Raw genomic sequence first — 51822 nt, forward strand, 5'->3', positions numbered from 1 at the left:
TATTTTATAAATAGAATTAATGGCTAATGAACGATTTGTTCCCCGCATGTTTTCACGAAAAACAATACCTCAATAGAGGCCACACTCTTATTTTATAGTTGGATTTATTATGAGCAAAAATAATGCAATTGATTTAGAAGATTTGAACGTAGATGAGTTACGTGCTATCACTGAAAACGCTCAACAACTTATCGCCAAAAAACAACATCAACGTTTGTATGATGCCTATATGCAGTTCGAGCAGATTGCAGAAGATAGCAATGCAACGATCGAAGAGATACTGAAAGCTGGTGAAAAGTTAGAGAAAAAACGCAGTATTAAATATCGCAATACTGATGATCATAGTGAAACTTGGACTGGCCGTGGCCGTAAGCCAACGTGGTTAGTCGAAGCGCTAGCAGCAGGTCGTGATATCGAAGATTTTGCTATTTAATTAGCTGTTTTCTTATAAAGTTACTTTCTGTGAATCAGTTTGAAGTTGCTATTGATAATGGTGTATTTATAACCATTTAGCGATAGATATAGCTGCTTTCGAGAAAATAAAAGCCAGTATCTTTACTGCCAGTATTTTGGCAAAAAGATACTGGCTTTTTTTCTGTCATCTATATGCCATTGTTTGTTATGATAATGACGTTTTTGTCTTATATAAGAGTTGTACGACTGTGGCCCAAGTATCTGAGTTTTCTCATAAACGTCCCCGTAAGCTCTGGTGGCTAGTGGGGTTTGTGTTGTTTGCGCTATTTGCTGTATTGCAAATGCCAGCAGCATGGTTACTTGAGAAATACGCGCCAGATACGCCTTATGTCCAGCATGTATCTGGCAACGTATGGCAAGGTGCTGCCATTTGGCAATTGCCTATGTCATCGACGTCGCTTACAGGTATGGCAGAATGGTCATGGCAGCCTTGGCAGTTACTCATAGGTAAGCTAGGTGCGGATGTTAATATCCACTCAGCACAGACACGTCTGAATGGGCAAGTTAAACTTGGTTTGAACTCATGGCAAGTTGACGATATGAGTGGGAAAATTGCATCTGAGACGCTAGCGAGTGTAGTCAACTGGCAGCTGCCAAATACCCCTATTCAGGTAAATAATGTATCACTAACGCGTCAGGCTAATAAAAATGACGCATCTAATAGTGAGCCTGCTAAAGACGTTGGCGGATTTAGTGCAGCGGATGGTCAATTGACTTGGGTTGGCGGCGAGGTAGGCTATCCTAGTGGTGGCAAAGTTTTTTATATTACGATGCCGGCTCTAAGAGCCGAGCTTAGTACAGAGCAAAAAAACAATAGAGATTTGCTCCATATTAATTTATTAAACAATCAAGATAAGCGTTTGGGAGATCTGTATCTCGATAGCGATAATATGCTTGATGTCAGTCTGACACAGCGCTTGCTAGAGAACATGCCTGAGTATAAAGGACAAGCCCCTCAAGATACGCCAGTTGTCAGTGTGCGCCAGCCATTGCTAGCTGGTTTGGGGGCGAACTAAATGCTTAATATCGCCGCAAGCCTAAAACCTGTTATCAATATTCTCAATCGCTTTTCAGGTTGGCTATTATTGTTAGCCATTGCTTGGCTATGCTGGACAGCCGCCCGTCTCTTATGGTTATTACTAGCAGCACCTCTAGCGCCTGCATTGCCTTTAGCGCCTCTACAGAATAGTGCCAACTCCACCAATGATTATAGCAGCTTATTTGCAATCTTCGCTGACCCCGATCCTATTACCGCAGCCGTGCAACCACCTCCCAACATTGAGCTAAAAGGCGTACTACTAGCCATACCTGAGAGCATGTCTTCCGCCTTATTAAATGTCAATGGCGAAGTCAAAAATTACCGCATCGGTGATGGGCTAAAAGACAGCGATTATACGCTCGTGGCTGTTGATTGGAATTCAGTCATTATCGCTGATGCTAACGATAAAGAAACCGTTATTAAAATGCCAGAGGCGATGCCATTAGACCAAAGTGATATGCTAGCAAGCGGAATAAGCAATCAGCGTTTGCCAAACAATAGCATGTTGCCGACAGGGCCCCAGCCAGTACAAAACGCTGTTCCTGAGGCAGAAGGGACAACTGGCGCAGACACTTCAAAAAGTCCACAGTCGGCTATCGAAGAAGCGGTTACGGCCTTGCAAGAAAACCCTGCCAGTTATCTAAGTAGAATGGGGGTGATGGCATCGGGCGAGAGCTACCAAGTCACAGCGGCGATGCCTGCTGGCCTACGTAATCGTTTAGGGCTTGAGCCAGGTGATAAGGTACTGACCGTCAATGGACAGAGCGTAGGTAATAACCCAGCGCAAGATGCTGGTGTACTTCAGCAAGTACAGCAAGCAGGTGAAGCGCAGATAGAGGTTCAACGTGGTGAGCAAGTTATTACGATTCGCCAGCAGTTCTAGCAAGGTAGGTTTTTAGCAAAATTGTTCCTTAAAAACTCAGCACATAGTAAGCAATATCACTGTAGGTAATCATCAATATGGTAAGTTTTCAGAATTTTTCAGCCACGCCTTTGTACCGTAGCCTGCAGCGTTTGATGCGCCTGTGTCGTCCACTTTGTCTGGCAGTGCCATTATGGGCTGCTGGTGTTGGTCTTGCCAATGCTGAGAGCTGGAAAGTCAATTTACAAGATGCTGATATCAAAGCTTTTATCAATGAAGTTGCGACCATCACAGATCAAAACTTTGTACTTGATCCGCGTATCAATGGCAACGTCACGGTCATCTCCAATAAAGCCCTGTCCCGTGATGAGATTTATCAGCTATTTCTGAGCGTGATGCAAGTGAATGGTATCGCTGCGATTGAATCGGGAACGACGACAAAACTGGTGCCAGATAATATTGCTAAGCAATCTGGTGTGGCGGTTGATTTACGCGGTGATAGTGTTGGCGAGTCGCTCGCCACTCGAGTTATTTATTTGACTAATACCCAAGCTGCAGAAGTATTAGGAGTTATTCGCCCATTGATGCCGCAGTCGGCTCACGCAGCAGCTGTACCTGGTGTCAATGCGTTGGTGTTGTCCGATCGAGCAGACAGCCTTAATCAACTGACGGCCCTTATCCGTGATTTAGACAGCAATGTGAATGACAGTTTGCAAGTGATACCACTGCGTCACGTCGATGCCGAACGTATGATGGAATTGATTAGCGCTTTAGTCTCAAGTGCGGGTAGTGGGCAAGCACAAGGTGGCAACAATCAGCTAAAGGTGATTGCTGATACGTCGAGCGATAGACTGCTAGTCAAAGGCAGTCCTGAAATGATTGCTAAAGTCCAAGAAATGGTCAATCAATTGGATACTACGCCGACCAGACGTTTAAGTGGTTTACGTGTCTTTCGTTTAAAGTATGCTAGTGCTGGTCATATCGCCGATATGTTACGCGGCTTACTTGCTAATCAATCTATCAATAGTGCTGGCGCGACCTCGACATTAGAATCAGCTTCGCTAAATGATGCAAGTAGCACAGGCGCCGCAATTAATAATGCAGCCAGTGATAGCCTTGGTAGTAGCAGTGCGGCCGCTGTCTCGACTAGCAGCACAAGCGGAACAAGCACAGGAGTGGGCGGTCGTCCGTTTAGTATTATCGCTGATGAAACTCAAAATGCCGTTATCGTCAACGCCGCACCTGAGCTCATGTTCGAGATTGAAGATGCAGTCAACCAATTAGACAGTCGCCGCGCACAAGTATTAATTCAAGCTGCCATTGTTGAAGTGTCAGGCGATGATGCCACCCAGCTAGGTGTTCAGTGGGCGCTAGGTAACGCCAATAGTGGCTATGGAGTGGTCAACTTTAACAATGTGGGGGCGAGCGCAACGACGCTTGCGGCGGCTGCTTTAGCAGAGACAAGTACGGCAGGCATTAGCGCTGCGGCCAGCTCTATCGCAGGTGCATTGATAGGAATTGGAGACAGTCGTAAAGACAGCCAGGGCAATACAGAGTTTTATGGTGCTATTTTACAGGCGCTTGACTCATCTACCAGTGCCAACTTGCTATCCATGCCATCGATTTTGACATTGGATAATGAAAAAGCCAGTATCTTAGTTGGTCAAAACGTACCTTTTGTTACGGGTTCTTTTACCACCAGTGGCAATAATTCAAACAACCCATTTCAGACAATTGATCGCCAAGACATTGGTATTAATCTGAATGTCATTCCCCATATTGGTGACAATGGCACAGTACGATTAGAGGTCTCGCAAGAAGTCTCGTCAGTCGTACCAGGTAGTACGGGTAATGCCAGTGGGCTAATTACCAATAAAAGCCTTATTAATACGACCATTCTAGCGGATGATCAGCAAACGATTGCCTTGGGCGGCCTGATGCGTGACAACACCACCACACGTCAACAGAAGGTTCCTGGACTGGGCAATGTTCCTGTTATCGGTAGACTCTTTCGTTCTGACAACGACAGCACCCAAAAGAGCAATTTGATTATCTTTTTACAGCCGACTATCTTACGTGATGGCGGCGCGGTAGCGAGTGTGACTGAACGTAAATTTAATCAAATGCGAGTGTTGCAGCTGGTCATTGATAAAAACGGTACGATTAAGCAATTACCATTGAGCGGCACTGAAGGTTGGAATGGTAATGTCAGTGCAGATTACGAGCTTATGCCGCTTAATCCCCTTATCCCTAAACGCAATCAAGCGCCAAAATCTACTTCGCAAGGCTTTACGAGAGTAGATAGCCCTAATAGCGGTATCACGACCTATCCTCTTAATCGTTAAAATATTGGCCGTATATATAACGGTTAATATGATTTAACTGACATAAATTAATGTACGATGTGATAGATACTAGTTACATCGTACATTAGCTTGCGTATTCATAACACAGATAAACATAGACGCTTTCATATTTGGGTATATTAGTTACTAATAAAATAATGAGTTACGTATTATGTTTTCCGCTACAGTAAATCAGAAGCTAAAATGACAGATTATAAGAATACAAAAAAGTGGTTTTTACTGAGTGTGGCTGCAACTGCGCTATTGCTCATCCCTAGGCGCAGTAGTCGAAAGGACAATACGAAGATAGTAAGTAACCATGATACCGTATCTGAGAGCCGTATTAATGATGCTCGTGAGAATGCAGCTAGTAAGTAGAAGCTAGTAATTAAAAAATAGAAGCTCAATAATGCGTCTATAGCAATATTCTTATATAAAAATACTTGTATAGTAAAAATTGCTTAGTGTTTATTACTCAATTCTATGTTCTGAAAAGTCAGTTTTGGAGTTTATTAATGTGTGGCAACAAATCAGTGACCATGGCTGAGAGAACAGATGCTAGAGAAGTTTTAAAAAATGTCTATTCTCTTATAGATACGCATACACATTTTGATGCTCCAGTGTTCGACAATGATCGCAGACAACAGGTAGAGCAGGCTTATAGTCAAGGTATTCGTCACTTAGTGCTAGTAGGTTATTTATATCAGTATTTTGATCGAATGTATGATACTCAAGATTTCATTAATAAAATGTCGCAGTCGTCTGTAACAAAGGTGAATAGTAAAGATAAGTGCGATGTTGCAGCCTATATCGCGCTCGGTTTACATCCTTTTTATATTGAGCAGCATACCAATGATCATTTAATACAACTTGAACAAATAGTGATAGAGCAACGTCCATTAGCCATTGGTGAGATTGGATTAGACACCTTTACCGATGCAATGAAGCAGCCTGATGTATTTGCTAAACAAAAAAGGTTCTTTGCGGCGCAGTTGGATATAGCAGTGGCCCATCGACTTCCAGTAATGCTGCATATTCGTAAAGCGCATGCTGAAGCACTCGCAATATTAAAAGCGCATAAATACGATGCGCATAAATTAGGTGGTATTGCCCATAGCTTTAGCGGTGGCGAACAAGAGGCGAAGGCTTTTGTAAAGTTGGGGTTTAAGCTTGGCGTTACTGGTCAGATAACCAATCCGAATGCCAAAAAACTGCGCCGCGCTATTCAAGTAGCAGTTGAGAGTCATGGCATCGAATGCTTGGTCATTGAGACGGATTGTCCAGATATGACACCTATTATGTGTCAGACAACGGATGATACCCATTCACATGATAGGAATGTACCAGCCAATCTGCCATGGGTATTAGCAAGCTTGAGTGAGCTATTAGAAATACCACATGATAAACTTGCTAAGCAGTTATGGCAAAATAGCTGTGATGCTCTGAAAGTAGACTGGGCTTATTCAATGTAACTGCGCTACTTATAAGAAAAGCATCGTTTTAATTAGAAGCTAAAAAGTATGAGCCGTATAAATGACAACCAAAATATTTGAAAAGAGAATTTGATCTGTTATGAGTGACACGCGACAATTTGAACAACCAGAATCCGTCGAAGACAGTCTTGCACAAGACGAATCGAGCCAACAAGATGAGCAGTACGATCGTCGTTTTCAAGGTACACGGACACTCTATGGTACCTCAGCGGTTGATACTTTTTCGGCAGCTCATGTCTACATTATTGGTGTAGGAGGAGTGGGCTCTTGGGCAGCAGAGGCGCTGGCTCGGACAGCAGTGGGAACGATTACGCTGATTGATTTGGATGTATTGGTTGCGTCTAATGTCAATCGCCAACTGCCTGCACTAGACAGCACGTTTGGACAAAGTAAAATTGAAGCAATGGCAGCTCGTATTAGAGAAATTAATCCCACAGTAACCTTGAATTTAGTCGATGACTTTTTGACAGTAGATAATGTCGCTACACTCTTACCAAGTCGTGAAGCAGTTAAATCTGCCAATGCTCAGGGGAAACCGATTGTTATTTTAGACTGTGTAGACGATATGAATGCGAAATTAGCAATTGCTTTACACTGTCGATTTAATAAACTAAAGTTGGTCTGTGCGGGCGGTGCAGGTGGTAAGATAGATCCAAGTCAGATTAGAGTAAGTGATTTGCGTGACTGTTATCAAGACCCACTACTTGCAAAGTTACGCAACAAGTTACGCCACGAAAAAGGCATTAATAGTGCTTTAAAAGAAAAATTTGGTATCAAATGTGTCTATTCGACAGAGCCACCGATTGTAGATAAAAGCTGTCAAACAGGCGGTTTACAGTGCGGTGGTTATGGCTCAGCAGTGGTCGTTACGTCAGTGGTGGCGATGATTATGGTGAGTGAAGCATTACAATTATTAATAAGACAGACGAGTCGTAACTAATGTGTCTGATATTATTTAATGGAGTTTACCTTGTCTATATCTAACTCGTCCAAGCAGAGCTACCCTGTCGCGGTAGATGAATTAGAACGTGTCAACAAGCTAAAGAAGTACCAGGTACTCAACGAAGATGATGAGCCTGCGTTCGATCGACTAGTTGCACTTGCAAAACTGTTCTTTGATGTGCCTGTAGTCACCATTACTTTTATGGACGAGGAAACCCAATATCTAAAACCAGCTTGTAAATTTGACAATGAATCTGACAGTATATGCACGACATCACGTGATATTGCTTTTTGTAACTATACGATACTGTCTGATGACGTTTTCGTAGTGTCAGATACTTGGAAAGACGATCGTTTTAGTCAGAATCCTATGGTCACAGGATCTCCATATTTACGATTTTATGTTGGTGCTCCTATTATCTTATATGAAGACAATAAAAGGTATCGTCTAGGTACTTTATGCCTTATGGATACAAAGCCTAATCATAGTTTTAATGAACAACAATCAGAGATCTTGGCAGAGTTTGCCAAAATGGCAGCTGATGCTTTGCAATTACAGGATAAACAACGTGATGCTAAGCGTGCTAATGAGATGAAATCGAGCTTTTTGGCTAATATGAGTCATGAAATTCGCACACCGATGAACGGTATTATCGGTATGGTAGAGATGTTAGGCGATACCGAACTCAGTAGCGAACAACGTGACTATGTTGATAACATCAAAGTCTCCAATGAGCATTTGATGGTCATTATTAATGGTATTTTAGACTTATCGAAAGTCGAGTCTGGAAAAATGACAATTGATTCTATTCCATTGAATTTATCTAGCTTATGCAATGAGGTCGTCAGTTTATTTGCGATTAAGGCACGTCAAAGAGGTGTAATTTTAGATTACCATTATACTGAAACGCTCTCACCTTATGTAAACGGCGACCCTGTACGTCTAAAGCAGATTATTGCAAACTTGGTCAATAATGCGATTAAGTTCACGCGTGAAAGTGGTCAGGTAAGCATCGATGTCAAACATATGGACAATTGCTATTGTCCAGATAACATCGATAAAAAATTCGTGAGTACGAGTCAAGAAAAAGAAGCAAGCAAAATAGAATGCGATGAAACTGGTCAGAATATAACTTTGTGTATAGAAGTGAAAGATACGGGTGTTGGTATCAAAGAAGAGTCGTTAGAGGCGATATTTGACGCTTATGACCAAGCGAATAAATTTACTCATCGTATTTATGGTGGTACTGGACTTGGACTATCTGTTTGTAAGTCTCTAGTCGATTTGATGGGTGGTTACATTCATGTAAATAGTGAAGTAGGAGTCGGTACGACATTTAGTGTTTTATTACCGTTAACTACTATTGATGAAGACAAGTATGAGACATGGCAAGACTCTAACGATACGACCATAATTGAACCTACGCATGAGCGGTCTGGGCATATCTTGTTGGTCGAGGATGATGCTGTCAACGCGATTATAGCCAAAAAATCCCTAACCAGCAGCGGACATACCGTCACCCATGTTACAGATGGTCAGCAAGCAATTGAGGCTTTTGCTTTATTCCCTGATCGTTATGATGTGATATTGATGGATCATCATATGCCGATTATGGATGGAGTACAGGCGACTATTAAATTGCATGAATTATATGACCCCCAAGTACTACCGCCCATTATCGCTTTGACTGCCAATGCAATGGACGGCGAGCGTGAGAAATATCTGAAAGTTGGTATGCAGGACTACTGCACCAAACCTTTTAAGCAAGAGCAGTTAAATGCCTTGGTACAGTATTGGCTGATACAAAAGCAATCATTGGAAGAAGAGTGATTTGCTAGATATTAGTGGTAGTGATTAGTATTTTAATGTAACTATGATCGATAAATATAAAAAAAGCTTAACCGCCTATATGGTGGTTAAGCTTTTTTATTGATGATAAAGATATCAGTAAATATCAACTACCAGTCATGTTTAGAGCGATATTAGTTCACGCGAGTTTGGTAGTCGCCAGTACGCGTATCAACACGTACCACTTCACCTTGTTGCACAAATAATGGTACACGTACAACGGCACCTGTCTCTAATTTAGCAGGTTTGCCACCACCGCCTGAAGTATCGCCGCGTACGCCAGGATCTGTTTCTGTGATTTCTAACTCAACGAAGTTAGGCGGCGTGACTGACAGAGGAGCACCATTAAATAACGTAATGGTACATAGAGCATTACTGTTTTCTTTTAACCACTTGATTGAATCACTCATTGCGTTTTTGTCCGCTTGAATCTGCTCAAAGCTCTCAGGATGCATAAAATGCCAAAACTCGCCATCGTTATATAGATAGTTCATTTCAGTATCCATCACATCAGCAGCTTCTAAGCTGTCACCTGACTTGAAAGTTTGTTCCAGTACTTTGCCACTACGAAGATTGCGCAACTTAACACGGTTAAAGGCTTGACCTTTACCAGGCTTGACAAACTCGTTTTCAAGAATGGCACAAGGGTTGCCATCAAGCATCACTTTTAGACCAGCTTTAAATTCATTAGTAGAAAAACTTGCCACAAGAAACTCCTAGGGGTTGTAAATATAATAGTAAGACATAGGGCTGACTGTACCAAAATTTTCTGTTATGCCAAGTATTTACGGATTAACGAGGATACTTTGATAGGCTAGACACTAAGGGCGTATAATATCGGATTTTGGGCACAGGTAATAGGCTGTCATGATAAACCATTTAATCACACAAAAAAACTGGCAAACGCAATTATCGGAAGCTATTACATCTGTTGATGAGCTATTGAGTATCCTACAGCTTGAATCAATGCGTGCAGAAGTTTACGTACCTAAGCATTTTGAACTGCGTGTGCCGCGTGGCTTTGTGGCAAAAATGGCTATTGGCGACCGTAATGATCCCCTGCTTAAACAAGTGTTGCCAGACCAGCAAGAGCAAATCAACGTCACAGGCTACGTAGCAGATCCGCTAAGCGAAAACACTCAAAATCCTGTAAAAGGCTTGCTGCATAAATATCAGTCAAGAGTATTGTTAACGATTACGGGTGCGTGCGCTATTCACTGCCGTTACTGCTTTCGCCAGCATTTTGACTATAGTGCCAATATGCCGACTGCTGATGCAAAAGAAAATATCATCAACTATATTAATGCAAATCCTGAGGTCAATGAGGTAATTTTGAGTGGTGGTGATCCACTAAATGTGACCAATCGACGTTTGTTTTCATGGTTAGATACTTTGGAGTCTCTTCCGCAGATTACTACCATTCGATTGCATACGCGTTTGCCATTGGTGATACCTGCACGCTTGGACGCTGCATTGTTAGAGAGGTTATCTCAAAGCCGCTGCCATATTGTCATGGTCATTCACTGTAATCATGCCAATGAGCTAGATGCACCAACTGCTGAGTATTTGCAACGTGCTAGAGCAGCTGGAGTTACGCTATTAAACCAAGCCGTGTTGTTAAAAGGTGTCAACGATACCCTTAACGCGCAAGTACAGCTTAGTCAGCGTTTGTTTGCTTCTGGCGTACTACCATATTATTTACATGTGTTGGACAAGGTGGCTGGTGCGGCGCATTTCGATAGTAGTGAGCAAGCAGCGATTGAGCTTTATTGGTCATTGCTAGCATCATTGCCAGGCTATCTTGTCCCTAAGTTGGTTAGAGAGTTACCTAATAAACCTTTTAAAGTGCCGATTGATATTTACAGCAATAGCTAATGTAGGGCACTATATCAATTTAGGAGAATTAGTAAACAAAGAGCGGCTCTTAAAAAAAGATGCGGATAGTATCTTTAGAAACTAAAATCTAGGATTTATGCTTTTTTATAAGTATAAATAGATATATGATTGGAACAGAATATAGACTGTCAGTATGTAATCTAACTAAAAAGCATATAACGTTAAATACAAAACTTTGCCAGTATGTAGGTATTGTCAGAGCGTACTGCTAGATTTAGGCTCACAATAAATAGATATCATCACTTTTCTATAGTCGAGCTTAACAAACATTTTTTATGCCATACATGTATTTGTACTGCTGCATATTACTGATTGCTTCGGAGTGACTAATAGAGAGTAAAGATACTGATGATAACGTTATCAATGTTTCGAGAGCATTTAGATTCTACAGAGCCACTACCTCCGCTATCTAATCGCTCAGTAAATGGTCAAGAGCGTTACTTGTTAAAGATGTTGGCAACGCTACCTACGCTTACCCAAGAGCAGCAAACAGAACATTTAGAAAGTTTACTGACAGTATTACGTGAATCCAATATGGATGAACAGCAGCGTCTCAAATTAATGGCAACAGTCATTGATGCCTCAGACCGACTGATTGCAGCTTTTAGGCAGCACTATATCTATGAGACAGGCGCGCTTAGCCAAGATCAGATGTCTTATATCGCTCAAATGCAATCGCTAAACTATTTAATTATCATGGTTTACGACAAAGTCATACGTCGTGAGACGCAGTTGTCTGGAGCCTCCTTAAACCAATCTTCTAGTAAAGGTTGGCAGCGTTTTTTCGGCGCTGAAACTAAACCTGATAGCACGCTTGCTATTGCGATTTATCAATCACTATTAAGATACCAAAAACTATTAGCAGAAGAGACACTGTGCTATCGAAAGCCATCAGATTACCTGTGGTCTAAAGTCAATCAGTTATACTATTTGGCTCATCAGAGAAAAGTAGCTGATATTGATTTAAGTCTACATACTGTCACGAACCAAACAAACAGTATCCATCAGCTATATTGTCAAATTTGTTTGCATCACTTGTTAAATTTGCGTGCTATGAGGCGCCCGAATATCTTACTAGTACAGCGTCTATTGCCTGAATGGGCTAAACACATAGTTGCGACAATGGAGCCTGCCACCGAGACAAAGGTTTTTGTTGATCTTAAGAGTAATAATCTACCAAGCTATCTAACAGTCAACTCTCATATCAACCCATATGAAGATCGTCATGACTGTCTATTTATAGAACTGACACCGATAGTTGAGTATTTTGAGTCACGCAAAAAAGCCTTTATCGAGGAAGGTAGTACAGCAGAATATAGTCTGCTTAATGCTATTTCGATGACCATCAGCTACCGCTATTTGCAGCCGCCACTTACCTTACCAACCAAATATACTATCAAACAGCAGGCAAAGTTAATCACCAATTTTAACGATATACACTACCATGTAGGTCATTCAAAAACTTTTGCCAACTTGATCGCTATCAAACATCTACGAGAAGAAGACCGACCTTTATACGATACATTTGATAGCGAGCGTAGCCGCAGTAGCGTTATAAACATTGAGATATTTGACGACCATGACAGTTCTTCAGCATATCGCAGACTGCATTTGTTGCCAAAAGCTGGTAAGCCTAATGAGAATGTTGCTGACGAAAGCATTCTCAATAAAGAAGGACTTAGTATAGAAAAAACTGACCCTAACCTTTCTATGACAGCACCGCAGCCCTTACACATCATGAGCCTGATTTTGGTCTATGGCTCTGAAAATAAAGAACAACCTAATTGGTCAATAGGGGTGGTACGCTGGTTAAATGTCGATACTAAAAATCCAGAAGTGGAATGGCAGATACTCGGGCATAAAATTGTAGCATGTGGATTACGTTTGGAAGGCAGTAAAACGCGAAGTCATCATTTTGTACCAGCATTTATTCTCGGTAAGGATGAACAGCTACAGACGACTGGCACACTAATCGTACCACCTTCGTACTTTCAAGCTGATGATAGAATCGTCATGCGTATTGGTAATAAACAAACCTCCCTACGATTAGGACGCAGGCTGATGATGACTGATAAGTTTAGTCAATATGAGGTGGCGCAGTTATAGCGCTTAGGGGTGCTTAGATGTGACAGGAGTTTCAGGCCATAACGAAGAGTTTATACAGATTTTCGTCAGTAATATAGTAGTCGACAAAGGTCATAAGTTAATCTGCAGTTGGTCTAATTATTGTCTATAATGATAAATATTGTTACTCTGACTTTTATGATATCTCTAACTATAAAATAATTATCATAGTGAAAACTCAGTTTGTATTGACAGGATTCATAGAATATTAACGCTAGCGCCTTTTATGTGCTAGGTTAGTTTTAGACAAGTTGTAAAGTAACAAAACAATAGATAACAATACGTACGACTAAAAGGCTCCTTATGCGCTCTCAATCTCTTTTAAATTTATTGGTGATCAATGACGATCAGCTCTATGCTGAACGTCTTGTGCAGTTATTGAGTCCTTATTATGATAGTGTAAATTTGGGGTTTTTGGACGATAAAGAAGAGCTATTAAAACTTCTGCGCCAACCGTGGGATGTACTGGTATTTGGCAAAGCTTATAATATGAGCTTTACAGATGTGGTAAGCCTCGTACAAGAGCAAAATATCGATTTGCCGATGATCTGTTTAGTGAATGAAGAGGTAGCGTCGACTGCCTACAATGAGTATGAGCTACCGACTGTGATTAGTGGCACGATGGTCAAAGCGCTTGAAATGAATCAAGAAATGCCAGTGGTAATGGCTATTTGTCTACAGCATAGTAGTTTGCGCAGTCGCCGCGAGCTAAAAACTTTACGTCAAGTACTTTCTGAAGCAGAACAACGTGCCAATGTATTGATTAAGAACTCTAAGAGCGCGGTCGCTTATATAGACGAGGGTATTCATATATTTGCTAATGATCCCTATCTTCAGCTATTCGGCTTTAAATCGATGAATGAAGTGGTAGGCGTGCCTATTATTGACCTGATTTCAGGTAGAGATAATGTTCAAGGGTTTAAACAGTTTTTACGTCAGTTTGACAAAGGTAGTCGCCAAGACGTTGAGTTTAATTTTGAAAGTGTACGGACAGATGGTAGTACTTTTGAAGCGAAACTACAATTGGCATCAGCCACGTTAGAGGGTGAGCCAGTCATTCAGATTATTATTCAGCAGAATAGTAACAATAGTGCAGAGGTTGCCAAGCGTTTAGCTGAAGCTGAACGTAAAGATAATTTAACTGGCCTAGATAATCGTCGCGGTTTTGAAGATCAGATGATAGCAATACATCAGCAGGCATCTCAAGGACTAATAACCGCAGCCCTGCTATATGTGCAGGTTGATAATGTAGGAAAAATAAGAAGTAGTTTGGGTCTACAAGGAATAGATGCAACGGTCAAACAAGTTGCCCACACGTTGACTGAGCTAGTACCTGATGGGCATGTGAGCCGTTTCAGCGATACTGCATTCACGATATTAGTAAAAAACAAGACGACGAGTGATCTTGAAGGACTTGCTGCGCATATCGGTTCGTCTATGAAGGATATGTTTATTGAAGTTGATAAACGTACAACGAGTACAACAGTCAGTATTGCTGTTGTCAAAATTGAAAAAAATCCTGTAGAGCCTGTCATTATATTAGAACGTGCCATGGATGCTATCAGCCAAATCATGGTAGAGACTTCTAATAATGGTGGGTCTTACCGTATATATGACCCAAGCGAACATGCCAATAGCGATGATCATGCACTTGCTGAATTGTTAGTGGATGCCATTACTAATAACCGTTTTGATCTATCATTTCAGCCAATATACGACATCAATAACGATCGTAGCGACTTCTTTGAAGTGTATCTACGGTTACCTTTGTCAGATGCTGACAATACGGTATTAACCCCTGATCAATTTATGGCGGTGGCTAAAAAACATCAACTGTTAGAAAAGATTGATCGATGGGTGCTTATCAATGCCTGTAAGAAAATCAACGATGTCCGCAAAGTTCATCCTGAAGCCAAATTGTTAGTACAATTAACCAATGCTTCACTGGTTGATAAAAAACTGCCGATCGTTGCCAGTCAATTAATAAAAGCAGTAGGCGGTGCAGCTGGTGTATTGACACTCCAGTTCAATGAAATAGATATCTCTGATCACTTAACCGTCGCAAAATCTCAATTTTCCGCGCTTAACGATGTTAGCTGTCAAATAGGCATCAATAATTTTGGCTCTTCCGTCAAATCTATTGAAATTGCCAATTTTGTCCAGCCTGATATGGTACGCTTGGCGCGCAGTTATATCCAAGATATTGGTGCAGCAGAAAATCTAGAGACGGTTAAGTCTCTTATTACGCGTACTAATGACATAAAGGTCGATGTGCTTATGCCTTATATCGAAGATGCAGCAACGATGTCAGTCGCTTGGAGTGTGGGGGCGCGCTATTTGCAAGGGTATTATTTAGAAGAGCCTAGTAGCACGATAAAGGTAGCGAGTTAAAAGGCCAATACATCATATCGTTTATGTTATGGCGATGATATTCCTCAACCAAAGATTGCTAAAAATGTCCCTTATCAGTAGATATCAAATGAGCAGCCTTTTGGCTGCTGTTCTGTTGCTCACAGCTTGTGAGAAAACACCACCTGACCACCGCGCTCCTGTGATTCTGCCCTTATATACCGACGGGGATGCGGACAACGGCTCAATAATTTATAAAGATGCTTGCGGTCAATGCCATCAACGTAATGCAGGTCTGAATAAAAAAGGCCCACAATTAATGAATATATATGGTGCGCCGGCTGCCGAGTTAAAAGACTATACCTACAGCAAAGGGCTAGAAGATTCAGGTTGGGTATGGGATGCAGAGACACTCGATCCATACATTGCAGATGCCCAAAAAGCCATGCCAGACTCCAAAATGCTGTCTGACCCGATGCCAGATGCGAAAGAGCGTGCCGATATCATTGCTTATTTATCTACGCTCCGTGCCGCTGCACCAACCGTTACAGATGATGTGAACTGACTTATCATCGTTATGACCTAAAAAATGAGCCAATAACCTACTATGACCCATGCAGCTAACGATAGATCATTATCTACCTCTCATATAACAGCGAATCCGCTTAGCCAGTCCATCCCTAGTACGGCTGATTTTCAACGCAATCAGCAGCAAATTGCACAGCTGTTAGCGCAATTAAATCAGATTGTATTGGACAAGCCGCAAGCAGTTAGGCTAGCACTCAGTTGTATCTTAGCAGGTGGTCATTTGTTATTGCAGGACTTGCCTGGTATGGGTAAGACGACTTTGGCACAGGGCTTGGCACAGTTATTAGGTTTAAGCTTTAGCCGAGTGCAATTTACCAATGATATGTTGCCTGCTGATATTTTAGGTATGAGCATCTACGACCAAAGTAAACAGCAATTTGAGTTTCGTCCGGGCCCTGTCTTCACTCAGTTATTACTTGCTGATGAAATCAACCGTTCCAGTCCCAAAACGCAGAGTGCGTTACTTGAAGCGATGGAAGAGCGACAAGTCACGCAAGATGGCCAGACTTATCCTTTGCCGCAGCCGTTCTTTGTGATTGCCACCCAAAATCCATTGCAACAAGCAGGTGTCTATCCGCTCCCAGAGTCGCAGTTAGACAGATTTTTATTATGCTTATCATTGGGTTATCCATCGCCTGCCGCAGAGCGTGAGCTGCTAAAAGGTAAAGATCGTCGCGAGCTACTCAAAGATTTGGATACGGTGCTTGATACTGAAGCTGTACTATTGGCTCAGCAGGGTGTCAGGCAAGTTTATGTAGCAGATACAGTATTGGATTATCTGCAAAGGTTGGTTGCAAAAACTCGTGCAAGCCAAGAGTATCATGGCTTATCGCCTCGCGGCATATTGTCACTACAACGTGCTGCCCAAGCGCATGCCTATGTATCGGGATATATGGAAGTGACCCCTGAAGATATCCAAGCGGTGTTTGCTGCGGTCACTGATCATCGCCTCGGTCAGCGTTTCGTACCCGCGCATGTGACTGGCGGGCAAGCGACAAAAACCATCGCCCAACGTATTCTAGCAGAAGTGTCGGTTATCGCTTAGCAGCGGATGTCCGCCATTTAGCAGTGGTTTGATACATAGTCAAAGGCATATAACTCAGACACGATATCAGGCTTACTCAGCCTACTATGCGTGGTGCGTTTACTCGCTTTGTCTGTATCTAAATTATCTAGAATCGACTATTTCGTTCTATTCCCGAATCTGTCAGTCACATACCGACAGCATCTTCAATCAGATGGTAATAATAGGGTAGTCATGAGCTTGTTACCAAAGGCCTTAACCGCACCAATAAAATCAGCTCTGAGCCGCTGGTTTGCCGCGCGCGCACCTAAGAGTGACAGTGCTACGCTTAATTTGCGCAATGTCTATATTTTCTTTAGTCGTGAAGGAATGCTATTCGCCGTATTATTAGTAATTACCTTTATCGCAGGTATCAACTATGGCAACAATTTGGTGCTTGGTTTGTGCTTTTATCTGGTCAGTATTTGGCTAATTAGTTTTCATGTTACTTTTGCTCATATATCTGGTCTGCAAGTGCGTTTACTAGAAGTCACTATGACAGAAGCTAGCTTGCCTGTTTGGGTTACACTACAGTTGAATAGTGATAGTCGCCAACCAAGGCGTCAGTTGCTATTTGAATTTGAGCAGTTAGCCAATAAGAAAACCAAAAATGGCACAAACACGCAAAGTTCAGTGCTTATCACACGGCTACAAGGCGAGCAAGTCATTCGACTGCCTGTCCAGACCTACAACCGTGGCCAACTTGAACTACCACGGTTAAAAATAAAAACAGTTTATCCATTAGGTATCATGCGTGCATGGTCTTATGTCTACTTTGCGCGTACAGCGTGGGTATATCCAAAACCTGAAGTATTTGATTGGCAAGAAAAATATGCAATCGCAAGCTTAGAGGATTTACCAACAGGTGGGCAGTATAGACAGGGTCAGGACGACTTTGAGCGATTAGACAACTATATCGAGGGTGAATCATTGGCCCGAGTCTCTTGGGGGCATGTAGCGCGGGGACAAGGTATGCTGACCAAGCACTTCGCTGATCCGGTCGGTCATGAGCAAACGCTTGATTATGCAGATATGCCAGCTGCACATCACGAGCAAAAACTTGCACAATTGGCTTATGGGGCATGGACGCTGGGTCAGCTAGGTGTACCGTTTCAAATGCGTTTACCTAGTGATACTCCTGCTACTACGGAGATGGGTAACGGAGAATCCTTTGCGCAAGTATGCTTGCTAAGGCTTGCGAAAGCACCATGACCAATTCTAAACGCTCATCTTCTGCTGATGTTGATACACGGTCCACAGAATATTCTACGGTCGATGCTACAAAAACGGCCAGCTTTGAGCAGTTGGCTTTAGGTCAAAAAGTCTCGTTTCGACCTGAGCGAAATGACGCTAAATGGTATCGTAAGTTATTAGCACTGCCAGCTTATTATTGGGTATTAATTGCTCAAGTCGTCGTTGTGTTACCGCATGCCGCACATTTACCATTATGGTTGATAGGATTTGCCGCCGTCAGTATCGCCGCTCAATTGCCTTATATCAAAGCTAAATTCAAAAAACTATCGCATCTAAAGCGTATTTATCAAAGTGTACAAATGCTAGGCTTTCTGCTGGGGCTATTAGGTCTGTGGCTAACCTACAATACAGCATTTGGGCTCGATATGGGTGTGGCGTTTTTGGTGTTATGCCTAGTTAGCAAACTGTGGGAGCTATATAAGCGCCGCGATGCCTATGTGGTGTTGAATTTATCATTGTTCGTGCTTGCGGCATTATTTTTGATGGACCAAGGTTTACTGACTACTTTAGAAGTGATCGTTGGCGCAATCATTGTATTGCTAGCATTTATTGCGCTTAATGATGATAGCAATGCTAGCGGTGATGGACGCTTGCGTACATTGGGCGTGTTAGGGGTTGGTGCATTGCCATTATTAGTGGTGCTATTTTTGTTTTTTCCAAGACTGCCCCCACTGTGGTCCGTACAGCTCTCAGGTCAGCAAGCTACTACAGGTGTCTCTGATAGCATGTCTCCTGGTGATTTTGCCAATTTGGGGCAGTCAACTGAGCTGGCTTTTCGCGTAGAGTTTGATGGTGAGCGCCCACCGCAACAGCAGTTGTATTGGCGCGGTTTGGTATTTAGTGATTTTGATGGTGTCACATGGCGCCCAGCCCCTCAAAAGGATCAATGGTCGTCGAGATTGCAAGCACCTGCATGGATTCAGAACGCCTTCGCTACTGTACCTGATGAATCAAGGGCGGCACCTGTCAATTACAAGGTTATCTTAGAACCCACTCAGCAAAACTGGCTATTTGGTCTTGATTATCCGTTTTCTGAACAGCCAGATATCAATACTACCTCTGAATTTACCTTATCAAAGGATCAACCTGTTACGCAGCAGCTTCGCTATGATGTGTTGCAGTTTGCACAGATGCGTATTGATCCAGTTCTAACAGAGGCATCAAGACGTGAGAACCTTGCCTTGCCTAATGAAGGTAATCCACAAGCACGCGCGCTGGCTAAGCAATTATTTGAGCAGTCAGGTTCAGACCCTGTGCGCTACATAGCGGCTATCGAGCAATGGATTAATCGAACAGATTTTCGCTATACGCTGTCGCCACCACGGCTCAATACCAATCGCATTGACGAATTTTTATTTGAAACCAAAGCAGGGTTTTGTGAGCATTATTCGTCAAGCTTTACCTTTATGCTACGCGCCGCTGGTATTCCTGCACGAGTAGTAGCCGGCTATCAAGGCGGTGAGCCGAGTCGCAATGGCAACGTATGGGAAGTGCGGCAAATGGATGCACATGCATGGACTGAGGTTTGGCTTGAGGGCCAAGGCTGGGTACGTGTGGATCCGACAGCATTTGTGGCACCTGAGCGAGTAGAGCAAGGCATGAATACGATGACTCAGCAGCAAGGGGCGGCTATGTTCGGCAGTGGTGCCAGTGCACAAATCAACTATCAGCAGTATCAAATGCTACAAACGCTACGCCGCCTATCAGACCAAGCGAGCTACTACTGGCAAAAAGACGTGGTCGGCTATGACCAAGATAAACAGGCCGACTCGCTACTCAAATGGTTCAATATCAGCTCAATTATGCAGCAAATCATTTGGCTAGCCACCAGTGCGGTTTCCGTTATGGCTATCTTAGTAATTGTCATTTGGTATCGCCGCCGCAAACGTTGGCATCCAGCAGACTTACCTCTTGCTCAGCTCTCAAAACGTGTTGCCAAGCATGATAAATTATTAGCCCGTAAGGATAATGAAGGGCAGCTGGCTTGGTTGGAACGTTTGGCCTCGGCCATTGATAGCCGTCAGAATAACGGTGTTCACTCTGCTATGAGTCAGCTCACAGATAGTAGTGATCCAATCGTTATTCAGACAAAGCTTATTGAAATTAGACAAAACTACCGTCAGTTACGCTATGGACGACTGAGTACATTTGATAGCAGTCATAGCGAATATCAAGAACGACTCAAACAACTTAAAAAAGATGTGCGCGCATTGTTATAGAGGTTTTTGATGACAGTTTTATTAAGTTACTTTGATGATAGTGCTGTTGAGGTATTTTGAACTGACGATAAGTTAGATAAGCGAATTAGTAAGAGAGGCGGTTATATGGCGATATATGTAGATTTTGTACAGATAAAATTCAAAGGCCATAAGTGGTGTCATATGCTGGCGGATAGCTTGCAAGAGCTGCATGATTTTGCGGCATTTATTGATGTGGATGCGCGTCTATTTCATCGCAACGCTAGCTATCCTCATTATGATATCACGGTTCAAATGCGTGAAATCGCTATTGCCCAAGGTGCTATTCCTGCCGATAGAAAAAAGATTATCGAGTGCGCAAAGAAATTGAAAGTAGAGTTGAATGACCAGATGGAGCAATCTAGTCATTCTTGATATGAGGGATTTTTAAGTAAATAAGTAATGTTTCAATTGCCTGTTCACTTATTTATTCAACTATACCGAGCGCATTATTTTGCGGTGGCTGCAGTACTGATAGCATTAAGTGCTTTTGAGGTATTAGCAATCTCAGTATCGCAACCTTTGATATTGTGGCGTGTCTTGAGGTAGTCAGGGTTGTTGTATGACAGCCATACTTTCTTATCAGCATCTTCGCTAATCAAGATTTTTTGTGGTAAATCAATGGCAACGGTTTGCTCACAGTTCATTAATGGCGTACCTGCTTTAGGGTTACCAAACATAACGACTTGCGTTGGTCTCAATGATAAGTCGGCACTCTGTGCATTTTTCTGATGATCGACTCGCGCAAATACTTTCATACCCTTGCTTTCGATAACTGAGACCAGCTTGTCTGCGGTATCTTTGACGGAGTGATTGCTCTGTAAAGTTACTAAGCCTTTTTCGGCATTGATAGAGGTAGTAGTGTCTGTCATAGCACCAGTGCTCTTGGTTTTATCTAGCAGCGTATCGATACTGGCACAAGAGGAAACGGCCACTGCTAGTGCAGCGATAGAGACGATTTTAATCATAATGATACCTATAAGTTATCTGTAGTATGGTTAGTCCTAACTATAATGAGCAACATCGAATATTCATTGTGCGTAATCAGGTTTGTGATTGCAATACGTCTTAACAGAACGTTAAACCAAATGTTCTGCCAAATAATCTACGAGCAGTCTAATCTTTGGTGATAAATGACGGTTATGTGGATAAATGGCCCAAATGCTTTCTTCGGGCTCTCTATAGTCATCAAGTAAACTGACCAACTCACCAGATGCTAAATACTTTTGTACATAATAATCAGGCAGCTGTACGATACCCAGACCTTTTAGCGCAGCATCGACCAGACTATAGCCGCTGTTATATTGCACCGTACCAGAGACACGCAGGTTTCTTTCTACGCTCGTTTGTTGGTTGTCTGTTTTACCATTAGTATCGCTATTCTCTTTTGCTTTAGCAGTATCTATAAAGTGCCAGTAGTCACGAGTACCTAGTAAGCAGTTATGTTGACTTAAATCACTTAAATGGTGTGGTATGCCGTGTTTTTTTAGATAAGAGGGCGCAGCGCAGACAAAATTAGTACGCAGGCTAAGTTTCTTTGCCATCATCGTCGAGTCATGCAATTTGCCAATACGAATCGCCAAATCATAACCCCCTTCAATCAAATCAATTTTCTGATTACTCAAAAAGGCAGTCACTTCGATATCGTGATACTGCATCATAAAATTATTGATGAGTGGTAATAACTGCTGCTCACCATAAGTAACGGGCGCTGTTAGTTTTATTCTGCCTTGAGGCTTTGATTGTAAGTTACTTACGGCTTGCTCAGCGGCATCCAAGCCATCGAGCACACTGCGGCAATGCTGATAGAATACACGGCCTTCTTCGGTTAATGAGACCTTGCGTGTGGTTCGATATAGTAGCTTTATATTTAAGCGTTTCTCTAACGCGCTGATCTGACGGCTGACTTGTGCAGTCGAGATCCCCAGCTCTTTTGCACCACGTGTAAAGCTCTCATATTCTGCGACATAGACAAACTCACTAATTCCTTCCCAGCGCATGATTATTACCAATATGTAAAAGATATTTGCAAATATAGCATATTGTTATCCGCTCAGAAATAAATATAATGGTTAGTATAAATGTAAATAGATGGTGTTTTACTGTCATCGATGCTTGCCTATAGAAGGCAGGCAAGATAAGCTCAGTCTATCTTTATTTGTTTTAACTGTAGATATAGTGACCGCTAAAATCCATAAGATGGGTTAGCAAACTTTTAGAACTGCTTGTACTTATAACAAAACTGTTATGTCGTCACCCATAAATAACAATCAATTAAAAAGAGAAATTCTTATGTCTGATAAGTTTATTAAATCAAAAGCCGCCATCGCGTGGGGTCCAAAACAGCCACTATCTATCGAAGAAGTGGACGTCATGCTACCGCGTAAAGGTGAAGTATTGGTCAAAATCGTTGCCAGTGGTGTCTGTCACACAGATGCGTTTACCTTATCCGGTGAAGATCCAGAAGGCGTGTTCCCTGCGATCTTGGGTCATGAAGGTGGCGGTATCGTTGAGCAAGTTGGTGAAGGCGTGACCAGCGTTCAGGTTGGTGACCATGTTATTCCGTTGTACACGGCAGAATGCGGCGTTTGTAAAATGTGCCGCTCAGGCAAAACCAATCTTTGCTCGGCAGTACGCGAGACTCAAGGCAAAGGCTTGATGCCAGATGGCACCACACGTTTCTATAAAGATGGCGAACCTATCTACCATTATATGGGTTGCTCAACTTTCTCTGAGTACACGGTTTTACCAGAGATTTCTTTGGCTAAAGTCAATAAAGAAGCGCCATTAGAAGAAGTTTGCTTGCTTGGTTGCGGTGTGACTACTGGCATGGGCGCGGTCATGAATACTGCAAAAGTTGAAGAGGGCGCTACCGTTGCTATCTTTGGTCTAGGCGGCATTGGACTATCCGCAGTCATCGGTGCTGCTATGGCAAAAGCCAGCCGTATCATTGTGATTGATATTAACGAGAGCAAGTTTGAGTTAGCTAAAAAACTAGGCGCAACCGATTGCATCAATCCGAAAGATTACGATAAACCGATTCAAGAAGTGATCGTTGAGCTAACCGATGGCGGTGTTGATTATTCGTTTGAATGTATCGGTAATGTCGATGTTATGCGTTCAGCGCTAGAGTGCTGCCATAAAGGTTGGGGCGAGTCGGTCATCATCGGTGTGGCCGGTGCTGGACAAGAAATCTCAACCCGTCCATTCCAGTTAGTGACTGGTCGAGTCTGGAAGGGCTCAGCATTTGGCGGTGTAAAAGGTCGTACAGAACTACCAGGTTATGTCGAGCGTTATCTAGCGGGCGAGATTCCTTTACAAGACTTCATCACTCATACGATGCCAATAGAAGACGTCAACGAAGCGTTTGACTTGATGCACAAAGGCGAAAGTATCCGTACGGTTGTACACTTCTCAGAGTAGTTAGCAACGACGTTATTGTCTTAGAAATGCTTTGTTAAAAATAAAAAGGCTGCTTCAATATTGAAGCAGCCTTTTTTTAATACTATTTTCACGCATAGCTTAAAGTTTAAATGTATCAAGCATTCTTTTTGCTAATGATTAGATCCGCTAGTGTCGATAAATCTGATGCAGTCAAATCAGGAACTGGTACATTGGGCGCGTTCAGCATTGCATTATAAGGACGGGTCAAAAATGCACCGCGACAACCTGCCGCTTGTGCACCTATAGTATCCCAGAGGTGACAGGCAACAAGACATAAGTCTGACGTATCAACGGCTAGCGTATCAGCCACCAATTGATAAGTATCAGGTGCTGGCTTGAACTTGCCAACAGTCTCAATACTAAAGTGCTGCTCAAAGAATTGACTGAGTCCTGCTTTTTCTAATGGCGTTGGAGACGCACTGCTTGCTGAATTAGTCAGCGTGACCAGTCGAAACCCTGCATCACGCAAACGAGTCAGTGCTGGCGCTGCATCAGGATGAGCCGGCAACGAGCTCATTCTTTCTTTGAACTCATTGATATCAGCATCTGTCAAAGTCACTTGTCTGATATCAGCAACCATTTGCAGAGCACCAACGCCAAGTTCACCAAAAGGCGTATAGAGACCGGACAACGTCATAGTTTGCGAGTACAGTACTAGCTGAGCGAACCATTCTCTTAGCACTCTTTGCTTGCCAAAGACGCGTATGAATAAAGGCGTTAGCGTATCGATATCGAGCAGTGTTTCGTTGACGTCGAATACAATAATCGAGGGAAAGCGTTCAGAAGACATAAAGTATCCTTTTATAGAATGACATTTTTATAACGTCAGGTGGTTTACTCAGTCATGTTCATGTTGGCCAATTGCTCTAAGATACTGACATAGTTCTCGACCCCTTGAGCGCCGCTGACCAGATGACGCTCATTAAAGATAATCGCTGGTACACTTTGGATGCCTTGCTGTTGCCAATGCTGCTCTTCTGCTCGTACTTCTTTCGCAAAGAATTGACCTTCTAACACTGCCAATGATTCACTACGATCAAGCCCAGTCTCTGCTGCAATATCGGCAAGCACGTTGATATCGGAGATATCTCTGTTATTGGTGAAATGCGCGGCAAACAAGGCTTGCTTTAATTCATGCATGCGGCCTTGTTGATCAGCGAAATGTATCAGCTGATGCAAGTTAAAGGTGTTGTGCATGCGTGTATCATCATTGAAATTAAATTCAAAGCCAACTTCTTGTCCAGCTTCAGTCATTCTGACTCGGCTAGCATCTGATTCTTGTTTAGTAGAGCCGTACTTCTCAATGATGTGTTCACGTAGGTTTTGACCTTCACTTGGCATATTTGGGTTTAACTCAAACGGATGCCAGTGGATAGTGTGAGCGGTATTGGTTTGCTCAAGTGCTGCTGCCAATTGACGATAGCCGATAACGCACCAAGGGCAGACGACGTCTGAGACGATATCTATTCGGAGTGGTTTTTCTGATGTGCTCATATTTCCTCACGGGTATTATTATGTATGTTTTGTTTGGGATATATAGATAGTGGCATATCAGTTGGAATCAAGCAGATATACCTAGTTATCAGACAACTATAACTAGTTACCATGTATCAAGTCAGTTCATACTAAGAGAATGACTAAGTGATTACAATGTAGTCTGCGCAGTCGGCGTCGCCAATTCGGTAGCGTAATTGTAACCATTACTAATAAGAAAGTAGGCGTTTTTGCAATACGCTGACTCAGTCATAACAAAACCTACGAATACTTAACCAAGCAAGCATAGTTATAAAATAGCTTTTTATTTAAAGTGACTTCGTTAAATAGCAATCGAAGAAGAAAAATTCTAAGAAGAACAAATATCAATAACGGAGTCATAGATGAAAAACATCACTGAAGCAATGAACTGGCGCTACAGCACAAAAGAATTTGATACCGATAAGAAAATCTCAGCAGAAGATTTCCAAAGTCTAAAGGATATTTTGCGCCTTAGTCCTTCGAGTACCAACATTCAGCCGTGGCATTTTGTCATTGCTGATGATGAAGCAGGTAAAGCCCGAATCGCAAAAGGCACTGAGGGCATGTATGAGTTCAACGATGCCAAAGTAAAAGGTGCCTCGCACGTCATTGTATTCTGTAGCCGTGTCTATGCTGATGATGAGTTTTTGGATGACATCTTAGAAAAAGAAGATGCAGATGGTCGTTTTGCAGAGCCAAAATTTAAAGAGCAAATGCATGAGACGCGTAAAATGTTTTTGGACATTCGTCGTTATGAGCAAAAGGACGAACCACATTGGTTGATAGAGCAATTGTATCTTAATATGGGCGCTTTGCTACTAGGGGCAGCAGCTTTGGGTATTGATGCGGTTCCGATGGAAGGGGCGGATTTGAAAGCACTTGATAAAGAGTTTGATTTACGTAGTAAAGGCTACACCGCTGTGGCAGTCGTATCACTTGGTTATCGTAGTAAAGATGACTTTAACGCTGAATTACCAAAATCACGTTTTGATGAAGAAACGATTATCACGAAGGCATAGCCAGTTATTATCTAAGCAAAGAACATTTTTGATAGACAGATCTACTAAATACTATACGTAAAAATTCTATTTAAGAGCCTCGTAAACTGACTGTTTATGGGGCTTTTTTTTAGGGACTTCCTTTGAAATAACGTTAAAAACTGATGATAAAAAATATACTACCTATTAGCAGCGCTAACATTTCGAGTAGCAGCGCTAATATTTCGAGAATTTTGCAGATTAGAAACTACACTGGAATCCCTACAAAGTAAAAACAAAACAACTGTTTTCATACGTCATAATAAATTTATTGACATTGTCATTTTGAAGCGTATTTCACCACTCTATTATATTCACCTGCCAGCGAGAAGCCAGCATGTCTACTTTGACCTTAACAATCAATAAGCAAGATTATCAGCTCGAAAATCTTGACGCTCGTACGACACTGCTCGACGTCTGTCGTCAGCACCTACAAATTACTGGACCCAAAAAAGGCTGCGACCATGGTCAATGCGGGGCTTGTACCATGCTCATCAATGGACGACGGGTCAATTCCTGTCTGACACTCGCCGTTATGCATGATGGTGATGACATCACAACGATCGAAGGCATCGGGATGCCAGAGTCATTATCGGCATTGCAGCAAGCGTTTAAAGACAATGACGCTTTTCAGTGTGGGTACTGTACGCCAGGTCAGATTTGTTCAGCGACCGCATTGATAGAAGAAGTGAAACAAAATTGGCCAAGCCATGTTAGCACCGACTTAAAAAATCCTGATGGTCTCCTTGTACAAGAAATTGCTGAGCGCATGAGCGGTAATATCTGCCGTTGCTCAGCTTATCCAAATATCATTAAAGCCATTTCACAAGTGCTTGAGAGTCAGGTTTCAGAGAGTCAAGTATCAGAGTCTAGTACTCAAACAACAGACAACGCAGTGCAAAACTCAAGCGTGACAGGTATCTGGTCACCGCCACCGAGCGAGGCGCAACTTGGTAGGACCTCAGCGAATAACAAGACAGCAACTGCTACAACAGGAGGCCGCTCATGAAACGCTTTGAATATAGTCGTGCTGATGCACCAGAGCAAGCGGCAATATCTGCTAGTACCAAAGATGCGTCTTTTATCGCAGGTGGTACCAACTTGTTAGACTTGATGAAATTGGAGATTGAAACGCCAATTAAATTGGTTGATATTACCCGTTTAGAATTAGAGCAAGTCGAAACCACTGCTGACGGTGGTTTGCGTATCGGTACGCTTGTGACCAACAGCGATTTGGCAGCGCATCCTGAGGTTATTGCAAATTATCCAGTATTATCCCGAGCGATTTTGGCAGGAGCGACTGGTCAGCTGCGTAATAAAGCAACGACTGGCGGTAACTTCTTACAGCGCACCCGTTGTTATTATTTTTATCAGACGGACAGCGCCTGTAATAAGCGTGAACCGGGAACCGGTTGTCCAGCTATTAATGGCGAGAACCGTACGCTAGCTATTTTGGGCACGAGCGATGACTGTATTGCTCAGCATCCATCTGATATGGCGGTAGCAATGCGCTTGCTTGATGCCACTATCGAGACAGTTAAAGCGGATGGATCGACTCGTTCTATCAATGTGAAGGATTTTTATTGCTTACCAAAAGACACGCCGCATATCGAAAACGTATTGGAAGCAGGTGAGCTGATTACTCACGTTGTATTACCTGCACCTGTCAAAGGTATGCATACTTATGACAAAGTGCGAGATCGCGCCTCATATGCGTTTGCGCTCGTGTCCTGTGCCGCAGTGATAGACGCTGATGATAACGGTAATCTAAAAACGGTACGATTGGCATTTGGTGGTATCGGTACGGAGCCATGGCGTAACGAGGAAGTTGAAACGTTGTTAATGGGTACTGATGGCAATAATGATGTTATCGCGCAAGCTGCCAATCTGTTATTGAATGATGCCAAAGGTAATGGTCAAAACGACTTTAAAATACCGTTGACGCGTCGCCTACTAAAACAAGTCATTCAGCGCGCACTAGCGGGCGAGGGAGCATAATCATGTCATTATTTGAATCAATCACTCAGTCAGAACCGACCAAAAAAATGACCATGGATGAGCCTGTTGAGTCTTTGTTTAGCACAACAGCGAGCAAACTGGTTGGTAAGCCAATTAACCGTGTTGATGGTTCCCTAAAGGTTAGCGGTCAAGCGAAATACAGTGCCGAAATATACTTGGACAATCAAGCCTATGGTGTATTGGTAGGCGCGACCATTGCTAAAGGTCAAGTTGAGAGTATCGATAGTGACTCTCTAAAAGGCATTCCTAATATTATTAAAGTCGTGACCGATCCTGAGCACTTTTTGCGTAACTCTCAACAAGGGACAAAAACTAAAGCACCCAAGCAAGGGGTTAGCGAGATTTTTTATCATGGTCAGCCTATTGCTGTCGTGGTTGCTGAGACTTTTGAGGCGGCAAGAGAAGGCGCTAAAGCGCTGAAAGTGACTTATAAGGATGAGACTGACCAAGCGGCACTGAACTTTACCCAAGAGCTCTCTAACGCACATGCGGTAGATGAAGAAAAAGGCTCTGATAAAAATAATGTCCAAGGCGATCCAGACCAAGGCTTAGCTGATGCGGCAGTGACCGTTGATCGCTTTTATCATACCCCAAGTCAAAGCAACTCTCCGATGGAGCCCCATACAACGTTGGCTCATTGGGAAGGCGATAAGCTCGTTCTGTATACTTCCAATCAGATGATCGCTTCTTGCAAACAGCAAGTCATGGATGCTCTGGACCTAAATAAAGATCAAGTACAACTGATCGCACACTATGTGGGTGGTGGATTCGGTAGTAAGCTCGGTATTGCTCCTGAATCTATTGCAGCGGCGATTGCTGCGAAAGATCTGGGTCGTCCTGTGCTAATCACGATGACGCGTTCACAAGTGATGGAAGCAACGGTCAGACGCTCAAACACGCGTCAGCGTATCGCTATTGGTTGTAATAAAGAAGGTATTATCAACACATTTATTCATGATACTACGACCAGTAATTTGCCAGGAGAAGCTTTTTTTGAGCCGACGGCATTATCTACCCATTATCTATACCGTGGTGAAAACCGCCGTGTACATTATCAGATGGTAGATATGAATCAAGTATTATCAGGCTCGATGCGTGCGCCGGGTGAGGCGGTGGGTTTGATTGCGGTTGAATGTGCCATGGACGAGCTAGCCTCACAGCTGGACATTGATCCAATCGAGCTGCGCCGCCGTAATGAGCCTGAAGAGGACCCTACCGAAGAGATTCCTTTCTCCACCCGTCAGCTAGTCGCTTGTATGGAGAAGGGCGCTGAACAGTTTGGTTGGGATAAGCATAATCCCAAGCCTGCCAGTCAATTAGAAGGTGACTGGTGGATAGGTACAGGCATGGCGGCGGCTGCCCGTGGTAACCAATTACAGCCATCTGAAGCACGTGCAACCTTACAGGTAGATGAGTCAAAAGCACTTGGTATCAAAGCAGTTATCGAGACAGACATGACAGACATCGGTACAGGGTCTTATACGGTGTTTTCTCAGGTAGCGGCAGACCTGTTAGGACTGCCTATCGACCATGTTGAGATGAAACTAGGTGACAGTGCATTGCCACCAGCATCAGGCTCAGGTGGCAGTTGGGGTGCTGCGAGTGCGGGTAGTGGTGTCTATCTTGCTTGTGAGCAGCTGCGTGAAATGCTAGCAGAAAAAGTTGGTCTGTATCCTGACAACATTCAGTTAGACAATGGTCAAATCAAGAAAACAGGCGAGCATGCTTTAACGGCAATGGAAGCTGCCAAAAAGAGCGGCCAATCATTTGCTGACAGCACTATTGATAAGCTATCGCAAACCACAGGGCTTTCGCTATCAGGACAGTCAGCATCACAAGAGTATGATTTTGATAATACAGAGTCTTATGCGCTTGCGGATGTGGTCGCTGACTATGATGAGCAAAAAATCACTGCCAAAGGCCAGATAAAACCGGGTAAGAACGGTAAGAGCCATCGCCAAGCCTCTTTTGGTGCGAACTTCGCTGAAGTGGCGGTTCATAAAGTCACTGGTGAGATTCGGGTGAAACGTATGACAGGTGCATTTGCCGCTGGTCGTATTCTTAACCATAAAACAGCGACTTCGCAATGCTATGGTGGCATGGTATTCGGTATTGGCTCAGCGTTGATGGAAGAGGTCATCCACGATAAACGTGACGGACGCCTGTGTAACCATGATCTCGCTGAATATCATGTGCCAGTCAATGCCGATGTACCACAGTTAGATGTGATATTGGTAGAAGAGGATGATCCTTATACCAACCCAATGCATATCAAGGGCATTGGGGAGACTGCTATTGCTGGTGCTGCCGCCGCGATTGCTAACGCTGTCTATAATGCCGTCGGCGTACGCGTTTATGATTTTCCGATTACGCTTGATAAATTGCTTTACGAGATGCCAGAGTAAATTTTTAAGCCATATGTACGACAGCAACCCGCTTAATGAGCGGGTTTTTATAACTCAATCAGCAGTATATTTCGTTATTATCAAGAAAATAACTACCAAATAAGAGGCGTTATGAATCAGGTCGCTGACATTCTTAAGCTGGCAATCAAAGCTAAGCAACAAGGTATTGATGCTGTATTGGCAACGGTTGTACGTACTGAAGGCTCAGCATATCGCCGTGCTGGCGCGATGATGCTCATCTGTGAGGATGGTCGCTCAGTTGGGATGATTAGTGGTGGCTGCTTGGAGCCGCACATTATCAAACGTGCCTTCTGGCTTACTCGTAACGGTGCCAATGTGCAAGTTTATCAGACGGGTGATGACATTCAATATGCTGACGATGGCCAAGCGCAAGCAGGTGCTAAAGAAACTAAGTCTGATATATATGATGGGCCAGATAGCGATTTAGATAACGACTTAAATAGCGGCTTAGATGAAGCGGATTTTGATGAGCTTAATTTTGGATTGGGCTGTAATGGGCGAGTGCATGTATTGTTTGAGCGACTAACGACAGCAACGCCATTGCTAGAGACAATCCGTAATGTTCGACGTACTCAGCAGCCGATTACTGTAGCGACTTTGATTCGTGCTAACGACTATCAGCATCAAGGTTCTGTATCGCAAAACAGGGATAACTTGCAAATCGGGATGCGGATTAATTTAGATGAATACCGCAGTTTGGGAAGCGTTTCTGCACTAGGGAAGACAGCGTTTTCAAGCATACTTGCCAATACCGTAGAAGAGTTAGCAGAATATAAGCTATCTGATAAAAATGCCGAATATGTGACGGTGGAAAACGGCAAGGTAACAACAGAGTGGCTTGTGCAACGCCTGCAACCACAATTGCGTCTATTGATTTGCGGTGCAGGTAACGACGTGATGCCACTAGTGACCATGGCCAAGCTACAAGATTGGCATGTGACGGTCGTAGACAGTCGCTCGCAATATGCGACGCGTATGCGGTTTCCTCAAGCAGATGTTGTGATGTCGATACCCTTAGATGACCGTGAGACTTTGCTTAAGCTCAGTAATAACGCAGCCGTCGCTCTGATGTCACACAGTTTGAGTCAAGATCGTGCTCGCCTAGCAATACTGCTCGAACATCCAGACAATTATAGATACTTAGGGCAATTGGGGCCGCGCTATCGTACTGAACGCTTGATTAATGAGATTAGCATGAATCTTAGCAATCCTACTATGTTAGAAGCTGGCATTCATAAATTGCATTATCCGATTGGTTATAAGCTGGGCGGAGATGGCCCTGAGGCACTCGCGCTTGGCATCATGGCAGAGATTAATGCAGTCATGCACAATCAAGATGCTCCAGTAAGTGGTTCGCATAACAATGTTTCAGATATCCCAGCGGTGAGTAGTAATACAGATGCCAATACTGTCCAGAGTGGCGTATGAGCAAGCGTGCATTTACAGAAGGTGCTGAACATACAAAAAGTACTGAACAGCAGAGCCAAAACCATGCGGTCATCATCTTGGCAAGTGGCCTCAGTCAGCGCCTTGGCCAACCCAAGCAGCTACTTGTTAAACATGGCGATCCGTTAATTACTTATATGACTCGACTGACAACAACTACCAATCCGAAAGCCATCGTCGTTGTCATTCCTGATAACCATCGTTTGATTGCTAGTACGATTACAGAGTTGGCTAATCAATATCCAACGGTTCAAATAGTGGTGAACTCACAAGCTGATACTGGTATGGCGCATAGTTTGAGTCTGGGTGTTGAGGCAATTGTTGCTCTTGAATCAACTTCAATCGATCGAGTGCTCATCATGGGAGTAGATCAAGTATTATTAGATGAGCCACATTTAACAGCTTTGCTAGCGGGCAAGCAGACGGTAGTGGCCAGTCGCTATCACAGTTGGCAAGATTTAGCGAAACATCAAAATCGAGATCAAACGGTGTCTGATATTATAGGTCTGCCTTTAGCAGTTAACTATAAATTGCTTAGACAGTGGCAGTCAGAATTGATAGGAGATAAAGGGCTTCGTCACCTCATTAGAGGGTTGCCCGCTGATCAAATAGGTGAGGTCGATAATGACCAACTTAGCTACGATATTGATACGCCCGAGCAGCTAGCATTTGCCAAACAACAAGGCTGGCTTGATAGCTAACTTGATTAATTTAATTGATTTTGAACAGTATTCATTTTGAACAACGAAATGCGAGAGAATAAAATTATAAATATGATAGAAACCGAACGACTGTATCTCAGACAGTGGCAAGCGAGCGACTTTGCGCCATTCGCTGAGATGAATGCTGATTCTAAAGTAATGGAATACTTTCCTAAGTTATTAACTACTTCGATGAGTAATGCTATCGCCAAAAAATGCCAGTCGCTGATTGATGATAATGGGTGGGGTTTTTGGGCGGTGAGTCTAAAAGAAACAGATACTTTTATCGGTATGGTTGGGTTAAATCATGCGCATGCCGATATGCCGTTTTCTCCTGCTGTCGAGATTGCTTGGCGCTTACATAATGACTATTGGGGACAAGGTTATGCAACTGAAGCTGCCCGAGCATCTCTGGATTTTGCCTTTGTTGAGCTAGAGATTGAGGAAGTGGTTGCCTTTACTGCCGTTATCAATAAGCGCTCACAATTGGTTATGGAGCGCCTTGGTATGACCAATACACAGGAGGATTTCTATCACCCTATGCTTGACCTTAATCATCGGCTCGCTGAGCATGTGCTATACAAAATTACTCGGCATCAGCGGCAAGATACTGTGCTCACTTAATTGCATTGACGGCTGTCTTTTACTCTGTTTGGCTACTATTATCACGCGAAAACGTCAAAATATGTCCCTTAAACGGTAAGTCTAGATAAGTCGTATTTTCAGGTTTAACGTGCTTACTACTAAAGCCAAATTCAGTCATCTTGTTGGTTAGTTTGTTTTTGCGTCCGCGACCAGGATCGACCACGATGACCTCGCAAGTCGGCATAGCATGGCGGTCAATAAACTCAGCTAATATGTCAATGTGTTGGTCTTCATAGAGCAAGTCACTGCCGATAATCATATCAAACTTGCCAAGATGGCTATTGTCCTCTGCCCAGTCTAAACGCTCAAAGTTTATCTCTTTGGTATTATTCAGCGTGGTATTTCTATCAAGGAAATACTCAACCGTTGGATGATAGTCAGTCGCTGTGATGTCCGCATGTCTATGATTCAATAGCAGACTAGAGAGCGCCATACCGCAGCCAACTTCCAAAATACGTTTGCCTGCAATATCGTAATCGAGCATATGATTGGCAAGCACCAAGCTTGACGGCCATATCACCCCAAACATCGGCCAAGAAGCAGAGCAGATACCCAAATTTAACGCTTCGTCATCAGGGTCGCTAAATTGTTGATTGTCACGCAAAGTACAAATATGAATGTCGGTATTGCCAATTTCAATCGTTTGATAACGCACGCGCACAGTGGTCAGCGAAGTCATAAACTGTCCTAAAAAATAAGCAAGAATGCAAGGTTTGGCAGGGGTTGCCGATTTCGGTAGGGTACAACGTTGAAAAAGATAATTAAAATGTTGGAAGCGGTATAGATGTTTGAAAGGTTAGAGATTTGTGGCAACTGAAGTCGTGGCAAGAAAATAACTAAATGTGTGATGAGAGTATGACCTAAATTCTCACAAGTTATTGTTAATTCTGAGAGTATTGTTATTGCTGCGTAGAGTTGGTTGATATCAGGGAGTGATATAGGTAAAGATGGTACGAAAAATTTCGTATAAGCATAAGCAGTGGGCTTAATTTGAGTTAAACGCACTGCTTATGTTTGCGTAAAAGATTGAGCTTGAGTATCGAAACAGTCGATACAGCGGAATCAATTAAGCAAGTTAAATCAGTTAAGAAATCTCAATCCAGAGGTTTTGAGTGCCCATACCAGCTCTACAAAAGCGCGACTATTGGTCAGAGGTTCGCCATCGATGATGAGAACGTAGCCTGCATTGTCTATCCATAAAAACACAAAGCTGGTCTCAGGAATGAGTAGGTCGACCTGCTGAAAAAACGAGATTGCCTGACTCTCTACTGCCCACCCACGTTGCTTTTGGCGGAGCATAAAGCCTGAAAAATCAGCGGCGGCGACACTGAGCATATCCGCTTCTTCTTGACTATAGCCAACTCGTGCCAAACAAAACCCTTCATCAGATCCAATCGCGGCTCGGCGTTTACCAGATAAGCTCGCCACGACATAAGGCAAAAACTGGTCCAATGGTAAGTTAGGCGCTGGTAAAAATAGCGACAGTTTTTCAATCCAACCTTGTTCGATGAAACCTTGTAGCCATTGTTCAGAATAACGCTGAAGCCAGTCAGCAGCGAGCAGTGTCTGATCATAAGACAGCAAATTCTGTAATGCTAGCTGCTCATCAGTCGGTTCGTTCTGTGAAAACGCCTCAAAAATACCAGCTGGCGTCAGGGTGAGATAGGTTTTATCAGCATTTAAGTAAGAAGACATAGTAACTACCATTATGATAAAAGTGATTAATAAGTGACAAATTAAGCTTCTATATCGTTGAGTTCAAATAACTTCGATACAAGGAAACCGAGCGTAAGTTATACATTAGTATGCTTAGCGAGGATGACGACGTAGCTGATTTATATGGATTTGACTATAGTTTGATCGAGATGTTGTTGGCAGTTGTCCCAGCGCGCATCGAACTGCCAATCACTTCTACCCAAGCGAAACCATACCAGCGAAAATGCGAGACGATCATTGCGCGCAGTACAATGGGCAAAAAACTCATTTTCGATTTGCTCAATCGTACCCCAGTCTTCGTCCTCACGCGCTTGCATCAGCTCAGTGGTGATATCTTTAGCGATTTCTCGGGCATCGTCGCTGCTGATACGCAGCCGTTGCTTTTGCTCATTGAGAGAAGGGGATATCAGCACACTCCAACGAGTGGCCAACATACTATTGCGCTGGATGTATCTTTTTTTATCAATGCAATCGCGAAAGCCTTGCTGGACATGAGGATACAAACGATCTTTGATACGAGTAAACAGATTGTTTACATCGTATGGGATATCAAACCAGCAACCATAAAAAAAGTCCGCTACAGCGCCTTGTAACGGCTCTTTCTCCGTCAATAGCAAAGCTGCGTTGATACGCTGCTCATGAAAGTGACGGTTGTTGGGTGCCAAAAATACTTTACGAGAGTAAAACCGAAATACTCGGTGCGCGACTCTTTCGTTTTCTTTGATCAGGTCTGAATCAGACATAATAATACCCTCCTGTCATCGCTATTATGACGACGGTGCTTGCTTCAGTGATAATGATGTCATACGACAAGCGATGATGTAGTTCAGAGAAATAGCGCTTGATATCAATACAATGGTTGAGCGACTAATCCAATAACGTCTGCATTAAATCAATCATAAACTCGGCATCTTCTTCGCTCATTGGCTCAAACCCTTGAGGCATGCCGAGCTCAGCCAAGGCTTCTTTACCATCTGCATCGTTGTGCAAATTCAGGATGGCTTCTAGGAAGATTTGTGCATCGGGAAAGTCTTCTTTGACTAGTAACACATGACTGATATCAGCCAAGTCACTTTCGATAAGTACTGACAGCTGAGTCTTGGTCAAGCGTGAAAAGCTATGAAATATCTCTGCCAAGAAAAACGCGACTTGGGCTTCACCTTTGATCACTTTTCGGGCAGCCGCTTGATAGGTCTCGGTCACATCCCAGTTGAGATCAGAGGCTTCTATATCGACGGCTTCTAGCAATCGCAAACCAATCAGTTTGACATCTCGGTTGTCAGCCATGGCGACAGTAGCCCCTGCTTGAATGTCTTCCAAACGGCTGATAGTGCTATTGGCAGCGGCTGCAATGATCATCTCGTCAGATTTACCGATAGGTCGGGCAATGGCTCGATAGCCTTGCTCGCGGATGAGAGTGGCTGCATCAAAAGGGTTGGCATAAATGATTTGAATGTCACCGGCACTAATGACCTGCTCTTGCTCAGCGTGAGAGGTAGGGATATTGAGATGCATGTTTAAGTTGGCACGTTTTTGAATCAAGGTGTTGAACATGTGCCAGCCTGCAAAGCGATCAGGCGAAAAATCAGGGGCGATTAACATATTGTGTGTCGTCATGAGTTAGCCTTCCTCATCTTGTTTCATTTGGGCATATTGAGTCATCGCCGCTTCAATTTTGCTGCGTGATGGTTTGCGTCGTACCGAGGTGTAGCCGACGGTTTCACCGCGACGCACGTTAGGCACCACAGTGGCATAGACCCAATAATGACTGCCGTCTTTGCATAAGTTTTTGACATAGCCATGCCATTTTTGTCCAGACTCGGCAGTACTCCATAAGTCTTTATAGGCAGCTTTTGGCATATCAGGATGACGCAAAATATAGTGCTGTTGGCCAATCAATTCATCTACATGATAGCCACTGATTTCGACGAAGGCATCGTTGACGTGAGTGATGATACCGGCGAGATTGGTACGCGAGACAATCAGCTTACCGTCTGGGTAGGGGCGCTCTATACCAGTATCATAGACAGTCCGTGAGGTGCCATCATGATAAGTCATTGTGATTTGCTCAGCAGGCATATCGGGTTTGTGTGCATCAGGGATTGGAGAACCCATGGTCATCTCCTTCGTTGATCGTTATATCGTCAATCCTCTATAAATTGAACACGGTGTCAGCCTTGCTTAGTCTACTACTTGTAGTACTCTCACTCGGCTTTCTTGTATTCAAATTATATTGAACCGACTATGTTTATAGTGATTAAAAAGCTAATAAGTTCGATAAGCAGTCGCTAATCAAATGAGCTTTGCCAATGCTTCTGAAGCACGCTTAATATCTAGGAATATCAAGCCAAGCTTGGCATTGGGCTTTGCCATGATGGTGAGTACGGCTTCATCGCCTGATGAGGTCATGATGACGTAGCCTTTCTCGCCTTGAATCATAATACGATCGATACTACCGCGTGCCAACTCGCGGCCTGCACGGTCACCTAATGATAATAATGCTGCTGACATAGCACCCACACGATCTTCATCCACGCCGGTTGGTAGAGCTGAAGCAATCATAAGACCATCGTTAGAGATTAGCGCAGATGCTTCAACATCTGCTGATGAACTGTTTAAGTCTTCCAATATCTGCTGAAATGAATCTGTACGCATATCGCTTTCTCTGTACTGGTGATTGGTTTTTTATTTATGAACTAATGAAGTTAGTCAAAAATATCCTTGTTTAAAGAAAGGTATTATAATTCCTTCCTAATAATATTGATATACATTTGCCCAATTAAAAGTAAATTTTTTGGACTTTTATGCCTTTTGTCATCAAATCATTACCCTTTATCTTTATTTTTTCGAGGAAAATGGTGGTTTTTTATTATGTCTAGTCGATGAGCGGTTGAAGACCTAGCAAGATCCTTGGTATTTTTTTGAATAGAGATATTCTTTGTAACTATAGATTAATGTCCATCATTGCTATCAAACGGAGCCGCTGAAATTTAGCTAATAAAAATCGCTTATAGATTCTTATGATGAAGATATTTACTAGACTTATAAGTCTCAAAAATGATATACAGTCATGAGGGATAAATGTTGACACTTCTAAATTCGTTATAAAAATACAAATTGAGTCAGCTTTTTTGATCCTATCAGTCTCTATACATAATCTTGTATAGGGGCGATTTCAGTCTTACATCAACGTTTATAGCCCTTTCGTTTACTCAATATGTTGTAGCGTCGATGTAAATAATTACTATCACCAGTTTTATCCTAAGGAAGAAATACATGAGCATCAGTGAAGCCATCCAAAAAGTCGAAGCACGTTATGCCCATCAGCCTGAATTCATTCAAGCAGTAAAAGAGGTGGCAATTACGATTCAACCTTTATACGATGCGCATCCTGAATATAGTACGTTAAAGGTATTCGAGCGTTTGGTAGAGCCTGATCGGGTATTTGGCTTTCGTATCAATTGGGAAGATGATCAAGGCGTGGTACAAGTCAATCGTGGTTGGCGTGTGCAGTTTTGCAATGCTCTAGGCCCTTACAAAGGCGGTCTTAGATTCCATCCTACCGTCAATCAATCCGTATTGAAGTTCTTAGGCTTTGAGCAAATCTTTAAAAATGCCTTAACTGGCTTGCCTATTGGTGGCGGTAAAGGTGGGTCAGATTTTGATCCTAAAGGTAAAACAGACAGCGAGATACGTCGTTTTTGCTATGCCTTTATGCGTGAGCTACATCATTACGTGAGCAAAGACATGGATGTGCCTGCTGGTGACATCGGCGTCGGTGGTCGAGAAGTTAGCTATATGTTTGCGATGTATAAGAATTTAACGCGTGAATCAACAGGGGTTATCACTGGCAAAGGCGTGGGCTTTGGTGGCAGCTTGATGCGTACAGAGGCGACTGGCTACGGTGCAGTCTACTTCTTAGAAAATATGCTCATCGCTCAGAACGATAAGCTTCAAGGCAAAAAGGTGCTGATATCAGGAGCAGGTAATGTCTCATTACATGCTGCCGAAAAAGTGAATGCGCTAGGTGGTATGGCAATAACTGTCTCTGATTCACAAGGGACGTTGCATGATGAAAAGGGTCTTAATCAAGAAAAAATTGATTGGCTCAAAAAACAAAAGCAGCAAAACAAGCCTTTAGCAGAGTATGTTGATGTTTATGGTGGCGAGTGGCTTGCCAAACAGAAACCGTGGCAGTTTGAAGCTGATATTGCGATTCCATGCGCTACTCAAAATGAAGTCAATGAAGCTGATGCCAAATTATTGGTCGAAAATGGCGTGAAGTATGTGGTGGAAGGCGCTAATATGCCGCTCACTGCGGAAGCAATTGATTGTATCCGTTTGCACCGTGTTCATTATGCACCTGGTAAAGCTGCTAATGCGGGCGGGGTAGCAGTATCTGCGCTTGAAATGTCGCAAAACTCTGTCCGTCAATATCAAACCTTTGAGCAAGTCGATGAGCGTCTAAAAGGTATTATGAAAGATATCCACGACAGTGCTGCGAATGCTTCAGAACAATATGGTCAAACTGACAATGGGTATATCGATTATATGGCTGGTGCCAATATGGTTGGCTTCAAACGTGTGGCTGATGCGTTGGTCGCTTTTGGTATTTTGAACTAGTCTTACTTATAAGTGGTAAACAAGCCTTAGTGGTTGGTTAATATGGACAAATAGCAAAGCCCCAATCATTGAATGACTGGGGCTTTTTAATTGAGATAAATAAAGGTAGGTTGATTATATTGTGTCGCGCCATTTTCCTTGAACCATGATACCTTGGATAGGGTTTAACCCCATTTGATAGGCCAAGTCAGCAGGACGAGCAATATCCCATAGCGCTAAATCAGCATCGCAGCCCACTTCTATTCTGCCTTTGTTAGATAGTCCTAACGCCTGTGCTGCATATACTGTCGAGCCTGCCAGCACTTCTTCAGGTGTGAGGTAAAACAACGTACAACCCATATTCATCGTCAATAACAGCGACGTTAACGGTGAGGTGCCAGGGTTACAGTCAGTTGAAATTGCTATAGGAACTTGATGTTTGCGTAATGCCTCAATCGGTGGCAACTTAGTGTCACGTAACGTATAAAACGCCCCTGGCAATATCACGGCAACCGTATTGCTAGCGGCCATTTTTTTGATGTCTTCTTCTGACAAATGCTCTAGATGATCGCTCGATAGTCCTTTATATTCAGCAACTAAGGCACTACCACCTATATCGGACAGCTGCTCAGAGTGCAGTTTGACTGGTAGATCTAATGAGCGCGCGACCTCAAAGACACGTCTGATTTGCTCTGTACTAAAGGCGATATTTTCACAAAATCCATCTACTGCATCAACCAAGCCTTCTGAATGCAGAATTAGCAGCCACTCGCAGACTTGCTCAATATAGTCATCTGCACGATTTTTATACTCAGGTGACAAGGCATGAGCCGCCAAATACGTGGTACTTACATGAATGTCGTATTTTTCTCCCAGTTGACGAGCGACCGTGAGCATTTTGCGCTCCGTGTCTAAGTCGAGACCATAACCTGACTTGATTTCGATACTGGTAACGCCTTCTTTCATGAGCGCGACTAAACGTTTTTCACTTTGGGCAAATAGCGATTCAATACTGGCAGCGCGGGTAGCACTGACCGTCGCGACAATACCGCCGCCTTGTGCTGCAATATCTTGATAACTAACGCCCTGCAATCGCGCTTCGAACTCATTGCTGCGGTTGCCACCATAGACGATATGCGTGTGACAATCGATAAGCCCTGGGGTTATCCATTTACCATCCACGTCTGTGATTTGGCTAGCTTGATATTTAGGCAAATGAGCAGTGATTTGATCCTGTGTGCCAACCCAAGCGATTTTGCCATTTTTGATACCGATAGCCGCGTGAAGTAGCTGACCATATGGGTTACTATCAGCTTGATTATCGACATTATCACTTGTCTCAATGCCAAAACCATGCTGCTCTGAAAAAGTAGCAATATTGGCATTGATAATAATATGATCAAATGATGTCATAGTAGATGCATCTAGCGTTTGTTCTATAGGATTTTTCGATACGGAGTTCTTTAATTCATTCATAATATGCTCCTAATTATTGTGGAGTCAGAGACCTTTATTAAAGATCTAAGCGCTAAGTAAGTACTGCTCTACAATAGTCGCTAGTAAGCGAGCAGCGACTTTGCAGCTACGACTGTCAATATCAAAGGTAGGGTTAATCTCAGCAATGTCTGCCATTTTTACTTTGCCTGATGCCATGATGGTTTTGACCATGCGCTCAACAAAACCTAGTTCAATGCCGTAAGCGGCAGGTGCGCTCACACCTGGGACGACACTAGATGGTAAGCAGTCCATATCGATGGTTAGATATATTGTATCGACCTGATCTACAAAGCTTTTGACCCGCTCAGCAAGTGTATCCCAAGGCTGATAATGACAGTCTTCATCACTAATGACCTGTACGCCCAATTGCTCGGCACGATCGAAAAGCGCCGCCGTGTTAGAGAACCGACTGACGCCAATACAGCAATAGTGAAAAGGCTGACCATGTACATCAAGATGCTCGGCAATTTGGCGAAATGGTGTCCCAGAAGTCGCTACATCAGACTGACGGATATCAAGATGAGCATCGAAATTAATAATTCCGATAGTAGGTGCTGTGTTTGTGCTGATAGTTGCTTCGCTTGTATTTTCTAATGCCTGCCATAATCCCAGAAAGCTACCATAAGCAATGGCATGACCGCCACCAAGCCCGATAGGTAATCCGCTTTGCTTAATAATAGTACTCACTGCATCGGCATATTTGATCTGTGCTTGCTCAAGAGAACTGTCGACAAAATCATCATCGTCGTGACAATGAATGTCGCCAGCATCACCCAATAAGGTTGATAATTGACCATCAAAACGTTGTTGCAAATCAGCGATGACTGGCAGCGTAGCAAAAGCTCGACGAATCAATGGCGGGGCAGCTCTAGCACCTACGCGGCCTTGATTGCGTCTGACGCCTTGATCAGATGCAAAACCAATTAGCCCAATATTTTGAGCCTCATAAGGCTGAGCAAGCTGATACCAATAGCGGGCACGCGTAGTTTCAAATGGCTCTGCACGTCCTGTCCACTGGGTCATATCAGCAGGTGTATGGCTAATACTTGTAGTCGTTGCTGCTGTTCTCGCTATTGTCATCGCTGCTCTCCGCTTATTGATCTTTATTTAGACTCGTACCAATCGCTGCGTAGTTCTTGCCAATGTTCAGCAAGCGTACCGTCTAATACCAGCTGTTTAGCTGCTTCGATATCAGGGGCGAGGTAGCGATCTTTATCATAAAAAGTCACTTGCTCACGTAGTTTTTGATGCGCGATTGTCAAAGGCTCTGACGTATCTAGTCCGTGATGGAAGTCGATGCCTTGACCAGCAGCCAGAAGTTCAATACCAATAATGGTGGCAGTGTTTTGTGCCATTTCGTATAGGCGTCGTGCGCAATAGGTCGCCATAGACACATGGTCTTCTTGGTTAGCAGAAGTCGGGATACTATCAACGCTACCAGGATGGGCGATAGATTTGTTTTCTGACGCCAGTGCTGCGGCGGTCACATGAGCAATCATAAAGCCTGAGTTGACTCCAGCATTATCAACCAAGAATGGCGGTAAGCCACCTGATAAGGTTGCATCGATCAGTAAAGCCATACGTCGCTCAGACATAGAACCAATCTCAGCGATTGCCAAGGCTAAAATATCCGCGGCAAAAGCCACAGGCTCAGCATGGAAGTTACCACCTGATATGGCGACAGGACCATCTTCGTTATTAAAGATAAGCGGATTGTCTGTCACGGCATTGGATTCGATAAGTAGCGTTTTTCCTGCTTGGTTGATGATATCAAGACAGGCACCCATGACCTGCGGCTGACAGCGTAGGCAGTAAGGGTCTTGTACGCGATCATCTTGCTCGCCATCGTGCGAGGCGCGGATAGCACTGCCTTTGATCAGTTGACGATGCGCTTTGGCGATCTCTATCTGACCATGATGACCACGTACTTCATGAATACGGGCATCAAATGGTGAGTCTGAGCCTTTGGCCGCATCAATCGACAGTGAGCCGACGATGGTTGCTGTCTCAAGTAAATCACGCGCTAAGAAATAACCACGTAATGCTAGTGCTGTTGATACTTGTGTACCGTTGATGAGTGCAAGGCCTTCTTTGGCTGCCAGTGTAATTGGCTCAAGTCCATGCTGTGCTAGGGCGTCAGCAGCAAGGACTTTTTTGCCATCGACATAGACGTGACCTTCGCCCATCATGGCTAGTGTCATATGTGATAGTGGGGCTAAGTCACCAGAGGCACCAACTGAGCCTTTTGCCGGAATGTTTGGCGTGATTTGACTGTTGATCAAACCAAGTAAACTATCAACTACCTCGCGGCGTACACCAGAAACGCCTTGTGCTAGGCTGGCGACTTTCATCACCATAATCAGTCGTACTACGCCATCTGGTAGCGCGTCACCCGTACCTACCGAGTGAGAAACGATCAGGTTACGCTGTAGCAGCTCAAGCTGGTCATCACTGATACGTGTCTTGGCAAGTAAGCCAAAACCAGTATTGATGCCATAAGCGCTTTTGTCTCGGGCAATGATGGTGCGCACATCTTCGTGTGAGGCATCTATTGCGGCATAAGCACTCTCAGGCAATGTCAATATGACAGGCTGCTCGTAGATATCACGTAGCATTTCAAAGCTAAGCTGGCGAGGGTGTAGGGTTAGTTGTTTAATGTCATTCATAGGGGTAATCCTAGTATTGTAAGTCATATAGTCATTCCACTATAAAAGTATTACAGCGTTAACCTCGCTTGAAGTATCACGTATACATCTACACTCGGTTGCCTTGTACTACTTTTAAATTGAATCGACTATATGGGTTATATTATTTTTGTTTAGGGCGTGTCCTCATTTTAAAAATGGTGATAAAGATGAGATAAATTGCCGTCAAACGAGGAAAATAGTGCAGATAATATCGAGATGTTGACCAACTATTTGACGATGTTTGGCAAAATTTAGCTGTTTTTAGCCCATTTAGAGGACACTCGTTTGAATTGAGGACACGCCCTAGTATCTTTATTAAAATGAAGTTGTTGAAAGGTTTTTAATCAACGAAATAGCTATTATCGGGTTTGAATTTTTTAGCCAATCCAGTTGAAGTACATGGCCAGTTGTCCGAATGCTGCAGCCAATAAAATACTGAGTACCACGCGCTCGAACCAAATGATGACCATTTTACCAACAGAGATTGGAATCTCGGTCGCAAGCACGCATGGAATCATGGCTGAGAAGAACAGCACACTGCTAATGGAGATGACACCTGCCACATAGCGCGTCAATATGTCAGCATTGCTCAGTAATAATGCTGGTAAGAACATTTCAGCCAATCCTGCCGACATTCCTTTGGCAGCGACAAGTGGTTCTGGTAGGCCGCCAAGCCATGTAAATGGATAGAGAAGCAAGCCCAAGGCATCGAAAACGGGTGTATATTTTGCTAACAGTAATCCTGTTAAGCCAACAGCTATGATAGAAGGCACAATAGCGGCTGCCATCGTTAGACCGTCATGAAAGTTAGACCACAAGATTTGTTTGAGGTCAGTGGCACGGCGCGAAGTGGATAAACCTAAATCAAACGCAGCTGCTAGCCGTGTACCACCTTTATGGTCTAAAGCGGGACGTTCAACGCTATCATCAAAGAGCCTGATAGGCGGAATACGAGCAGTAATCGCAGTAACAATAAAGGTAATCACTAGCGTAGACCAAAAGAACATATTCCAAAATTCCATCAGATCAAGCGTTTTGGCAACAATAACCATAAACGCCGCTGATACAGTCGAAAACCCGGTCGCAATGATAATGGCTTCACGCGCTGAATATTGCTTTTGCAAGTACACACGATTGGTGATGAGTAAGCCAATGGAGTAGCTACCGACAAAGGAAGCTACAGCATCAATCGCTGATGAACCTGGGGTTTTCCAAATAGGTTTCATAATCGGCTGCATGAGCACACCAACCATTTCTAATAAGCCAAAGCCAACCAAGAAGGCCAATATTAGTGCCCCAAGCGGTACAATCATGCCGACTGGTAAGGCCAGTTTTTCAAACAGAAACGGCAGCATGTCCTTTTCCATCATAAAGGTAGGCGCTATGTCAGCCACATACATCACTGCCAACATCAGACCGATGATCTTGAAAGTCGTCATAATCATATGGGTGATATTTTTGCGCCATGAGCCATCGATAAATGGCTTACTCACTCCATAGAGGATGAGTAAAAATAATAGCGTCACGGACAAGGTATGCTGCTGAGTGACTAGATAGGTTGCGCCATGATCGAACAAAATCGTGCTTTTTTCACCAATGGTAAATGGCACAAAAAACATCACTAAACCGATCGTACTGAATACGATCAGCTGTATTAAAGCAATAGGGGTTGATAGCAGTTTTTTTGACGATGTCGTTGCATTTTCATCGTTCAGATCAGATGCTGTATTTTGTTCAATCATATTATCCTCCTTGATAAAACGCCGATTATGTCCTTATACCCAGCTACGGCGTATAAAGACAAGGGACAAACTATTTGATCATTGGCAGATTTAGACCATAATCTTTCGCTGTCTTAATCGCCAACTCATAACCTGCATCGGCGTGACGCATAACGCCTGAGCCGCAATCATTGACAAGTACTCGCGATAAGCGTTTGGCCGCGGCGTCCGTGCCATCCGCTACGATGACCATACCTGAATGCTGCGAATAGCCCATGCCGACACCGCCGCCATGATGTAGTGATACCCAAGTTGCGCCGCCAGCCACATTTAGCATACCGTTCAATAGCGCCCAATCAGATACCGCATCTGAGCCGTCTTTCATACTCTCTGTTTCGCGGTTTGGACTAGCGACAGAACCCGTGTCTAAGTGATCACGACCAATGACGATTGGGCCCTTTAGCTCGCCGTTTTTGACCATTTCATTAAATGCTAAGCCCGCTTTATCTCGCTCACCAAGCCCTAACCAGCAGATACGAGCAGGCAAGCCTTGGAATTGAATACGCTCTTTTGCCATATCTAACCAGCGATGAATATGTTTATTTTCAGGGAATAGCTCTTTGATTTTTTGATCAGTCTTATAGATATCTTCTGGATCACCCGATAGCGCTACCCAGCGGAAAGGGCCTTTACCTTGGCAAAATAGCGGACGAATATACGCAGGGACAAAACCTGGGAAGTTGAAGGCATCTTTGACCCCTTCATCGAAAGCGACCTGACGGATATTATTACCGTAATCAGTCGCTGGAATGTCCATCGCTTGCAAGTCTAAAATCGCTTGTACATGTACCGCACAAGATTGAGCAGCGGCTTTGATCAGTGCTGCATGTTGCTCTGAATCTTCTTGGGCGGCTTTCCATTCCTCTACCGTCCAGCCGCTTGGTAGATAGCCATTGATCAAGTCATGCGCTGAGGTTTGATCGGTGACCAAGTCAGGCTTCATACCGCCAGCATTAGCACGCTTGACCATCTCAGGCAAGATATCTGCGGCATTACCAAGTAGAGCAATAGAGACGGCTTCGCCCGCGTCCGTATGTTGTTTGATTAACTCATAAGCATGGTCAAGATCGTCTGCTTGCTTGTCGACATAACCCGTGCGCAAACGGAAATCGATACTAGACTGCTGACATTCGATGTTCAATGACGTTGCACCCGCAAAAGTTGCAGCTAGTGGCTGCGCGCCGCCCATACCGCCCAGACCAGCGGTTAAAATCCAACGACCCGCCCAGCTACCATCATAATGCTGACGACCTGCTTCCACAAAAGTCTCATACGTCCCTTGGACGATGCCTTGCGTGCCGATATAAATCCAGCTACCAGCAGTCATCTGACCGTACATAAACAGGTCTTTGCGATCGAGCTCGTTGAAGTGCTCCCACGTTGCCCAACGCGGTACAAGGTTGGAGTTAGCAATTAAGACACGCGGTGCATTCTCATGTGTTTGAAATACGCCGACTGGTTTACCAGATTGCACTAGCAACGTCTCATCATCTTCTAATTCTTTTAGTGATTCTAAGATTTGATCATAGCTTTCCCAGTTACGGGCTGCGCGTCCGATACCACCGTAGACGACCAGGCTTTTTGGGTTTTCTGCCACATCAGGATGCAGGTTGTTTTGCAGCATACGATAAGGTGCTTCGGTCAGCCAGCTTTTGCAATGTAGCGTGCTACCAGTAGGCGCAGCAATATTACGGCTCTCATCACGGCGAGTCAGCTTAGTCTCTTTGTTGGTTCCATTGTCAGTAGTCATGATCATATCCTTGTGATAGCGAATAGGGCGATAAAGTCATCAAAGTAAGTGTCTTACAGTCAGCCTAGATATTCATTGACTAAGTATTCATCTAAATTCATAAAAATATCGAATCGATAAAGCAAATTTTCTAGCACTGCTGTATATTTGTATATACAAATTATCAAAGATACTTTTTTCATGCAAGGTTTTTTTTCATGAGCTGATTATTTTTGTTATTTACTCAGTCGATTTAGATAACACCGAGTGAGTTGAAAAACGCCCTAGTCAACACTGAACGCTCAGACATTTTGACTAAGGCTTGCACGGTGGTCTCGTGATATTATGTGGTCATTCCTATTAGCAAAACTGACGGTCAAAGGCGGATATGACAAAGACGATTCCGGCGTATCAACGCATAAAAAACGCCATACTAGACAACATCCATTCTGGTAAGTGGCAAGCGGGCAACGCAATTTCGACAGAAATGGCACTGGCTGAAGAGTTTGGTGTGTCAAGGATGACAGTCAACCGTGCGCTAAAAGAGCTGAGCGAGGAGCGGGTGTTAGAGCGTCGGCAAGGGTCGGGCACGTTTGTCGCACAGCAGCAGTTCAATCATACGTTTGTTGAGGTACGCAACATCGCTGAGGATTTAAAGTCTGCCAATCGTGATTATGAGGCAAAGGTCGTCAGCAAGCGTGCTGTTACTGCTGCTATGCTCGATAATGAGCTGCGTCGTAAGTTTGGTATTAATGAAGGGGCAGTGATCGATGAGGAGTCTGTATCTGTTAACGCAAGCGTGGATACAAACGCTAGTGATGAAGCTGTCCTATATGAAGTAAAAATTATTCACTTTGCCGATGGTCAGCCTATACAGTTTGAAGAGCGTTGGGTCGATGCTAAAAAAGTGCCGAAATTCATCGATCAGGATTTTAGTGTGGTCAATACCAGTGATTACTTAATTGCCAAAAGCCCTCTAGAGAGTGGCAGCTATACCATCCGAGCATTGGCAGCCCCTGATGAGATTGCTAAGTTTTTGCAAATTGCGCCGCAGTCACCAACGCTTGTATTGCGTCGGCAGACCTATTCGGCTGGCCAAGTCGTTACCTTTGTAAAAATGTGGCATGCAGGAGATCGCTATCAGTTCTCAGGCGAGTTGTAGCAGATATAGTCAAGCCTATATAAATCCGCTACATCGTCATCCTCGCTAAGCATACTAATGTATAACTTGCACTCGGTTTCCTTGTATCGAAATTATATTGAACTGACTATAGCTTACGTATGCTCACTGATTGTGTACGTGTTTCTGTCTAAAGTGAGATACTATATCCATAAGCTGCTATTTAATAAGATGGCAATTGGCGCTAATTAAACTCGTCAGAATATTTGAACAATCGTTAAAAATTAAAATATAATATAGAAACAGTATTGAAAAATAGCCCAAATAGCCTCAAATCGGGCAACCAAAGCCGAATATCATAGAGGAGCTTATATTGTTCTTCTGTGTCGGCTTGCTCTATTTATTAGCACCGTATATTTTATTAGTGCTGTGTGTCTTATTAACATTATGCATTTTTACTTTATTCATTCACTCTTATAAGGACGTCTTATGAAACGTCGTAACCTTTTAGCCCTTGCCGCCAGTACTGTATTGCTTGCCGCTTGTGGTCAGTCTAGCACCAATGAAGCCGACACCAATGCGACAGATAGTGCTGCGACTGGTGGTTCAGATTTGCTACAACGTATCAATAATGGCGGCACGATTAACGTCGGTACCGAAGGCACCTATCCGCCATTCACTTATCATAATGAGAGCGGTCAGTTGACGGGTTATGACGTCGAAGTGACGCGTGCCGTTGCTGATAAACTAGGCGTTGATGTTGAGTTTAAAGAAACTCAGTGGGATGCGATGCTGGCAGGTCTAGACTCAAAACGTTTTGATATGGTCGCCAACCAAGTTAGTTTGACCACGCCTGAGCGTAAAGCAAAGTATGACAAAGCAATGGCTTATAGCTGGTCAGGTGCGGTTGTATTGGCACCTACTGATGACAACCGTTATAGCTCGTGGGAAGGTCTAAAAGGTCTACGTACTGCGCAATCACTTAGCAGTAACTACGGTGAGCTTGCAGAGCGTTACGGTGCAGAGATCGTTCCTGTCGATGGTATGGCGCAAGCGATTCAATTAGTAAAGCAAGATCGTGCTGACTTTACGATGAATGACAATCTGGCGGTATTGGATTATCTAAAGAAATTCCCAGATTCTGATCTTGAGATTAAACTGACTGCACCTGCTAGTGAGTTACGTGGTTCAGGCCTAGTGCTTATCAAAGGTGATGATGAAGTTGTAGCGAAACTGGATGAAGCGATGGCTGAATTGGCGGCTGAAGGCACGCTAACTAAGCTTAGTGAACAGTTCTTTGGTGCTGATATAAGTCAACAAAAATAATGTCAGTTTCTATCATGTCAGCTTCTGTAATGTCTACATCATGGTTCGCGGACTTATTGGCAGTATTGCCATTTATGAGTCCTGATCGAGCGCAGATTGTCATCTCGTCGTTTTGGCCAATGCTCAAAGGCGGTATCTATTATTCGATACCGCTGGCGTTGATCTCATTTGCGATCGGTATGGCCATTGCACTGACAGTGGCATTGATTCGTATCATTCCGCGTGCCACTTGGTTCCATGAAATCATTTATCGGCTCGCTCGTGTCTATGTGTCCGCCATTCGCGGTACACCGATGCTGGTTCAGCTGTTTATTATTTTCTATGGTCTGCCAAGTGTCGGGGTGAAGCTCGATCCCTTTCCCTCAGCGATTATCGCGTTTTCACTGAACATCGGTGCTTATGCATCTGAGACAGTGCGTGCTTCGATTTTGTCGATACCAAAAGGGCAGTGGGAAGCAGGCTCGACGGTTGGTTTGACGTATCTACAGACGTTTCGTCATGTGATTTTACCGCAGGCGCTTAGAGTGTCGGTGCCGCCGTTGTCTAATACCTTTATCAGTCTGGTAAAAGATACCTCACTTGCTTCATTGGTACTGGTCACTGAGCTGTTCAAACAAGCGCAGATTATCACAGCTCGTAACTATGAGTTTATGCTGGTCTATACCGAAGCCGCAATTATCTACTGGGGTATCTGTCTGTTCTTGACCTTTATCCAAGGCAAGCTTGAAACTAGGCTAGATCGTTATGTGGCAAAATAAGCTACGTAGTAAAATAAGTTATGGCTCAATAGACACTCGCAAATATAGACTAGCCCAACAGGAATTTTTATGATCAAAGTCACTAATATTCATAAAGCCTTCGGTGGCAATCAGGTGCTAAAAGGCATCGACTTGACCATTAATAAAGGCAAAGTAGTCGTAATATTAGGACCTTCAGGATCGGGTAAAACCACCTTTTTGCGTTGTTTAAATGCGCTAGAGATTCCTGATCAAGGTGTGATTGCTTTTGATGATGATAGCTTGAGCGTCGACTTTGCGACTAAGCCAAGCAAAAAGACGCTACTAGCTTTACAGCGTAAATCAGGTATGGTGTTTCAGTCTTATAATTTGTTTCCACATAAGACAGCCATTGAAAACTTGATGCTTGGGCCTACAGTGGTACAAGGGCAGAGCAAAGCGCAAGCCCGTGAGCAGGCATTGGTACTACTGGAGAAAGTTGGACTGTCGGACAAAGCAGATCTCTATCCGTTTCAGCTATCTGGTGGTCAACAGCAGCGTATTGGTATTGCTCGTGCGCTTGCTATTGAGCCGTCGCTATTACTGTTTGATGAGCCAACCTCTGCGCTTGATCCAGAGTTGGTACAAGATGTGCTAGAGACAATGAAGCAGCTCGCCTCCGAAGGTTGGACGATGGTCGTAGTGACTCACGAAATCAACTTTGCCCGCGACGTTGCCGATCATGTTGTACTGATTGAAGATGGTCATGTGGTTGAAGAAGGCAGTGCCAAGCAGCTGTTTGAGGACTCAAAACATCCTCGTACGCAGGCATTTTTGCAACGTATAGAGCAGTAAAAACGTCTGTTTTTGCGTAAGTAATCAAACAAAAAAGCCCCAATC

At 43.5% G+C, this 51822-nt stretch carries 45 protein-coding genes; 29 read left to right on the plus strand and 16 right to left on the minus strand.

Features of this window, described 5'->3' with window-relative positions:
* Nucleotides 1–109 precede the first annotated feature (109 nt).
* From CXF62_RS08250 to CXF62_RS08280, 8 genes are all read left to right on the plus strand, one after another.
* Complete coding sequence (locus CXF62_RS08250; RefSeq protein WP_102093828.1) at nt 110–433, plus strand: H-NS histone family protein; 324 nt, start codon at nt 110–112, stop codon at nt 431–433.
* A 229-nt stretch (nt 434–662) separates the two neighbouring features.
* The gene (gene gspN / locus CXF62_RS08255; protein WP_102093830.1) at nt 663–1490 is read left to right on the plus strand and encodes a type II secretion system protein N; all 828 of its coding nucleotides are present in this window, start codon (nt 663–665) and stop codon (nt 1488–1490) included.
* Entirely contained in the window at nt 1491–2396 is a 906-nt protein-coding gene (locus tag CXF62_RS08260) for a type II secretion system protein N (RefSeq protein WP_102093832.1), read from the plus strand.
* 77 nt (nt 2397–2473) lie between these two features.
* Nucleotides 2474–4720: a type II secretion system secretin GspD gene (gspD, locus tag CXF62_RS08265; RefSeq protein ID WP_102093833.1), complete on the plus strand. Its 2247-nt coding sequence runs from the start codon at nt 2474–2476 to the stop codon at nt 4718–4720.
* 204 nt (nt 4721–4924) lie between these two features.
* Complete coding sequence (locus tag CXF62_RS14715) at nt 4925–5098, plus strand: hypothetical protein (protein ID WP_185156623.1); 174 nt, start codon at nt 4925–4927, stop codon at nt 5096–5098.
* Between the two features lie 161 nt (nt 5099–5259).
* Entirely contained in the window at nt 5260–6192 is a 933-nt protein-coding gene (locus CXF62_RS08270; protein WP_102093884.1) for a TatD family hydrolase, read from the plus strand.
* A 100-nt stretch (nt 6193–6292) separates the two neighbouring features.
* Nucleotides 6293–7153 carry a tRNA threonylcarbamoyladenosine dehydratase gene (locus CXF62_RS08275; protein ID WP_102093835.1) on the plus strand — a complete coding sequence of 287 codons (861 nt, stop codon included), beginning with the start codon at nt 6293–6295 and terminating at the stop codon, nt 7151–7153.
* Nucleotides 7154–7183: 30 nt separating this feature from the next.
* Entirely contained in the window at nt 7184–8986 is a 1803-nt protein-coding gene (locus CXF62_RS08280; RefSeq protein WP_228153203.1) for a GAF domain-containing hybrid sensor histidine kinase/response regulator, read from the plus strand.
* Nucleotides 8987–9138: 152 nt separating this feature from the next.
* Here CXF62_RS08280 and efp read toward each other — a convergent pair whose 3' ends face one another.
* On the minus strand, nt 9139–9711 hold the full coding sequence (gene efp, locus CXF62_RS08285) for an elongation factor P (protein ID WP_057761310.1): 573 nt from the start codon (nt 9709–9711) through the stop codon (nt 9139–9141).
* A 160-nt stretch (nt 9712–9871) separates the two neighbouring features.
* Between efp and epmB the strand changes: the two genes are divergently transcribed.
* The 8 genes from epmB (at nt 9872) to CXF62_RS08325 (ending at nt 20890) form a co-directional block, all read left to right on the plus strand.
* The gene (gene epmB, locus CXF62_RS08290) at nt 9872–10879 is read left to right on the plus strand and encodes an EF-P beta-lysylation protein EpmB (RefSeq protein WP_102093839.1); all 1008 of its coding nucleotides are present in this window, start codon (nt 9872–9874) and stop codon (nt 10877–10879) included.
* A 369-nt stretch (nt 10880–11248) separates the two neighbouring features.
* Entirely contained in the window at nt 11249–13006 is a 1758-nt protein-coding gene (locus tag CXF62_RS08295; RefSeq protein ID WP_102093840.1) for a hypothetical protein, read from the plus strand.
* 321 nt (nt 13007–13327) lie between these two features.
* Nucleotides 13328–15415 carry an EAL domain-containing protein gene (locus tag CXF62_RS08300; RefSeq protein ID WP_102093842.1) on the plus strand — a complete coding sequence of 696 codons (2088 nt, stop codon included), beginning with the start codon at nt 13328–13330 and terminating at the stop codon, nt 15413–15415.
* Nucleotides 15416–15515: 100 nt separating this feature from the next.
* Nucleotides 15516–15938 (plus strand): c-type cytochrome, encoded by a 423-nt coding sequence (locus CXF62_RS08305; protein WP_228153204.1) that lies wholly within the window; start codon nt 15516–15518, stop codon nt 15936–15938.
* 42 nt (nt 15939–15980) lie between these two features.
* Complete coding sequence (locus tag CXF62_RS08310; protein ID WP_102093844.1) at nt 15981–17006, plus strand: AAA family ATPase; 1026 nt, start codon at nt 15981–15983, stop codon at nt 17004–17006.
* Nucleotides 17007–17219: 213 nt separating this feature from the next.
* Nucleotides 17220–18236 (plus strand): hypothetical protein, encoded by a 1017-nt coding sequence (locus CXF62_RS08315; protein ID WP_102093845.1) that lies wholly within the window; start codon nt 17220–17222, stop codon nt 18234–18236.
* On the plus strand, nt 18233–20497 hold the full coding sequence (locus CXF62_RS08320; RefSeq protein ID WP_102093846.1) for a transglutaminase TgpA family protein: 2265 nt from the start codon (nt 18233–18235) through the stop codon (nt 20495–20497). Before CXF62_RS08315 ends, CXF62_RS08320 begins: the two co-directional genes overlap by 4 nt.
* Nucleotides 20498–20602: 105 nt before the next feature.
* The gene (locus tag CXF62_RS08325) at nt 20603–20890 is read left to right on the plus strand and encodes a DUF4031 domain-containing protein (protein ID WP_102093848.1); all 288 of its coding nucleotides are present in this window, start codon (nt 20603–20605) and stop codon (nt 20888–20890) included.
* 74 nt (nt 20891–20964) lie between these two features.
* On the opposite strand, the gene CXF62_RS08330 is transcribed toward CXF62_RS08325, so the two are convergent.
* Together CXF62_RS08330 and CXF62_RS08335 are read right to left on the minus strand one after the other, a co-directional pair.
* Nucleotides 20965–21483, minus strand: a complete 519-nt coding sequence (locus CXF62_RS08330; protein ID WP_102093849.1) for a DUF302 domain-containing protein — start codon at nt 21481–21483, stop codon at nt 20965–20967.
* A gap of 111 nt (nt 21484–21594) precedes the next feature.
* Complete coding sequence (locus CXF62_RS08335; RefSeq protein WP_102093851.1) at nt 21595–22515, minus strand: LysR family transcriptional regulator; 921 nt, start codon at nt 22513–22515, stop codon at nt 21595–21597.
* Nucleotides 22516–22807: 292 nt separating this feature from the next.
* Between CXF62_RS08335 and CXF62_RS08340 the strand changes: the two genes are divergently transcribed.
* Nucleotides 22808–23938 carry an S-(hydroxymethyl)glutathione dehydrogenase/class III alcohol dehydrogenase gene (locus CXF62_RS08340; RefSeq protein ID WP_102093853.1) on the plus strand — a complete coding sequence of 377 codons (1131 nt, stop codon included), beginning with the start codon at nt 22808–22810 and terminating at the stop codon, nt 23936–23938.
* A 115-nt stretch (nt 23939–24053) separates the two neighbouring features.
* Here the strand turns inward: CXF62_RS08340 and CXF62_RS08345 are convergent, their stop codons facing one another.
* Both CXF62_RS08345 and CXF62_RS08350 read right to left on the minus strand, forming a co-directional pair.
* The gene (locus CXF62_RS08345) at nt 24054–24749 is read right to left on the minus strand and encodes a haloacid dehalogenase type II (RefSeq protein WP_102093854.1); all 696 of its coding nucleotides are present in this window, start codon (nt 24747–24749) and stop codon (nt 24054–24056) included.
* A gap of 44 nt (nt 24750–24793) precedes the next feature.
* Complete coding sequence (locus CXF62_RS08350) at nt 24794–25453, minus strand: DsbA family oxidoreductase (protein ID WP_102093856.1); 660 nt, start codon at nt 25451–25453, stop codon at nt 24794–24796.
* 383 nt (nt 25454–25836) lie between these two features.
* On the opposite strand from CXF62_RS08350, the gene nfsB reads away from it, so the two are divergent.
* The 7 genes from nfsB to CXF62_RS08385 all read left to right on the plus strand — a co-directional run bounded on the left by nfsB (nt 25837) and on the right by CXF62_RS08385 (nt 33727).
* Complete coding sequence (gene nfsB / locus CXF62_RS08355; protein WP_102093857.1) at nt 25837–26493, plus strand: oxygen-insensitive NAD(P)H nitroreductase; 657 nt, start codon at nt 25837–25839, stop codon at nt 26491–26493.
* A 355-nt stretch (nt 26494–26848) separates the two neighbouring features.
* Nucleotides 26849–27520 (plus strand): 2Fe-2S iron-sulfur cluster-binding protein, encoded by a 672-nt coding sequence (locus CXF62_RS08360; protein WP_102093859.1) that lies wholly within the window; start codon nt 26849–26851, stop codon nt 27518–27520.
* The gene (locus tag CXF62_RS08365; protein ID WP_102093861.1) at nt 27517–28509 is read left to right on the plus strand and encodes an FAD binding domain-containing protein; all 993 of its coding nucleotides are present in this window, start codon (nt 27517–27519) and stop codon (nt 28507–28509) included. Before CXF62_RS08360 ends, CXF62_RS08365 begins: the two co-directional genes overlap by 4 nt.
* A gap of 2 nt (nt 28510–28511) precedes the next feature.
* Nucleotides 28512–30935, plus strand: coding sequence for a xanthine dehydrogenase family protein molybdopterin-binding subunit (locus tag CXF62_RS08370; protein WP_102093862.1), 2424 nt, complete (start codon nt 28512–28514; stop codon nt 30933–30935).
* Between the two features lie 111 nt (nt 30936–31046).
* The gene (locus CXF62_RS08375) at nt 31047–32384 is read left to right on the plus strand and encodes an XdhC family protein (protein ID WP_102093864.1); all 1338 of its coding nucleotides are present in this window, start codon (nt 31047–31049) and stop codon (nt 32382–32384) included.
* Nucleotides 32381–33103 (plus strand): nucleotidyltransferase family protein, encoded by a 723-nt coding sequence (locus tag CXF62_RS08380; protein ID WP_102093865.1) that lies wholly within the window; start codon nt 32381–32383, stop codon nt 33101–33103. The genes CXF62_RS08375 and CXF62_RS08380 overlap by 4 nt, the downstream gene beginning before the upstream one ends.
* 72 nt (nt 33104–33175) lie before the next feature.
* Nucleotides 33176–33727, plus strand: a complete 552-nt coding sequence (locus CXF62_RS08385; protein WP_102093867.1) for a GNAT family N-acetyltransferase — start codon at nt 33176–33178, stop codon at nt 33725–33727.
* 19 nt (nt 33728–33746) lie between these two features.
* Here CXF62_RS08385 and CXF62_RS08390 read toward each other — a convergent pair whose 3' ends face one another.
* The 6 genes from CXF62_RS08390 to CXF62_RS08415 all read right to left on the minus strand — a co-directional run bounded on the left by CXF62_RS08390 (nt 33747) and on the right by CXF62_RS08415 (nt 38119).
* Nucleotides 33747–34427 carry a class I SAM-dependent methyltransferase gene (locus CXF62_RS08390; RefSeq protein ID WP_102093868.1) on the minus strand — a complete coding sequence of 227 codons (681 nt, stop codon included), beginning with the start codon at nt 34425–34427 and terminating at the stop codon, nt 33747–33749.
* Between the two features lie 401 nt (nt 34428–34828).
* Entirely contained in the window at nt 34829–35443 is a 615-nt protein-coding gene (locus CXF62_RS08395; protein WP_102093870.1) for a hypothetical protein, read from the minus strand.
* Nucleotides 35444–35583: 140 nt separating this feature from the next.
* Nucleotides 35584–36207 carry a hypothetical protein gene (locus tag CXF62_RS08400; protein ID WP_102090408.1) on the minus strand — a complete coding sequence of 208 codons (624 nt, stop codon included), beginning with the start codon at nt 36205–36207 and terminating at the stop codon, nt 35584–35586.
* 124 nt (nt 36208–36331) lie between these two features.
* Entirely contained in the window at nt 36332–37081 is a 750-nt protein-coding gene (locus CXF62_RS08405) for a PhnD/SsuA/transferrin family substrate-binding protein (RefSeq protein WP_102093871.1), read from the minus strand.
* A 3-nt stretch (nt 37082–37084) separates the two neighbouring features.
* A complete protein-coding gene (locus CXF62_RS08410) occupies nt 37085–37579 on the minus strand; it encodes a PAS domain-containing protein (RefSeq protein ID WP_102090406.1) in 495 nt (164 codons plus the stop codon).
* A 177-nt stretch (nt 37580–37756) separates the two neighbouring features.
* Nucleotides 37757–38119, minus strand: coding sequence for a roadblock/LC7 domain-containing protein (locus CXF62_RS08415; protein ID WP_010201036.1), 363 nt, complete (start codon nt 38117–38119; stop codon nt 37757–37759).
* A gap of 621 nt (nt 38120–38740) precedes the next feature.
* Here CXF62_RS08415 and gdhA point away from each other — a divergent pair.
* Nucleotides 38741–40087, plus strand: a complete 1347-nt coding sequence (gene gdhA / locus CXF62_RS08420; RefSeq protein WP_102093873.1) for an NADP-specific glutamate dehydrogenase — start codon at nt 38741–38743, stop codon at nt 40085–40087.
* A 114-nt stretch (nt 40088–40201) separates the two neighbouring features.
* On the opposite strand, the gene hutI is transcribed toward gdhA, so the two are convergent.
* From hutI to hutU, 5 genes are all read right to left on the minus strand, one after another.
* Nucleotides 40202–41479 carry an imidazolonepropionase gene (gene hutI / locus CXF62_RS08425; protein WP_228153205.1) on the minus strand — a complete coding sequence of 426 codons (1278 nt, stop codon included), beginning with the start codon at nt 41477–41479 and terminating at the stop codon, nt 40202–40204.
* Between the two features lie 108 nt (nt 41480–41587).
* Nucleotides 41588–42643, minus strand: a complete 1056-nt coding sequence (gene hutG / locus CXF62_RS08430) for a formimidoylglutamase (protein WP_102093876.1) — start codon at nt 42641–42643, stop codon at nt 41588–41590.
* 23 nt (nt 42644–42666) lie between these two features.
* Entirely contained in the window at nt 42667–44229 is a 1563-nt protein-coding gene (hutH, locus tag CXF62_RS08435) for a histidine ammonia-lyase (protein WP_102093878.1), read from the minus strand.
* Nucleotides 44230–44627: 398 nt separating this feature from the next.
* Entirely contained in the window at nt 44628–45992 is a 1365-nt protein-coding gene (locus tag CXF62_RS08440; protein WP_197707706.1) for a YjiH family protein, read from the minus strand.
* Between the two features lie 70 nt (nt 45993–46062).
* On the minus strand, nt 46063–47781 hold the full coding sequence (gene hutU / locus CXF62_RS08445; RefSeq protein ID WP_102093879.1) for a urocanate hydratase: 1719 nt from the start codon (nt 47779–47781) through the stop codon (nt 46063–46065).
* Nucleotides 47782–48148: 367 nt separating this feature from the next.
* On the opposite strand from hutU, the gene CXF62_RS08450 reads away from it, so the two are divergent.
* The 4 genes from CXF62_RS08450 (at nt 48149) to CXF62_RS08465 (ending at nt 51777) form a co-directional block, all read left to right on the plus strand.
* Nucleotides 48149–48922, plus strand: a complete 774-nt coding sequence (locus tag CXF62_RS08450; RefSeq protein ID WP_102093881.1) for a UTRA domain-containing protein — start codon at nt 48149–48151, stop codon at nt 48920–48922.
* A gap of 447 nt (nt 48923–49369) precedes the next feature.
* Nucleotides 49370–50206: an amino acid ABC transporter substrate-binding protein gene (locus CXF62_RS08455; RefSeq protein WP_102093882.1), complete on the plus strand. Its 837-nt coding sequence runs from the start codon at nt 49370–49372 to the stop codon at nt 50204–50206.
* Between the two features lie 74 nt (nt 50207–50280).
* Nucleotides 50281–50964 (plus strand): amino acid ABC transporter permease, encoded by a 684-nt coding sequence (locus tag CXF62_RS08460; RefSeq protein WP_179797881.1) that lies wholly within the window; start codon nt 50281–50283, stop codon nt 50962–50964.
* A gap of 69 nt (nt 50965–51033) precedes the next feature.
* Nucleotides 51034–51777: an amino acid ABC transporter ATP-binding protein gene (locus CXF62_RS08465; protein ID WP_057761251.1), complete on the plus strand. Its 744-nt coding sequence runs from the start codon at nt 51034–51036 to the stop codon at nt 51775–51777.
* Nucleotides 51778–51822: the final 45 nt, after the last annotated feature.

The sequence above is a fragment of the Psychrobacter sp. MES7-P7E genome (assembly GCF_002863645.1).
GTDB lineage: Bacteria > Pseudomonadota > Gammaproteobacteria > Pseudomonadales > Moraxellaceae > Psychrobacter.

Coding starts and splice junctions, on each gene's coding strand:
- gspD (WP_102093833.1), top strand. CDS start 2,474: ATGGTAAGTTTTCAGAATTTTTCAGCCACGCCTTTGTACCGTAGCCTG.
- epmB (WP_102093839.1), top strand. CDS start 9,872: ATGATAAACCATTTAATCACACAAAAAAACTGGCAAACGCAATTATCG.
- CXF62_RS08365 (WP_102093861.1), top strand. CDS start 27,517: ATGAAACGCTTTGAATATAGTCGTGCTGATGCACCAGAGCAAGCGGCA.
- CXF62_RS08335 (WP_102093851.1), bottom strand. CDS start 22,515: ATGCGCTGGGAAGGAATTAGTGAGTTTGTCTATGTCGCAGAATATGAG.
- hutH (WP_102093878.1), bottom strand. CDS start 44,229: ATGAATGACATTAAACAACTAACCCTACACCCTCGCCAGCTTAGCTTT.
- hutI (WP_228153205.1), bottom strand. CDS start 41,479: ATGACATCATTTGATCATATTATTATCAATGCCAATATTGCTACTTTT.
- CXF62_RS08320 (WP_102093846.1), top strand. CDS start 18,233: ATGACCAATTCTAAACGCTCATCTTCTGCTGATGTTGATACACGGTCC.
- CXF62_RS08325 (WP_102093848.1), top strand. CDS start 20,603: ATGGCGATATATGTAGATTTTGTACAGATAAAATTCAAAGGCCATAAG.
- CXF62_RS08350 (WP_102093856.1), bottom strand. CDS start 25,453: ATGAGCACATCAGAAAAACCACTCCGAATAGATATCGTCTCAGACGTC.
- CXF62_RS08395 (WP_102093870.1), bottom strand. CDS start 35,443: ATGTCTTCTTACTTAAATGCTGATAAAACCTATCTCACCCTGACGCCA.
- CXF62_RS08460 (WP_179797881.1), top strand. CDS start 50,281: ATGAGTCCTGATCGAGCGCAGATTGTCATCTCGTCGTTTTGGCCAATG.
- CXF62_RS08275 (WP_102093835.1), top strand. CDS start 6,293: ATGAGTGACACGCGACAATTTGAACAACCAGAATCCGTCGAAGACAGT.
- CXF62_RS08410 (WP_102090406.1), bottom strand. CDS start 37,579: ATGGGTTCTCCAATCCCTGATGCACACAAACCCGATATGCCTGCTGAG.
- CXF62_RS08295 (WP_102093840.1), top strand. CDS start 11,249: ATGATAACGTTATCAATGTTTCGAGAGCATTTAGATTCTACAGAGCCA.
- CXF62_RS08315 (WP_102093845.1), top strand. CDS start 17,220: ATGAGCTTGTTACCAAAGGCCTTAACCGCACCAATAAAATCAGCTCTG.
- CXF62_RS08360 (WP_102093859.1), top strand. CDS start 26,849: ATGTCTACTTTGACCTTAACAATCAATAAGCAAGATTATCAGCTCGAA.
- CXF62_RS08455 (WP_102093882.1), top strand. CDS start 49,370: ATGAAACGTCGTAACCTTTTAGCCCTTGCCGCCAGTACTGTATTGCTT.
- CXF62_RS08270 (WP_102093884.1), top strand. CDS start 5,260: ATGGCTGAGAGAACAGATGCTAGAGAAGTTTTAAAAAATGTCTATTCT.
- CXF62_RS08400 (WP_102090408.1), bottom strand. CDS start 36,207: ATGTCTGATTCAGACCTGATCAAAGAAAACGAAAGAGTCGCGCACCGA.
- CXF62_RS08380 (WP_102093865.1), top strand. CDS start 32,381: ATGAGCAAGCGTGCATTTACAGAAGGTGCTGAACATACAAAAAGTACT.
- CXF62_RS08450 (WP_102093881.1), top strand. CDS start 48,149: ATGACAAAGACGATTCCGGCGTATCAACGCATAAAAAACGCCATACTA.
- CXF62_RS08300 (WP_102093842.1), top strand. CDS start 13,328: ATGCGCTCTCAATCTCTTTTAAATTTATTGGTGATCAATGACGATCAG.
- hutG (WP_102093876.1), bottom strand. CDS start 42,643: ATGACAATAGCGAGAACAGCAGCAACGACTACAAGTATTAGCCATACA.
- CXF62_RS08385 (WP_102093867.1), top strand. CDS start 33,176: ATGATAGAAACCGAACGACTGTATCTCAGACAGTGGCAAGCGAGCGAC.
- nfsB (WP_102093857.1), top strand. CDS start 25,837: ATGAAAAACATCACTGAAGCAATGAACTGGCGCTACAGCACAAAAGAA.
- CXF62_RS08465 (WP_057761251.1), top strand. CDS start 51,034: ATGATCAAAGTCACTAATATTCATAAAGCCTTCGGTGGCAATCAGGTG.
- CXF62_RS08370 (WP_102093862.1), top strand. CDS start 28,512: ATGTCATTATTTGAATCAATCACTCAGTCAGAACCGACCAAAAAAATG.
- CXF62_RS08415 (WP_010201036.1), bottom strand. CDS start 38,119: ATGCGTACAGATTCATTTCAGCAGATATTGGAAGACTTAAACAGTTCA.
- CXF62_RS08310 (WP_102093844.1), top strand. CDS start 15,981: ATGACCCATGCAGCTAACGATAGATCATTATCTACCTCTCATATAACA.
- CXF62_RS08405 (WP_102093871.1), bottom strand. CDS start 37,081: ATGACGACACACAATATGTTAATCGCCCCTGATTTTTCGCCTGATCGC.
- CXF62_RS08340 (WP_102093853.1), top strand. CDS start 22,808: ATGTCTGATAAGTTTATTAAATCAAAAGCCGCCATCGCGTGGGGTCCA.
- CXF62_RS08260 (WP_102093832.1), top strand. CDS start 1,491: ATGCTTAATATCGCCGCAAGCCTAAAACCTGTTATCAATATTCTCAAT.
- CXF62_RS08330 (WP_102093849.1), bottom strand. CDS start 21,483: ATGATTAAAATCGTCTCTATCGCTGCACTAGCAGTGGCCGTTTCCTCT.
- CXF62_RS08390 (WP_102093868.1), bottom strand. CDS start 34,427: ATGACTTCGCTGACCACTGTGCGCGTGCGTTATCAAACGATTGAAATT.
- CXF62_RS08250 (WP_102093828.1), top strand. CDS start 110: ATGAGCAAAAATAATGCAATTGATTTAGAAGATTTGAACGTAGATGAG.
- gdhA (WP_102093873.1), top strand. CDS start 38,741: ATGAGCATCAGTGAAGCCATCCAAAAAGTCGAAGCACGTTATGCCCAT.
- CXF62_RS08440 (WP_197707706.1), bottom strand. CDS start 45,992: ATGATTGAACAAAATACAGCATCTGATCTGAACGATGAAAATGCAACG.
- CXF62_RS14715 (WP_185156623.1), top strand. CDS start 4,925: ATGACAGATTATAAGAATACAAAAAAGTGGTTTTTACTGAGTGTGGCT.
- CXF62_RS08375 (WP_102093864.1), top strand. CDS start 31,047: ATGAATCAGGTCGCTGACATTCTTAAGCTGGCAATCAAAGCTAAGCAA.
- CXF62_RS08345 (WP_102093854.1), bottom strand. CDS start 24,749: ATGTCTTCTGAACGCTTTCCCTCGATTATTGTATTCGACGTCAACGAA.
- hutU (WP_102093879.1), bottom strand. CDS start 47,781: ATGACTACTGACAATGGAACCAACAAAGAGACTAAGCTGACTCGCCGT.